Annotated in this window: 50 protein-coding genes and 1 pseudogene (1 of these 51 only partly in view); 19 read left to right on the top strand and 32 right to left on the bottom strand. The window is 60.1% G+C overall.

Annotated elements, in window-relative coordinates; translation table 11 throughout:
* A protein-coding gene (locus ACIQJ2_RS05300; protein ID WP_400746454.1) for a pyridoxal 5'-phosphate synthase crosses the window boundary here: on the bottom strand, positions 1-629 show its 5' portion. The gene continues 16 nt to the left of window position 1, outside the view; the window shows 629 of its 645 coding nt (coding positions 1-629); the start codon lies at positions 627-629; its stop codon lies off the left edge, out of view.
* Positions 630-637: 8 nt separating this feature from the next.
* Positions 638-1,414, bottom strand: a complete 777-nt coding sequence (locus ACIQJ2_RS05295; RefSeq protein WP_400665047.1) for a class I SAM-dependent methyltransferase — start codon at positions 1,412-1,414, stop codon at positions 638-640.
* 174 nt (positions 1,415-1,588) lie between these two features.
* Between ACIQJ2_RS05295 and ACIQJ2_RS05290 the strand changes: the two genes are divergently transcribed.
* Positions 1,589-2,479, top strand: a complete 891-nt coding sequence (locus ACIQJ2_RS05290; protein ID WP_400665050.1) for a LysR family transcriptional regulator — start codon at positions 1,589-1,591, stop codon at positions 2,477-2,479.
* Between the two features lie 14 nt (positions 2,480-2,493).
* Here ACIQJ2_RS05290 and ACIQJ2_RS05285 read toward each other — a convergent pair whose 3' ends face one another.
* The 7 genes from ACIQJ2_RS05285 to ACIQJ2_RS05255 form a co-directional block, all read right to left on the bottom strand.
* The gene (locus ACIQJ2_RS05285) at positions 2,494-3,225 is read right to left on the bottom strand and encodes a molybdate ABC transporter substrate-binding protein (RefSeq protein ID WP_400665053.1); all 732 of its coding nucleotides are present in this window, start codon (positions 3,223-3,225) and stop codon (positions 2,494-2,496) included.
* Entirely contained in the window at positions 3,222-4,010 is a 789-nt protein-coding gene (locus tag ACIQJ2_RS05280) for an ABC transporter ATP-binding protein (protein WP_400665056.1), read from the bottom strand. The genes ACIQJ2_RS05285 and ACIQJ2_RS05280 overlap by 4 nt, the downstream gene beginning before the upstream one ends.
* Complete coding sequence (locus ACIQJ2_RS05275) at positions 4,000-5,034, bottom strand: FecCD family ABC transporter permease (RefSeq protein WP_400665059.1); 1,035 nt, start codon at positions 5,032-5,034, stop codon at positions 4,000-4,002. The genes ACIQJ2_RS05280 and ACIQJ2_RS05275 overlap by 11 nt, the downstream gene beginning before the upstream one ends.
* The gene (locus tag ACIQJ2_RS05270) at positions 5,031-6,095 is read right to left on the bottom strand and encodes an ABC transporter substrate-binding protein (protein WP_400665062.1); all 1,065 of its coding nucleotides are present in this window, start codon (positions 6,093-6,095) and stop codon (positions 5,031-5,033) included. Before ACIQJ2_RS05270 ends, ACIQJ2_RS05275 begins: the two co-directional genes overlap by 4 nt.
* 228 nt (positions 6,096-6,323) lie before the next feature.
* Positions 6,324-7,346 (bottom strand): ABC transporter permease, encoded by a 1,023-nt coding sequence (locus ACIQJ2_RS05265; RefSeq protein WP_400665065.1) that lies wholly within the window; start codon positions 7,344-7,346, stop codon positions 6,324-6,326.
* Positions 7,330-8,865 carry a sugar ABC transporter ATP-binding protein gene (locus tag ACIQJ2_RS05260; protein ID WP_400665068.1) on the bottom strand — a complete coding sequence of 512 codons (1,536 nt, stop codon included), beginning with the start codon at positions 8,863-8,865 and terminating at the stop codon, positions 7,330-7,332. Before ACIQJ2_RS05260 ends, ACIQJ2_RS05265 begins: the two co-directional genes overlap by 17 nt.
* Positions 8,866-9,125: 260 nt before the next feature.
* Entirely contained in the window at positions 9,126-10,112 is a 987-nt protein-coding gene (locus ACIQJ2_RS05255; protein WP_400665071.1) for a sugar ABC transporter substrate-binding protein, read from the bottom strand.
* Positions 10,113-10,442: 330 nt separating this feature from the next.
* On the opposite strand from ACIQJ2_RS05255, the gene ACIQJ2_RS05250 reads away from it, so the two are divergent.
* Together ACIQJ2_RS05250 and ACIQJ2_RS05245 are read left to right on the top strand one after the other, a co-directional pair.
* Positions 10,443-11,453, top strand: a complete 1,011-nt coding sequence (locus ACIQJ2_RS05250; protein ID WP_400665074.1) for a LacI family DNA-binding transcriptional regulator — start codon at positions 10,443-10,445, stop codon at positions 11,451-11,453.
* A 74-nt stretch (positions 11,454-11,527) separates the two neighbouring features.
* Positions 11,528-12,061: a GNAT family N-acetyltransferase gene (locus ACIQJ2_RS05245; protein ID WP_400665077.1), complete on the top strand. Its 534-nt coding sequence runs from the start codon at positions 11,528-11,530 to the stop codon at positions 12,059-12,061.
* Between the two features lie 63 nt (positions 12,062-12,124).
* Here ACIQJ2_RS05245 and ACIQJ2_RS05240 read toward each other — a convergent pair whose 3' ends face one another.
* The 9 genes from ACIQJ2_RS05240 to ACIQJ2_RS05200 all read right to left on the bottom strand — a co-directional run bounded on the left by ACIQJ2_RS05240 (position 12,125) and on the right by ACIQJ2_RS05200 (position 23,734).
* Positions 12,125-13,069: an isoaspartyl peptidase/L-asparaginase family protein gene (locus ACIQJ2_RS05240; RefSeq protein WP_400665080.1), complete on the bottom strand. Its 945-nt coding sequence runs from the start codon at positions 13,067-13,069 to the stop codon at positions 12,125-12,127.
* An 89-nt stretch (positions 13,070-13,158) separates the two neighbouring features.
* Positions 13,159-14,697 (bottom strand): hydantoinase/oxoprolinase N-terminal domain-containing protein, encoded by a 1,539-nt coding sequence (locus tag ACIQJ2_RS05235; RefSeq protein ID WP_400665083.1) that lies wholly within the window; start codon positions 14,695-14,697, stop codon positions 13,159-13,161.
* On the bottom strand, positions 14,694-15,770 hold the full coding sequence (locus ACIQJ2_RS05230; protein ID WP_400665086.1) for a DUF917 domain-containing protein: 1,077 nt from the start codon (positions 15,768-15,770) through the stop codon (positions 14,694-14,696). The genes ACIQJ2_RS05235 and ACIQJ2_RS05230 overlap by 4 nt, the downstream gene beginning before the upstream one ends.
* A gap of 68 nt (positions 15,771-15,838) precedes the next feature.
* Positions 15,839-17,434, bottom strand: coding sequence for an ABC transporter substrate-binding protein (locus ACIQJ2_RS05225; protein WP_400665089.1), 1,596 nt, complete (start codon positions 17,432-17,434; stop codon positions 15,839-15,841).
* Between the two features lie 40 nt (positions 17,435-17,474).
* Positions 17,475-18,608, bottom strand: a complete 1,134-nt coding sequence (locus tag ACIQJ2_RS05220; protein WP_400665092.1) for a DUF917 domain-containing protein — start codon at positions 18,606-18,608, stop codon at positions 17,475-17,477.
* The gene (locus ACIQJ2_RS05215) at positions 18,601-20,157 is read right to left on the bottom strand and encodes a hydantoinase/oxoprolinase N-terminal domain-containing protein (protein WP_400665094.1); all 1,557 of its coding nucleotides are present in this window, start codon (positions 20,155-20,157) and stop codon (positions 18,601-18,603) included. Before ACIQJ2_RS05215 ends, ACIQJ2_RS05220 begins: the two co-directional genes overlap by 8 nt.
* Before the next feature lie 17 nt (positions 20,158-20,174).
* Positions 20,175-21,821 (bottom strand): ATP-binding cassette domain-containing protein, encoded by a 1,647-nt coding sequence (locus ACIQJ2_RS05210; RefSeq protein ID WP_400665097.1) that lies wholly within the window; start codon positions 21,819-21,821, stop codon positions 20,175-20,177.
* A 3-nt stretch (positions 21,822-21,824) separates the two neighbouring features.
* Positions 21,825-22,706: an ABC transporter permease gene (locus ACIQJ2_RS05205; protein ID WP_400665100.1), complete on the bottom strand. Its 882-nt coding sequence runs from the start codon at positions 22,704-22,706 to the stop codon at positions 21,825-21,827.
* Complete coding sequence (locus ACIQJ2_RS05200; RefSeq protein WP_400665103.1) at positions 22,706-23,734, bottom strand: ABC transporter permease; 1,029 nt, start codon at positions 23,732-23,734, stop codon at positions 22,706-22,708. The genes ACIQJ2_RS05205 and ACIQJ2_RS05200 overlap by 1 nt, the downstream gene beginning before the upstream one ends.
* Positions 23,735-23,869: 135 nt before the next feature.
* On the opposite strand from ACIQJ2_RS05200, the gene ACIQJ2_RS05195 reads away from it, so the two are divergent.
* Entirely contained in the window at positions 23,870-26,224 is a 2,355-nt protein-coding gene (locus ACIQJ2_RS05195) for a LuxR C-terminal-related transcriptional regulator (RefSeq protein WP_400665106.1), read from the top strand.
* A gap of 34 nt (positions 26,225-26,258) precedes the next feature.
* Here the strand turns inward: ACIQJ2_RS05195 and ACIQJ2_RS05190 are convergent, their stop codons facing one another.
* The 9 genes from ACIQJ2_RS05190 to ACIQJ2_RS05150 all read right to left on the bottom strand — a co-directional run bounded on the left by ACIQJ2_RS05190 (position 26,259) and on the right by ACIQJ2_RS05150 (position 36,309).
* On the bottom strand, positions 26,259-27,926 hold the full coding sequence (locus tag ACIQJ2_RS05190; protein WP_400665109.1) for a Na/Pi cotransporter family protein: 1,668 nt from the start codon (positions 27,924-27,926) through the stop codon (positions 26,259-26,261).
* Between the two features lie 105 nt (positions 27,927-28,031).
* Positions 28,032-29,675, bottom strand: coding sequence for an NRAMP family divalent metal transporter (locus ACIQJ2_RS05185; RefSeq protein ID WP_199149902.1), 1,644 nt, complete (start codon positions 29,673-29,675; stop codon positions 28,032-28,034).
* Positions 29,676-29,782: 107 nt separating this feature from the next.
* On the bottom strand, positions 29,783-29,962 hold the full coding sequence (locus ACIQJ2_RS05180) for a hypothetical protein (protein ID WP_400665112.1): 180 nt from the start codon (positions 29,960-29,962) through the stop codon (positions 29,783-29,785).
* 346 nt (positions 29,963-30,308) lie between these two features.
* Complete coding sequence (gene mnhG / locus ACIQJ2_RS05175) at positions 30,309-30,692, bottom strand: monovalent cation/H(+) antiporter subunit G (RefSeq protein ID WP_400665115.1); 384 nt, start codon at positions 30,690-30,692, stop codon at positions 30,309-30,311.
* Positions 30,689-30,970 carry a K+/H+ antiporter subunit F gene (locus ACIQJ2_RS05170; RefSeq protein WP_199090116.1) on the bottom strand — a complete coding sequence of 94 codons (282 nt, stop codon included), beginning with the start codon at positions 30,968-30,970 and terminating at the stop codon, positions 30,689-30,691. Before ACIQJ2_RS05170 ends, mnhG begins: the two co-directional genes overlap by 4 nt.
* A complete protein-coding gene (locus tag ACIQJ2_RS05165) occupies positions 30,967-31,443 on the bottom strand; it encodes a Na+/H+ antiporter subunit E (RefSeq protein ID WP_199149899.1) in 477 nt (158 codons plus the stop codon). The genes ACIQJ2_RS05170 and ACIQJ2_RS05165 overlap by 4 nt, the downstream gene beginning before the upstream one ends.
* Positions 31,443-33,053 (bottom strand): monovalent cation/H+ antiporter subunit D, encoded by a 1,611-nt coding sequence (locus ACIQJ2_RS05160; protein WP_400665119.1) that lies wholly within the window; start codon positions 33,051-33,053, stop codon positions 31,443-31,445. Before ACIQJ2_RS05160 ends, ACIQJ2_RS05165 begins: the two co-directional genes overlap by 1 nt.
* Positions 33,050-33,388, bottom strand: coding sequence for a Na+/H+ antiporter subunit C (locus tag ACIQJ2_RS05155; protein ID WP_184705189.1), 339 nt, complete (start codon positions 33,386-33,388; stop codon positions 33,050-33,052). Before ACIQJ2_RS05155 ends, ACIQJ2_RS05160 begins: the two co-directional genes overlap by 4 nt.
* The gene (locus tag ACIQJ2_RS05150) at positions 33,388-36,309 is read right to left on the bottom strand and encodes a monovalent cation/H+ antiporter subunit A (protein WP_199149912.1); all 2,922 of its coding nucleotides are present in this window, start codon (positions 36,307-36,309) and stop codon (positions 33,388-33,390) included. The genes ACIQJ2_RS05155 and ACIQJ2_RS05150 overlap by 1 nt, the downstream gene beginning before the upstream one ends.
* A gap of 78 nt (positions 36,310-36,387) precedes the next feature.
* Here ACIQJ2_RS05150 and ACIQJ2_RS05145 point away from each other — a divergent pair.
* Positions 36,388-36,681: pseudogene (locus ACIQJ2_RS05145) on the top strand (helix-turn-helix transcriptional regulator); the annotation flags it as partial.
* Positions 36,682-36,976: 295 nt separating this feature from the next.
* Positions 36,977-37,534 carry a cytochrome b gene (locus ACIQJ2_RS05140; RefSeq protein ID WP_400665123.1) on the top strand — a complete coding sequence of 186 codons (558 nt, stop codon included), beginning with the start codon at positions 36,977-36,979 and terminating at the stop codon, positions 37,532-37,534.
* A gap of 132 nt (positions 37,535-37,666) precedes the next feature.
* Here the strand turns inward: ACIQJ2_RS05140 and ACIQJ2_RS05135 are convergent, their stop codons facing one another.
* Complete coding sequence (locus ACIQJ2_RS05135; protein WP_400665126.1) at positions 37,667-38,545, bottom strand: aminoglycoside phosphotransferase family protein; 879 nt, start codon at positions 38,543-38,545, stop codon at positions 37,667-37,669.
* A 202-nt stretch (positions 38,546-38,747) separates the two neighbouring features.
* Here ACIQJ2_RS05135 and ACIQJ2_RS05130 point away from each other — a divergent pair, with 202 nt between their 5' ends.
* Complete coding sequence (locus tag ACIQJ2_RS05130; protein WP_400665129.1) at positions 38,748-39,665, top strand: ornithine cyclodeaminase family protein; 918 nt, start codon at positions 38,748-38,750, stop codon at positions 39,663-39,665.
* A gap of 30 nt (positions 39,666-39,695) precedes the next feature.
* Here the strand turns inward: ACIQJ2_RS05130 and ACIQJ2_RS05125 are convergent, their stop codons facing one another.
* The gene (locus ACIQJ2_RS05125; protein ID WP_400665132.1) at positions 39,696-40,064 is read right to left on the bottom strand and encodes a VOC family protein; all 369 of its coding nucleotides are present in this window, start codon (positions 40,062-40,064) and stop codon (positions 39,696-39,698) included.
* 159 nt (positions 40,065-40,223) lie between these two features.
* Here ACIQJ2_RS05125 and ACIQJ2_RS05120 point away from each other — a divergent pair, with 159 nt between their 5' ends.
* The 4 genes from ACIQJ2_RS05120 (at position 40,224) to ACIQJ2_RS05105 (ending at position 44,483) form a co-directional block, all read left to right on the top strand.
* Positions 40,224-40,730: an NUDIX domain-containing protein gene (locus tag ACIQJ2_RS05120; RefSeq protein WP_199149893.1), complete on the top strand. Its 507-nt coding sequence runs from the start codon at positions 40,224-40,226 to the stop codon at positions 40,728-40,730.
* A 104-nt stretch (positions 40,731-40,834) separates the two neighbouring features.
* Positions 40,835-41,365, top strand: a complete 531-nt coding sequence (locus tag ACIQJ2_RS05115; protein WP_400665135.1) for an adenylate kinase — start codon at positions 40,835-40,837, stop codon at positions 41,363-41,365.
* Between the two features lie 102 nt (positions 41,366-41,467).
* Complete coding sequence (locus ACIQJ2_RS05110) at positions 41,468-43,171, top strand: dihydroxyacetone kinase family protein (RefSeq protein ID WP_400665138.1); 1,704 nt, start codon at positions 41,468-41,470, stop codon at positions 43,169-43,171.
* Positions 43,172-43,451: 280 nt separating this feature from the next.
* Positions 43,452-44,483 carry an isopenicillin N synthase family dioxygenase gene (locus ACIQJ2_RS05105; protein ID WP_400665141.1) on the top strand — a complete coding sequence of 344 codons (1,032 nt, stop codon included), beginning with the start codon at positions 43,452-43,454 and terminating at the stop codon, positions 44,481-44,483.
* Between the two features lie 4 nt (positions 44,484-44,487).
* Here the strand turns inward: ACIQJ2_RS05105 and ACIQJ2_RS05100 are convergent, their stop codons facing one another.
* Positions 44,488-46,170 carry an ABC transporter ATP-binding protein gene (locus tag ACIQJ2_RS05100; protein ID WP_400665144.1) on the bottom strand — a complete coding sequence of 561 codons (1,683 nt, stop codon included), beginning with the start codon at positions 46,168-46,170 and terminating at the stop codon, positions 44,488-44,490.
* 506 nt (positions 46,171-46,676) lie between these two features.
* Here ACIQJ2_RS05100 and ACIQJ2_RS05095 point away from each other — a divergent pair.
* The 7 genes from ACIQJ2_RS05095 (at position 46,677) to ACIQJ2_RS05065 (ending at position 54,529) form a co-directional block, all read left to right on the top strand.
* Complete coding sequence (locus ACIQJ2_RS05095; protein ID WP_400665147.1) at positions 46,677-47,813, top strand: transporter substrate-binding protein; 1,137 nt, start codon at positions 46,677-46,679, stop codon at positions 47,811-47,813.
* The gene (locus ACIQJ2_RS05090; protein ID WP_400665150.1) at positions 47,810-48,391 is read left to right on the top strand and encodes an ANTAR domain-containing response regulator; all 582 of its coding nucleotides are present in this window, start codon (positions 47,810-47,812) and stop codon (positions 48,389-48,391) included. Before ACIQJ2_RS05095 ends, ACIQJ2_RS05090 begins: the two co-directional genes overlap by 4 nt.
* Complete coding sequence (locus tag ACIQJ2_RS05085) at positions 48,391-49,239, top strand: ABC transporter permease (protein ID WP_400665153.1); 849 nt, start codon at positions 48,391-48,393, stop codon at positions 49,237-49,239. Before ACIQJ2_RS05090 ends, ACIQJ2_RS05085 begins: the two co-directional genes overlap by 1 nt.
* On the top strand, positions 49,239-50,159 hold the full coding sequence (locus ACIQJ2_RS05080) for an ABC transporter permease (RefSeq protein WP_199151308.1): 921 nt from the start codon (positions 49,239-49,241) through the stop codon (positions 50,157-50,159). The genes ACIQJ2_RS05085 and ACIQJ2_RS05080 overlap by 1 nt, the downstream gene beginning before the upstream one ends.
* A 26-nt stretch (positions 50,160-50,185) precedes the next feature.
* Positions 50,186-51,805, top strand: coding sequence for an ABC transporter substrate-binding protein (locus ACIQJ2_RS05075; RefSeq protein ID WP_400665157.1), 1,620 nt, complete (start codon positions 50,186-50,188; stop codon positions 51,803-51,805).
* 79 nt (positions 51,806-51,884) lie between these two features.
* Complete coding sequence (locus ACIQJ2_RS05070; protein WP_400666792.1) at positions 51,885-52,829, top strand: acetamidase/formamidase family protein; 945 nt, start codon at positions 51,885-51,887, stop codon at positions 52,827-52,829.
* On the top strand, positions 52,826-54,529 hold the full coding sequence (locus ACIQJ2_RS05065; RefSeq protein WP_400665160.1) for an ABC transporter ATP-binding protein: 1,704 nt from the start codon (positions 52,826-52,828) through the stop codon (positions 54,527-54,529). Before ACIQJ2_RS05070 ends, ACIQJ2_RS05065 begins: the two co-directional genes overlap by 4 nt.
* Positions 54,530-54,622: 93 nt before the next feature.
* Here the strand turns inward: ACIQJ2_RS05065 and ACIQJ2_RS05060 are convergent, their stop codons facing one another.
* Together ACIQJ2_RS05060 and ACIQJ2_RS05055 are read right to left on the bottom strand one after the other, a co-directional pair.
* Entirely contained in the window at positions 54,623-54,943 is a 321-nt protein-coding gene (locus ACIQJ2_RS05060; RefSeq protein ID WP_400665163.1) for a 2Fe-2S iron-sulfur cluster-binding protein, read from the bottom strand.
* Positions 54,944-55,157: 214 nt separating this feature from the next.
* Positions 55,158-56,390, bottom strand: coding sequence for a cytochrome P450 (locus tag ACIQJ2_RS05055; RefSeq protein ID WP_400665166.1), 1,233 nt, complete (start codon positions 56,388-56,390; stop codon positions 55,158-55,160).
* Between the two features lie 59 nt (positions 56,391-56,449).
* Between ACIQJ2_RS05055 and ACIQJ2_RS05050 the strand changes: the two genes are divergently transcribed.
* Positions 56,450-57,391 (top strand): AraC family transcriptional regulator, encoded by a 942-nt coding sequence (locus ACIQJ2_RS05050; RefSeq protein WP_400665169.1) that lies wholly within the window; start codon positions 56,450-56,452, stop codon positions 57,389-57,391.
* The last annotated feature ends 35 nt before the right edge of the window (positions 57,392-57,426 follow it).

The following is a 57,426-nucleotide window of genomic DNA, read 5'->3' as shown; positions in this document are numbered from 1 at the left end:
TCTTTGGCCCAACCGGCCTTTTCGCGCCTGTATCGCAAGCGATGGTGGCGGCGCTCGCCGTCGCCTTGCCAGAATTCGGCCTCATGCGGCATCACGATGAAGAGCGCCCAGCTTGGCGCGACAAGAGCAGGCTCGTCTTCCAGCCGGCGATGCTGATCGCGCAGAGAATCCTCCAGTTCTTGTCTGGATCCCATGACGTCGCTTTGCCTCCCGGTCAGCGCCACCGCTTTTGCGCCTGGCGCTCGTGCGCGAAAATCCGCATCGCGCTCATGGACTTCGGCTTGCAGCGCCATTCCGCGCAGTCGAACTTGCCGCCCCAGCGCCGGCCAATAGAAGGTCAGAGAAACTGCGGGGTTAAGCGCGATCTGCCGCCCCTTCGGCCCGTTGCCTGTCGTCGCGAAGTGCCAACCCCTGTGGTCGAGGTTCTTCAGAATAAGGACACGCGCATCTGGCCCGCCGTTCTCATCGACAGTGGAAAGCACCATCGCGTGCGGCTCTTTGATGCCGGCCACGATGGCGTCACGGAGCCAATCCGAGAACAGCTGGCGTGGCTCATCGGGAGTGAGATCGATATCGAAGGCAGGAAACGGTCCCGCCAACGATGCCAATAGACGCAATTCATCCCTCATCATACACCTCACGGCCTTGCGATGATGAGCCGCAGCGAGCCTTCGAAGAAGGGCTGCGTGCGAAGCGCGCCATAGCGACGATCCCAGCTTCCGTCAGCCAGATCCCGGCCAAGCTCGGCGACGAAACGCTCCCCGACCGATGCATCGACGAAACTCCAGGCGGAATTGGCAAGCCGCGCGCCAGGGTCGAGCATGCGTTCGGGCCGGCCGTAATAAGCCTCGCCGAAGCCATCGACGCAATTCAGCGGGATTGGCACCGGCTTGACCTCGGCATTGCCGCCTAGCCCCTTGACGATCGCCGCCATGGAAGGATAGCGGCGCGCTTCGACGGCGATCATCTCGGGCGCATAGTCATGCAGCCAGGAGCGTTCGAGCAGATCCGGGTCACAGCTCAGAACGAGCACAGGCCCGCGCGTAACACGGCGCATCTCGCCGAGCCCGCGCTCCAGATTCGACCATTGATGGACCGTGAAGGTCGCCATGGCCGCATCAAAGGCCCGGTCGGGGAACGGAAGACTTTCCGCCGTGGCATCGATCGCGACCGGAAGATGAGCCAGCCGCTGCGCACGCATCGAAGCCGACGGCTCGACTGCGGTGACATCACGATCTACCGGTTCGTAGGAGCCGGCACCTGCGCCGACATTCAAGACCGTCTCCGCCTCGCCGAGTGCCTGGCGAATGAATTCGGCGATATGGGGATCGGGCTGGCGGTAGCGCGTGTAACCGGTTCCGATCACGCCATAATTCGCGTCGCCGGCGCTACCATCCTGATGTCTATTGGTCATTCCATCTCTCCGTCTCGCAGTGTGAGCAAAGCTTCGCCATACGTGAGAATGCATATCGCACCATCACGCCATTGTTCTTTGAGCGCATCTTGTGTTCGTTTCGACGGCAAGAAACACACTATTCCAGCGAAAGAAAATCGATATGATCGAACACTCAATGTTCGGAAAATGCACATGGCGAGACGTATCCCCTCCCTGAATGCCTTGCGTGCCTTCGAGGCGGCCGGGCGGCTTGGCCGCATGACGCTTGCGGCCGAGGAATTGAACGTGACCCACAGCGCAGTCAGCCGGCAGATACAACATCTGGAAGAGGTACTTGGTATTCCGCTGTTCGAAGGGCCGAAGAACAGGTTAAGGCTGACGGAAGGCGGTGCAACACTGCTTTCGGGGTTGACGACGGCATTCGATCAAATGGACATGTCCGTGCGTTCCGTGGCCGATACCGAAGATGGCCAGCTCGACGTCTCCTGCCCCGGCACCTTCACGATGCGGTGGCTCATTCCGCGCCTTTATCGCTTCCAGGCAAAATATCCCAACATAGAGGTGCGCCTGTCGGCCTCGTCGAAGCCTGTCGATTTCAGCCGTGACGGCTTCGATGTCGCGATCCGCGTCGGCACGGCGCCTTGGCCCAAGGGTGCGGATGTCATTTCGCTGTTTCCGGAGCAGACAGGGGCGGTGCTTGCCCCATCTGTCTTTGTCGAGTCCACGCCCGAATTCGACGGCGTGCCCCAACTCCACACGCGCACGCGGCTGCGCGCATGGGGAGACTGGCTCGCTCGCTCCGGCAGATCGGTCGCGGCCGGCCCGCGCGTCGAATACGAGCATTTCTACTTCATGCTCGAAGCCGCCAGCGCGGGTCTTGGCGTTTGCGTCGCACCATGGCCCTATGTGAGCGACGACATTCGTTTCGGCCGGCTGATGGCGCCCTATGGCTTCCTCGAAAGCGGTCACGAATATGTGGCGCTACGCCGTGCCCGGCGCAACAGAAAGTCGGTTCTCTTCTGTGAGTGGCTACACAGTGAGGCCGAAGCCTACATAGGCGCCAGTACACCTCCAAGAGGCTGATTTCCGGAGGCAGATTAGCCCCTTGGAGAAAAGCCTGCTTCGCCCAGAATTTCCTGCCCACGAGCCGACAACAAGAAATCTTGCAGCAACCCAGCTTCAACATTCGCATTGCGGCGAACGGCCACACCATATTCGATGCGTGGCTGGAACTCGCTGGGGATATCGACGACAGCGAAAGCCGGGTCGGCCGCCAGCAAGCGCGCATTCGAAGAGTAGCTCATCATGAGGTCGACCTTGCCGTCGGTGATCAGATAGCCACCGCCCTTGCCTGCTGGCATCGGCGGCGAGTTGCGACCACCGACCAATTGGTGCGACCGGCTTTTCATCGCCTCCCCCCTTCCCGGATAACGGGCCTCGACGAGATCAAAAACCTCGAAGGCGTAGTCGCCGCCAGGATCGTCTCCGGGCGTCGACGTGCCGATCCTGACTTCCGGATCCGACAGAATGGCGAGGAAGTTTTCCGCCTTCAGGCCGAGATCGGCTCGGGCAAGCACGCACAGTCTGTTTCGGGCAATACATACGGCATTTTCCGTTAGGCCAGCGGCAGCCAGGCGACGCGGATGCGCCATATTGGCCGAAGCGAAAAGATCGAATCCCACGCCCGCCTCGATCTGTTCGCGCAACAGCCCTGCCGGTCCAAGCGTCAGAGCTACAGCAAAGCCGGTTTCCTCACGAAAAGCCTTGATGATCTCCGGGAAGGCATGGCGCAAACTTCCGGCGGACAGGACCTGAACTGCATCACTCACGGGCGATTTCCTTTCCGTTTCCTTTGGCGGAACAACGGCACGAAAGCCGTCTCCATCAGTTCGCCACTTCCGAGCACCGTCGAGCGGACCGGGACACCATAGAGTGCTTCAAGGTTGGCCTCGGTCATCACGTCGACCGTGGCGCCGAAAATTGCCGCAGCCTGATCGAGCATGAGCAAGACCTTGTCGGCAACGGCGACAGCGTGGTTCGGCTGATGAGTGGTAAAGGCAACGGCCAACCCCTGACGATCGGCCAGCCTGGCAAGCAGCGAAAGCACCACATCCTGATTTCTAAGATCGAGCGCTGAAGCCGGCTCATCGAGCAGCAACAGGGCATTCTCGCCGGCCAGCGCGCGGGCAATCAGCACAAGCTGACGCTCGCCGCCGGAAAGGGCGTCGATGTTGCGCTGCGCGTAGTCAGCCATACCGGTGGCGGCGAGCGCATCCATCGCCTTCTCGACATCGATCTTGCGCGGTGTCCGGAAGAGGCCGATGTGGCGGGCACGCCCCATCAACACGACGTCGAGGACGGAATAGGGAAAGGAGCCGGCAAACTCCTGCGGCACGAAACCGGTGCGTTCATTCAGCTGCATGGCGCCGGAGGTTGGACGTTGAAGCCCGGCCAAGACGCGCAGCAAGGTCGATTTGCCACGGCCATTCGGCCCCAGGATCGCAACAATCTCGCCTGCATTCAGCTCGAAATCGAGATCGCGAAACTGCCATCGCTCGCCGTCGTAGGACTGGCTCGCGCCGGATATTTTCAGCCTGATCGGATCAGAAGCCACGACCACCCCTCTGGGTCTGCCGCAATACAAGAGCGAAAACGGGCGTACCAATCAGCGCGGTCAGAATCCCGAGCGGAATTTCCGAGCCTGTCACGGTGCGCGCAACGGTATCGATAACAAGCAGATAGAGTCCTCCGATCAGCAATGAGGCTGGCATCATCACACGATGATCCGGACCGACAAGCATGCGCGCCATATGCGGAACGACAAGCCCCACCCAGCCGATGATGCCGCTGACGGCGACTTGCGCCGCGACGATGCAGGAAACGAGTATCAGGATCAGCCAGCGCAGCGGCTCGACGTCGACGCCCAGAGCACGGGCATCCTCGTCGCCGATCGACAGGAGATTGATGCGCCAGCGCAAACCCAGCAATAGCAGACCCGCGACGAAGACCGGCCCGACCACCAACGAGAATTTCTCCCAATTGGCAGTGGCGAAACTGCCAAGCAGCCAGAAGACCATGGCCGGCAGCTTGTCCTCCGTATCGGCAAGATACTGCACAAGGCTCACCAGCGCTCCAAAAAACCCGCTGACGACAACGCCAGCCAGCACCAGCGCCAGAATATTGCGGCGCGCGACGATACCGTTCAACGCATAGACGATGATGAGAGCAGACAGCCCGAATGCGAAGGCCGAGCCGAGCAGGGCATAACGCGAAAAACTAAGGAGAATGGCAAGCGTGCCGCCGAAGGCGGCGCCGGAGGAAACGCCGACGACCTGCGGACCAACCAGAGGATTGCGGAATACACCCTGCAATGTCGCGCCCGAGAGGGCAAGCCCAGCGCCCGTCAGCAGCGCCAGCAGGATGCGCGGCATGCGCACCGTGAAGACAACATTGGCCTCGGTCGCCGTTACGGGCATTGTGGGCGCCGAGATTGGCGACCAGAGAATTTCCACCACCCGCAGAAACGGAATATCGTACCGTCCCATTCCAAGCGAGATCACTGCAGCGACAGCAAGCAGGATCGCCAGCATGACGATGGTGACCCGCGGTGCGTGCCGGGAAGCGACTTGAGCGCTCATTGCACCGCGCGATAATCGGTGCGGTAGAATTCCTTATAATAGGCGTCGGCCTCCTTCTGCATGTCGATATCCTTGAAACGCTGGGGATACAGCTCCTTCGCCATCCAGAGTTCGCCAAGCGCCATAGCCTCCGGCATTGGGTAACCCCAGGCCTTGGCATATTCCGGCATCAGGTAGATGCGGCCATTCTTCACCGCATCGATCGTCTGCCAGGAGGCGGCCTTCTTAATATCATCGACGACGGCGGGATAGCGCTCCTGGACGAAGATGACGGCCGGATCCCATTTCAGCACGTCCTCCATCGTCACCTGCTTGAAGCCGCTGATAGAATAGGCCACGTTGCGAGCCCCGGCGCGCTCCATCATCAGACCGGTATATTTGCCGCGGCCATAGGTGGTGAGGTCAGGATTGGCCATGTAGACCGGCACGCGCTTGTCTTCCGGAATATCGGCAAGGCGGTCGGCAATCAGCTTGCGCGTCTTCTTGGTGACGGCAATCAGTTCCTCACCCTTGTCCTTGCGGCCGAGAACGTCGGCGATGAGCCGCACGCCGGTCGCAAAGCCTGCATCGATCGCGGCCGGCTCATCCTTGACGGAGGGATTGAGTTTCACCGCCTCCTCCGGAGGAACATCTAACAGCGAGATCGCCACGACGGGAAGCCCGGCATCCTCGATCTGCTTCACCATGTCGGCTGGCGCGTAGTTGGTGACAAAGACGACGTCCGGCTTCAGCTTCAGAAGCTCTTCGATATTCACCTTGGTCAGACCACCCGGCATCGGCAGCTTGGGAAGTTGCGGCGCAAGCCGCACATAGTTGGCGCCGAGCTGCTTCTTCCACTCGTCGAGAATACCGACCACCTTATCCATCGCATCGAGCTGAACTGCGATGTTGAGCGTCTGATGCTGCAGGATGACAACACGGTTCACTGTATCCGGCACATGGACCTGCCGACCGATCTGATCGGTGATGACACGATCGGCCCAGGCGGGCGCGGAAAACAGCAGGCTGCCGAAGAGAACAGAGATTTTCGCAAGAAATAGCAGATGGCGACGGCTGAGCATGGGATTCTCCTGAGACTATCCCAATCGCTAGCATTATATTTTTCCGTATACAACGACCGCATGGCTGCAGAAATCCGCCACCTGGCGCCATCAACGTCGCACACCGGAAACTCCGGAAATATTTGAGCTTTCTGAAATAGCGCGTTGCTCCGGATGGACGCCAAGAGCCACGACACGGCGCGAGCCCAACCTCGCGCCGTGGCTTATCCCGTCAGGCTAAGCTGCCTATCAGCGCGTCTCGAGTATCCGCATCAGGCGGCCACGATAGCTATCGAGAATAACAGCCAACACGATGACTGCGCCGATGACGATCGGCTTAATATTGTCGTCCGCACCGAGTAGCTGCAGCCCTGTGGACAGCACCTGCAGGATGCAGGCGCCCACCAGCGTACCGATGATCGATCCCTTGCCGCCTGAAAGGCTGGTCCCACCGATAATAACGGCGGCAATGGCGTTCAGCTCATAGCCAATACCAGCGACGGGGCTGCCGACGTTGAGGCGCAGCAGGTAGACCATAGCTGCAATGCCGGCCGTCAAACCGGAAATCGTGAAGACCGCAATTTTGATCTTTTTTGGCTCATGCCCCGACAAACGGACCGCTTCCTCATTGGTGCCGACCGCGAAGACGAAGCGACCGAACACCGTGTAACGCAGGACAAACCAACCAATGAGGACAACGACCATCGCAATCAGGAAGATCGATGGGAGTATGTCCCAGAAAATCAGATTGCCGAAATCGACGAAAGGCTGCGGCAGGCCAGTGATGGTGGAGTTGTCGCTGACGACGCGTGCGAGACCGCTCGCGACGTTCAACATGCCGAGCGTGACGATGAAGGAGGGGAGCTTCCACTTCTCGCACACCCACCCGTTGACCGCACCAAGGATGGCGCCCGCGCCCATGGAGGCAAGCGATGCCAGTATGATCGCCTGCCAGGGAGAGAACCTCGGATCGATCATGATCGTCGCGCCGATGACGGTGCAAAGGGCAAGCAGCGAGCCGACCGAGAGGTCGATTCCCCCCGTCAGGATGACGAAGGTCATGCCTGAGGCCAGCACGGTGTTGATGGCAATCTGCACGAAGATTTTCAGAAAATTCTCCGGCGTGGCGAAATAAGGCGCCGTCGCCGAGAAAAATATCAGGATGATGACAAGCGCGATGGCAACGCCGGCCTCCTTCATCGATATCCGAATGAGCTTGTCCCAGACGCTGCTCTCTTTCGCCTCGGTCTTGTTTTCAATGTTGCCGGACACGACTGTACTCCTTGTAGGCGAGGGAGAGGATCCTGCTCTCTTCAAATTGGTCCCGGGCTATTTCTCCAGCGATCTTGCCATCGGAGAAGACGATGATGCGGTGGCAAATGCCAATCAGCTCGGGCAGATCGGAGGATACGACCAAAACCCCCTTCTCTTCTGCGGCGAATTTCCAAAGGAGATCATAGATTTCGGCCTTCGCACCCACGTCTATCCCGCGGGTCGGCTCATCGAAGATCAACACCTTCGGACCGCGGAATAGCCATTTCGCGATGACAACTTTCTGCTGATTGCCGCCGGAGAATGTCCTGACCAGCTGATGAACGGACGGCGTTTTTATATGCAGCTCCCGCACGAGGCGCTGCGCATAATCGTCCTCGACCTTACGGCTGATCAGGCCGTTGCGAGAGATCTTGCCGAGATCCGTTATGGTGGTGTTTTCGGCGCAGCTCATGTCGAGCATCAGCCCCTGCATCTTGCGGTCCTCGGTTGCCAGGCAAAGCCCCGCAGCAACGGCATCCTGCGGCGAATTGATCTCGACCGGCTCGCCATTTATGCGAATTTCGCCGGCAGCCTTCACATCGGCGCCGAATATCGCGCGCACTGCTTCGGTACGACCGCTCCCCACCAGGCCGGCAATACCGACGATTTCGCCCTTGGCGACGGTAAAGGACAGTTCCGGGCTATTGCGTGTGACCTTCAAACCCGACACGCCAAGCGCCTCGCCGGAGACAACGCTGTCACCGCGAAAAGCGTTGTGGTCGGAGAGCGTTCTGCCGACCATCAGCTCGACGATCGCAGGAATACCCAACCCCGCCAGCGGGCGGGTGATTACATGCTGACCGTCCCGAAGCACCGTCACATCGTCGCCGACTTCAAAGATCTCCTCAAGCCTATGCGAGATGTAGAGGGTCGTGACGCCTCGGCCTTTCAACCGTTTGAGAATCTCGAAAAGGCGATCGACTTCCTTGGAGGTCAAGGTCGCCGTGGGTTCGTCCAGAACGAGAAGCTTGCTTTCGTAGCAGAGTGCCTTGGCGATCTCGAGCAACTGCAGCTGGGCGACGCTGAGGCGGCTTGCCAGTGTTGTCGGCGTGACGTCGAGCCCGACCTCAGCCAGCAGCTCTGCCGCCCTGGCGTTCATTTCCTTGTAGTTCACCAGGCCATATCGGCGAGGAATATGCTCGAAGAGCAAATTTTCGGCGACGGTCAGATTGGAAAGAGGGTGCAGTTCCTGATGGATAACGCGAATACCCGCCCTGAATGCCTCAAGCGGCGATGTCGGACTATAGATCTTGCCATCGAACAGTATCTGACCGTCGTCCGGTTTGAACACGCCCCCGAGAAGATTAATCAGCGTGGACTTTCCAGCGCCGTTCTCGCCAAGCAAAATGTGGCCCTTGCCGCGACCAATCTGCATGGACACGTCTCTTAGCGCGACAACGCCTGGGAAACGTTTGCCTATTCCTTCCAGCTTCAGGATGAAATCATCATCTGTGCCTGACACGTCCACCTCGTGCATGTTCTATGTCGAATTGGAAATGGCGAGCCGTCCGCTACCTGCGCCAAGATAGCTCAAAGCCGAGCTTTGACGGGTATTCGACGGGATAGCGATCGCCTAGAGCGTTTACGTTTTTCTTTAGAATCGCGAAAACGCTCTATCTCTTTGTTTTTTACGCATTCCAAACGGAAAACCGCTGCGCACTTTTCCTGGAAATGCTCTATTGGTCAGCGCCGGCCAAAAGCCGGCGCTTTCTTCAACGAGGAAGCCAAGGGTTCTGACTACTTGATGTCCTTGGCCGTGATGAGCGTCACGTCCGTCTTGACCCAGCCGGTGAACTTCTCGCCGGCATATTCGCGAAGGCCGTACTTGATGCCCATGGCAGCCATTTCCGCGCCATACTGTTCGACCGTTGCAAGCATCTTGCCATCCTTGATCAGCGGCTTGACGGAGGGAATATTATCGAAGCCGACGACCTTGATCTTGCCGCTCTGGCCAGACGCATCGAGCGCCTTCACGACACCGAGAGCCATGGAGTCATTGGCTGCCATGACGCCCTGAATATCCTTATACTTGGTCAGGAAATTCGTCATGACGGTATTGGCTTCCTCAGTCTCCCAATGCGCCGTCTTGCTATCGAGAAGATCGAGCTTGCCGGCCTTGATGGAGTTCATGAAGCCGACCTTGCGCTCCTTGGCGTTGTCAGCCTCGGGGTTGCCTTCCAGGATCACGACCTTTGCGCCGGGACCCAGATCCTTGGCGAGCGCGTCGCCTGCGAGCTTGGCACCCTCGGTGTTGTCAGGCCCGAAGAAAGCCAGATCGATACCGGCCGCCTTCTTGGCGTCCGCATCCAGCGGCACGTCGATGTTGATGACCTTGACGCCGGCTTTCACCGCCTTTGCAAGCGGCGTCGCCATGGCCTTCGAGTCTGCCGGCGCGACGACGATAATGTCGTATTTCTGTGTCACGAAGTTTTCGACCGCATCGACCTGTGAGGCGAAGTCACGTTCGTCCTTCATGCCGACGGCCTTAAAGTCAAACTTGTCCTTGTTCTCGGCCGCATATTTGTCGGCACCGGCCTTCATCTGCTTGAAGAACTCATTGGACAAGGACTTCATGATCAGACCCACCTTGGGCTTGCCGGCGGCAAAGGCCGGCGAGACGCCGCAGGACAGGGCAAGCACCAACGTGCCTGCCAGGCCGAGCTTCAACGCCGTGCGGCGCGGAGCACTGATCAAGATGGATTCATGCTTATTGGAATTTGACATTTCTCTCCTCCCGAACGGCCCTGAGCTCAGCTCCACCTGAGTTGCCTGCGGCAATGAACCGTTTCCAAACATCTATTGGGTAGCAATGCCTCCAAGGATTGTCAAGGTGGCGGAAACACCCTGAAAATCGGTATGGATTGCAATTATCCAAAGATATTGCACAATACCGATTGAACCGTTTCCATAAGGCGCTTTGCTGTTTTCTTTGTATGGCCGCAACAGCCGTCAAATTTGGGATGCGACGCCGCGACGAAGGCGCTAGAGACCGTTGGCAGCGAGCTTGGATCAGGGGTCCTTTGCTGCTGAAGATGAAGGACATGTGTTTCCGTTATGCCAAAAGTCGGAATTCGAGACGTCGCCAAACTCGCAGGGGTTTCCACCGGAACCGTTTCGAGAGTCTTGAATGAGCATCCTTCCGTCACACAGGAAGTGAGAGAGCGCGTCAGCGGCATCATCAAAGAACTCGGCTATATGCCTGACCCATCCGCAAGGAGCATGCGCAGCAAGGTCAGCCGCCTTATCGGCATCGTCATTCCTGATCTCACCAATCCCTTCTTCTCGGAACTGGTTCAATATGCGGAACAAGCCGCAGCGAGGCATGGCTACAACATCATCGTCATGACCTCCTTCGATCACCCCGCAAAGGAGGCGGACCGGATCGGGCAACTGACGAGCCGGAAGGTCGACGGCATCATCCTCGTTCCCAGCAACGATTTTCATACGCTGAAACTGCCGAAGGGGTTGCCGATCGTGGTCGTCGACCGCCTTATGCCCGGATATTCCGGGATAGCGTCGGATCATCGCAGCGGGGTGAGGCTTGGCATCGACTATCTTCTGGAACTCGGCCACCGTCGCATCGGCTTCATCTCAGGCCCGGAGCGTTCGGTTCCCGCCAATGACCGCCTCAAGGGTTACCTCGATGCAATGAAGCAGGCCGGTGATGGCGGACGCTTGGCCGAACCTCCATTGATCGCCGAGGCAGGTTTCGATTATGAAAGCGGGCGCTCGGCCGGAAACTATCTCCTCGCACGTGCCCGCCACGAGCGGCCGACCGCCATTTTTGCAAGCTCGGATCAGCAGGCGATCGGCTGCATGAGGGCGGCTTATGATCTCGGCATCCCGATCCCCGCAGCGCTTTCCATCGTCGGCTTCGACGGCATTCCTCTCTCGAACATGACCATTCCGCGGCTGACCACAGTGAAGCAGCCAATTCAGAAGATCGCAGCGGCGGCCGTGGCCGTTCTCCTGAACGAGCGACCGGTGCCGAGCGTAGACGATCCGATCCTGTTTGCCTGCGAACTTGCCGAGGGCGAAACGACGGCGGCACCTCAGCCGGATTAAATACCCGCAGGAGAGAGGATTGCAATTTAATCGCGATCTGGCATTTGATGTTCAATCCTCGAGGGCGCCCCACCATGACCGCAAGATCCATCCCCCGCTCGCATATCCGGACGGCCCGGCTCAACCTGCGGCCGACATCCTCGTCGGATTCACAAAGGGCTTTGGAAATCCAGAGCGACTGGGATGTGGCACGTATGTTGGCCAATGCTACCTACCCTGCCGACAGGAAGGATATGGAGAACTGGTTTGCGAGCCATGAGCAGGAATGGGCCGAGGGGACCGCTTATCGCTTCGCTATCGAGCGAGAAGGAAGAATGATCGGGATCGTCGATGTCGACGGCATTGCGGCTGATGAAGGCAGCCTCGGCTATTGGCTCGAAAGAGCCGCCTGGGGCCAGGGCTACGCCTTCGAAGCCGCCCAGGCGCTGATCGGATTCGCCTTTTCCGAAGTGGGATTATCGAGCCTCGTTTCCGGTCGCGCCGCCGATAACCCGGCATCCGGTCACGTACTGACGAAACTGGGCTTCACCCAGATTGACAGCAGAGAGCTTTTTTCACGATCACGCGGCGAAACCATCCTCCAGTGCCGCTATATCCTGGCGCGCTAGGGGCCTGGATACGGCCAGCTCTCCGCATCGAAAGCAGCCGCATCCTTGCTCAGCCGGCTCCTTTTAGAGCTCGACTTCGTAGACCTGCTCGTGCGTCGCAACGAAGGCCCTGCCTTCGGGCGTCACCCAGCCCCGAAACATTCCAGGCGTATTGTAGGGCGCAGCGACAATACCCTCAGCATCCAGGGCTACCAATCCCGCACCGATCTGATGCGGGGCCAGATCGTGGTTGATGAGCCCGTCCGTCGCGACCGCGATATCCTGCTTGAGATAGGCCATCCGAGATGCGATCTCGTGTCCAACGACATAGCGGATGAAGAACTCACCCTTGCCTGTGCCGGAAACTGCACAGACGCCGTCGCGCGCGTAAGTGCCCGCGCCGATGACCGGGCTGTCGCCCACCCGTCCGTCAGGCTTGTTTGTATAGCCGCCGGTCGACGTTGCAGCGGCGAGATGGCCGGCGGCGTCTAGGGCCACGGCGCCGACGGTGCCGTGTTTTTCGTTTTCTGTCCCTTCAGTGCCGGCAGCGGCGTGCCGTTTCATGGCTTGCAGCGCATCAACCCGCTTCTGCGTGGTGAAATAGGATTGCGGCTCGACCGGGAGGCCCTTTTCCTCGGCGAAGCGATCTGCCGCGGGACCGGTCATATAAACCGCGCGACCATCCTCCATCAACAGACGGGCTGCCTTGACCGGATTGCGGATCGCATGCGATGCGCTGATGGCACCCGCTTCCAACGTCGCGCCGTCCATGATCGATGCGTCGAGTTCGTGCACGCCTTTTTCGTTGAGGGCCGCACCATGACCGGCATTGAAATGCGGGCTGTCTTCCATGACAACGACAGCGGCTTCGACGGCATCGACCGAGCTGCCGCCTGCCTTGAGCAGCGCATAGCCTGCACGCAGAGCCGCACCGAGATCGCGTCGCGCTCCCTCCCATTCCTCCGGTGTCATGCTATCTTCCGGCATGACACCGCAACCGCCATGAATGGCCAGCGCAATTTTCGTCATTTCCTGCTCCGATCCGGCATCGGCATATCCTGTTCGCCGAACGCCACTTCCATGAGTGGTGTCCAATCCAGAAGATCGGGCAACACGATTCAATTGAAGGCGATATCGCCGATGACCCTTACTCTGACGCGGCGCGCACCGCCAGGCAGATAAGCGATCGGAATGTCTTCGACCTCAAGCGTTTTCAGGCTGGCGCGGCTTGCTCCGGAAGCAACGGCGCCGTCCTGAGCCTCGGCCTCAGCCTTGGTGATCGCCTCGTCACGGCTCAGCCCGGAGAATACCTGGTCGACTTCGCCCGACACCTGCGCCATCGCCGCACCCAGCGCGTTGGCGACGCCGGCATTCTCGACGCGAAGAACCTCCGACGCTCCCGCGATCTTTTCGGGAATCAGGAAGGCGCCGCCACCGACAGCAATCAGCGGCACATCCTCCGCCGAGGTCTTCATCTGATCGAAGCTATCCGTCACCATATCGCGGATGCGCTCGAGGCTCGCCTTGACGAAGGCCGGATCGAGATTGCGAACGCGATCTTTGTTGCCCATCTCGATCAGGCCGGCGGCGACGGCGACATCCGACGTCGTCAGCGTATTGCCGCCAAAGACGCGCGCCTCCGTCAGGATGCGGTAGCCAACAGAACGGGGGCCGATCTTTCCCGTTTCCGGATCGATGATCGTGCCGCCGCCAAGCGCGATCGGCAGAAGATCTGGCATGCGGAACAGCGTGCGCACGCCACCGATATGGACGATGTTATTGGCCTCGCGCGGGAAGCCGCCGACCAGGCAGCCGATATCAGAGGTCGTGCCGCCGACATCGACAACCATGGCATCGCTCAAGCCTGTCAGGAAAGCCGCGCCGCGCATCGAATTCGTCGGGCCGGAGGCAAAACTGTGAACCGGATTGGCCGCGGCGACATCTGCAAGCGCGACAGTTCCGTCGTTTTGCGTCAGATAAAAGGGAGCGGCAATGCCTGCTTCGCGCAGCGCGTCCGAGAACGCCTGCACGGTGGTCCTGCCGAGCGACTGCAGTGCCGCATTGAGAAGCGCGACATTTTCACGCTCGAGCAAACCGATCCGTCCAAGCGTGTGCGACAGCGTGATCCTTGCATCGGGGATCACCGAACGGACGATCTCGGCGGCCCTGACCTCGCATTCCGTTGTCAGCGGCGAAAAGGTCGCCGATATCGCGATCGATGTGATACCGGCATCGCGGATCTTCATCGCAGCTTCACGGATTTCATCCGGAATCATGGGTACGAGCGGGCTGCCGTCATATTCGTGGCCGCCGTGAACCATGAAGATGAGCGGATCAACGGCCGCGCGCAAATCCTCCGGCCAATCGCACATCGGCGGCAGGGACGCGCCGGTCGGCAGCGCAATGCGGATCGCCGCCACACGTTCCAGCCGCGCCCGCTCGACGACGGCATTGGTGAAATGCGTGGTGCCGATCATCACGGCGTCGATCGGCCGGCCGGATGCGCCGGCATGGCCGGCGACATGGGTCAGGGCCGCCTTTACGCCGGACATCACGTCCTGCGTCGTGGGAACCTTGATGGAAGCGATGATCTTCTCACCGTCGATCAGAACGGCATCCGTATTGGTGCCGCCAACGTCAATGCCGATGCGTTTCATGCGAATACCGATCTGAAATCAATGTCATAGCCAAAAGCACGCGGGCCGACCGCAGCGATCCCTGCAGGCGAGGTCAAAAGCTCTGGCGCGGGCAATGCCACCACGGTCACGCGTTGGCCATAGCGCACAGACTCGGTGCCAATAGCGCTGCCGGAAATCGTGTCGAGGAGGCAGAGGAGATCCGGCGTCATTGCCACCGGCTCGCCATCGCGGAAGGCGACGGCCCACTCGTTCTGGAAGGCAAGCTCCATGCGCGAACCTCTGTCTGCATCGATGCCTTCAATCACGGTGCGCCCACGCAGGAAGCCGCCGGTGGTTTCACGCGCTACATCGATCACCTTGCCGCGGAACAATTGCTTGCCGCCCTCGTGATCGAGAACCGCCTTGACCGGATCGTCATGACGCGCGCGCGCCTTTATGACGGCACGGCCAAGCTCCGTCGCCTTGGTGATGGTGTAGTGAATGCCCCAGTCCTTTACCTCACGGCCAGTCCGCGGCGCCTTGCAGGTGGCGGCGGTCGAGCCGACTTCAGTGCAGACCTTGCGCGAAATCCGCTCCATCCACTTCCAGGACGCAGCCTTGGTGACGATGACCTCGTTGTCACGCACATCGACGAGAGAAAGCGGATACATTGGCAGATTGCCGATGGCGAAAGAGGTCATCTGCGCCTCGGGATAGGCACGCCCCATGGCATCGGCGTTGACAACAGGCCTGCCCAGCATCGCTGCGGCGAGGAAGGAGGACAGCGCATTCGAGCCGCCGATCTCGACGCTCATGATCGCGCGGAAGGGCTTGCCGAGGTAGTCTTCCATGACCTCAACCGCACGCGCCAGGTGCACTGGATCGCTGAGGCGTTCCTGTCCCACAAGCGGCGCCCCCATTTTCGAGACGACGGCCACCATGTCGTCGTCGTCGAGGGTCATCGGATCCATCACTTGCACGCGACGGCCCTCGGCATAGAGCCTTCGCAGATTGAGGGTCGAAATATAGGGATTGCCACCGCCTCCGGTTCCCAGGATCCAGGCTCCCGTTGCGAGCGGCTCGATATTTTCTTCGGAAAATTCCTGAAGCATGTTTCACCTTCGGCAATGGCTGCCCGACCCCCAAACGGGGCCGGGTCTATCTCTTGTGCAAGCGAGGATCAGTTCGCCTTGCAGTCCCAGTGGAAATTCGAGAAGTTCAGATCCCAGCTCTGCATGGGAATAAATTCGTAGCCCTGCAGGCACTTGTTCGCCGCGTAGCGCCGGTTCGGCGATACGGCCCATACGTCAGGCTGCAGTTCGGCAAGCTTTGTCTGCAGCTCCTTGTAGGTCGCATTCTGCTCCTTGATGTCGGTGGTCGCTCTCGCCTTGTCGATGAGCGCATCGACCTCGGGATTTTGCAGCCATTCCATCGACATCCAGGTGCCGGAAGCCTTGGAGTGATATTGGTTGTAGAAGATCGCGTCGGGCGACGGGTAGTTGGGCGAGATGTTGACCTGCGTCGATGCCGGTGTGGTCTCGGGCTTGGACGAGAGTTCGACGATGCGGTTCCAAGGCTCGGGCTTGATATCGAGCGTAATGCCGATCTGCTCGAGATTGGCCTGCATCAACAGCGCGACCTCGGATTCGAAGGCAAGCGAGGCGACGTAGCTGTTGACCAGCGTGATCTTCTGGCCGGCATATTTCGATTTCGCGAGCTCTTCCTTCGCCTTTTCGAGATCGAAGACGCCAGGCTGGATGTCGTCGTTATGGGCGTCCTTGAAGACGGTCGAAAGCGGGCCAGTCATGTCGAAGCCCGGATAGATTGCCTCCTGAATAGTTTTGTAGTCGGTGGCATAGGCGATCGCCCGGCGCACGTGCACATCGTCGGTTGGATAGACCTTGCTGTTCAGCTTGATGACAAAGCCGCCGGCCGTCGCCGACTGGAGCAGCTTGTAGCCCGGCATTTTGCCGATCGTTTCATAGGTATCATTGCCGAGGCCATGCGAGGAGAGACCGAGCTCGCCCTTTTCCGCCAGCGCCTTGACGGTCGCATCGTCGCTCGTCTGAACGAAGCGCACTTCGTCGATCGGCGTGCCCTTGGTCCAGCCGAGGAAATAATCGGCGTTGCGAGCGATCACCATATCGGCGGAGCGATTGTAGCTGACGAGCTTGTAGGGGCCGGAGCCGGCGGAGTGCTCGCCCACATAGGCTTCGCCCCATTTGTCATCCGGCTTGGAGTTGGCTTCGATCAGCTTCTCGTTCAGCGCCATCATCAGCGGCGTGACGGCCATGAACGGCGAGAACTGGCGATCTAGTTTGACGACGACGGTCTTCTCATCCGGTGCGGTGACGTTTTCAGGCTTCACGAGACCGACGACGAGATTGGATGGGCCCTTGTTGATGCCGATCAGGCGCTGAATAGACCAGACGAAGTCGGAGGCTTTGACGGGCTTGCCGTCCTGGAACTTGGCATCGTCGCGAAGATGGAACGTATAGGTCAGGCCGTCCTGGGAGATCTCCCATGATTTGGCCAGATGCGGCACGATCTCGCCGGTGGGGCTGACCGTCGTCAGGGCATCATACATGTTCACGATGGCCATGTAGCCCGTGTAGTCGGTGACCTTCGCCGGATCGAGTGAGCTGAAAATCTGCATCGTGTTGACGGCAATCGACACCTTGTCGGCTGCCGATGCCGCGACCGAGGTCAGCGGCGATGCCATGGCACCGGCAAGCAGAAGTGCCGAAAGACGCAGACCGTTGGAACCCATCTTCATTTAAGTTCTCCTCTTTGTGCGGGAACTGCCCCGCTTATGGTTACGCTGCCTTCTGCCCTGGGGCTGGCAACGGGGAATAGGTGATCTCCGGATATCCGAACGCCGCCGGGCCAACGACATCGAGCGCACGCGCGCTGCGCAACAGCTCGTGGCAGGGAATGGCGACAACGGCGACGCGCTGGCCGTAGCGCAGCATTTCGGTGGTGATCGGATAGCCTGTATCGACGTCGAGCAGCACGATGAGATCCGGCACGCAAACTTCGATCACGCCGTCACGACGGAAGACCAGAAACTCGTTCTGGATCGCCACGTTCGCCGTCTGGCCGTTGCAATCGTCGAAGCCGGCCAGTTCCATGTCGCCGATGACGAAGCCGCCGCGCAGATGACGCTTTAGGTCGGTGATCTTGCCGTTGAACACTCGCCGCCCGCCTTCCAGCGCACAAACCGCGGCGATCGGATCTTCCTGTGCCTTGCGCGCACGGATCACCGCTTCGCCAAGCGCGATCGCCTTGGTGAAGCTCTTCGGGATGCCGTACTGATGGACATAATGGGCCTGCATCGGCGCGGTCGCCAGCATGGCGCCGCCGCCCTGTGCCACAACGCAGGCACGCGCCATGCGCTCGTGCCAGACCTCCGATACGGCGTGGCTGAAGATCACTGCATTGCCATGCAGATCGCACATGACAGACGGCGTCGAACTGTGGCCATAGATCGAAAAGGTCGTCATCTGCATTTCCGGGAAGGCCCGGCCCATCCCGTCGCAATCGAGGATGGGCAAGCCGCCGAGCGCAGCCGTGACAAGCGGGTTCATCGAATTCGCGCCGCCGATTTCCTCGCAGACGATGGCATCGATCGGCGTGCGGATAAGCTCTTCCATCGCCCGCAGGCAGCGCAATCCTTCACGCCCCTCGCGAATGCGCTCGACGCCGACGACAGGCGCGCCAATGCCGCCGATCGACATGCAAAGCGCGTCCGGCTCGATGGCATCGGTCGCGAGAACCTTCATCTCGTAACCGGCCTTCATGGCTTCGAGGACGAGGAGCCTGCCCTGATAGGGATTGCCGCCACCGCCGGTGCCGAGTATGCCCGCGCCGATTTCCAGCGCATCGAGATCCTCGGGCGTCAGCCGGCGCAGAGCGGCATCATCGTATTTCTGCTTGCGCGTCTCAGGCATGATGGCCTCCCATTTCACCGACGACTTTGACGTGAATGCGCGTGGCGTTGCCTGGCAGGTAGGCAAGCGGCGTGTCCTCGCGCTCGATAACTTCAAGGGTTTCCGCAAGGGCGCCGGCAGCGATTGCCTTTTCACGCGCTTCGGCTTCGGCCTCTGCAAGCGCGCTCTCGCGCGTGCGACCGTCGACAAGCGAGAAGACCCGATCCGTCTCGCCGCTGATCTGGGCGATGGCGGCGCCAACGGCGTTTGCGACGGCAAAATTTTCCGGCATGATCACCTGGAGATCGCCGATGCGATCAGGCATCAGAATCGAGCCGCCGCCGACTGCGATAACCGGCACCGGCGTCGAGGAAATACGGCTCCGCTCGACACAGGCTTCCAGCATGGCGTTGATCTTTGCGACTGCTGCATCGACCAGACCCTTGTCGAGATTGGCAAGCAGCGCCCGATCGCCAATATCGGCCTTGCCCGCGGCAACCGCGATATCGGTGGCGGTCAGCGTCGATCCGCCGAAGCAGAGCGCTTCCTTGCGAACGCGATAGCCAACCGACTTCGGTCCGACTGACATGCCAGTATCGTTTTTGACCACAAGCGAACCGCCACCCAGGCCGATCGAGAAGACGTCGGGCATACGGAAGTTGGTGCGAACGCCGCCGATATCGACTGTCGTGGAGGCCTGTCGCGGGAAGCCGTGCGAGAGGGAGCCGACATCCGAAGTCGTGCCGCCGACATCTACGACGACGGCGTCCTTCAAGCCGGTCAGGAACGCCGCGCCGCGCATGGAATTGGTCGGACCGGAAGCAAAGGTCAGCACCGGGAAAGCGCGCACGACATCGGCTGCCATCAGCGTGCCGTCGTTCTGCGTGATGTAGAACGGGCATGGGATGCCGGCAGCCACAAGCGCCTTGCCGAAAGCAGCGACGGTGCGATCCGCAAGCGACAGGAGGCTCGCATTCATGATCGCGGCACTTTCACGGGCCAGCAGGCCGTGACGGCCTATATCCTTCGACATGACGACAGGCAGCCCTGGGCAATGCTGCTGCAGGATTTCCTTGGCTCGCAGCTCCATGGCATCGTTGATGCCGCTGAAAACGCAGGTGACGGCAGCCGCCTTCAGCCCCTTCGCCCGGATTTCACCGGCGATGCGCACAATGGCATCCTCGTCGAGCGGCGAAAGTTCGCGGCCATCGAACTCGTAGCCGCCTTTGACCTGATAGCCGTGATTGCCGACGATCTCGCGCAGATCATCGGGCCAGTCCACCATCGGCGGCAGGCCGGCGCCGGACGGCAAGCTCAGCCGAATGGCCGCGACTTCATCCATGTGACGGCGCTCGATCACCGCATTGGTGAAATGCGTTGTGCCGATCATGACGGCTGCGATGCGGGTACGATCAATGCCGGAGGCCTCGATGACCTTCTCCAGCGCCTCGATCACGCCCGACGTCACGTCTTCTGTCGTCGAGGCCTTGACCCCCGCCAGAACAGTCTTTCCCTCCAGGACGACAGCATCCGTATTGGTGCCGCCGACGTCAATTCCAACGCGATACACGTTAGGCTCCTCTTCGATCAGTCTGTGGTTTTGACGAGGAAGCGCGTGCGCTCTTCCTCGCTCACGATGGGCTTCAGGCGCTCTTCTTCGTCGGTGACGACGGGAATTGCGGCTATCAGCGCGCGTGTGTAGGGGTGATTGGGTGCGGCAAAGACCGCCGGCGTCGGTCCTTCCTCGACAATTTCGCCTCGCAGCATGATGGCGATGCGCGAGCAGAAATTGCGCATCAGCGACAGGTCATGCGAGATCATCAGATAGGTGAGACCAAGTTCTTCGCGCAGCTGCAACAGCAGCTCGATCACGGTTTTCTGCACCGACACGTCAAGCGCTGCCGTCGGCTCGTCCAGGATCAGGATCTTCGGCTCGGCAGCGAGCGCACGTGCAATCGCCACACGCTGCTTCTGGCCGCCTGAAAGCTCGTGCGGGTACTTCGCCAGATAGGATTGCGGCAGGCGCACGAGATCCATGAGCTGCTTCATCCGCGCTTCGCGAGCCGGCCTATCCATGCCGATGGATTTCAAGGGCAGCGCAAGCGTCTGCTGAACGTTGCGCTTCGGATTGAGCGAGGTGCCGGGGTTTTGATAGACGATCTGCGTCAGCCGCTTGCCACGGCCAGGAGCCGTCGCATCGATGGTGACGCTGCCCGACGTCGGGCGCGACAACTCCATGATAATGCGCGCGACCGACGTCTTGCCCGAGCCGGACTCGCCCGCCAGTCCGAAGATTTCACCCTGACGCAGTGTGAGATTGACGTCGCGAACGGCATGGAAGCCGGGCTTCCTGCCGTAAATCTTGTTCAGGCCCTCCACCTTGACGATCGGAGCATGATCGCTCTGCGGCAGATCGGTGACGCGGTCGCCATAAAGCGGCGGTACGGCATCGAGAAGCGCCTTGGTATAGGCCTCGCGCGGATTGGTCAGGATCTCCCGGCAAGGGCCTGCCTCGACGATATCGCCGTGATGCATGACCACCACGCGATCCGCGACCTTGCGCACGACGCCGAGATTGTGGGTGATCATGAGGAGCGCCATGTTCTCCTCGATCACCAGCTGGTTGATGAGATTGAGGATCTCGTCCTGCGTCGTCACGTCGAGCGCCGTGCCGGGTTCGTCAGCGATCAAGAGCTTCGGCTGGTGCAACAGTGCAAGCCCGATCAATACGCGCTGGCGCATACCGCCCGAAAGTTCGGACGGATAGGCATTCATCACACGTTCGCCATCGGCAAGCTGCACGCGCCGCAAGACGGCTGCAATGCGCGTACGTCGCTCGGCCTTCGACGAACGGACGCCATCGCGCTTGTCCGCAAAACGCATGACATCGTCGAGATGCGTCCCGATCTTGAAGACCGGGTTAAAGGAAGAAAGCGGGTCCTGCATGATCAAAGAAAAGGCCGTGCCTTTCAGCGCCTCACGCTCCCGTCGCTGCATTTTCAGAACATCGCGACCCGCGACCGAGATGGTACCGGAACTGATGGTGGCGTTCTTCGGCAAAGTGCCGATGATTGCCTTTGCCGTCACCGACTTGCCCGATCCGGTTTCGCCGATGAGTGCGACACGTTCGCCTGCCGCGACAGTCAGGGCGATATCGCGCAATACCTGACGGGTGCGACCGTAGGTCGTGAAAGAGACGTTGAGAGCGTCGATCTTGAGAAGCGGCTCTGTCATGGATCAGCCCTCCACATCAAACATGTCGCGCAAGCCGTCGCCCAGGAGATTGAACCCAAGCGTCACGTAAAAAACCGCGGCACCGGGGCAAACGACTTCCCACCAATAGCTGGGCATGAATTGGCGGCCATCGGCGACCATGGAACCGAGGTCGGGAATGGGCGGCTTCACGCCGAAACCGAGGAAGCTGAGGGTGGCGCCGAACAGGATAACGAAAGCCGCATCGAGCGTCGTCTTGACGGAAATAACGGCGACACAATTCGGCAGGATCTCACGGAAGAGGATGTGCATCGGCCCCGCACCGGCAAGGCGAGCGGCTTCGATATAGTCCTCGGATGCGATGGACTTGGAAACCGAATAGATCAGCCGCGCATGCCACGTCCACCACAGCAGCGTGATCGCGATCATCGCGTTCATCAAGTTCGGCTCAAGCAGGTTCGAGACGGCGAGCGCCATGACCAGCGGTGGCATCGCAAGCATCACATTGGTGAGCCCGGTGATGATCTTTTCGACCCAGCCGCCGAAATATCCGGCGACCAGGCCGAGTACCGTGCCGATGGGCACGGAAATGCCGAGCACACCGATCACCAGAAGCAGGGAAACACGCATGCCGAAGACGGTACGGGAAAAGATATCCCGGCCCACCTTGTCGGTGCCGAACCAATGGGTGGCGTCCGGCGCGACATGCCGCGCGCGGAAATCGACGACTGCGCCGACGTGCTTCGGAAACGGAGTAAGCCACGGCGCAAAGACCGCAAGCACGACGACGGAAACCAGGATCAGCGTGCCGATCACCGCAGCCGGGTTGCGGCTGAAGCGATACCACATCATGTAGCCCGTGCTCAGTGCGCGATCGGAGGCATCAAGCATCTTCATATCGGCCATCAGCGTGCCTCCCTGCGGCGCTGGCGCGGGTCGATGATCGAGATCAGGACATCCACGACCAGGTTCGCAACGATGAAAAACAGGCCGGCGACCAGCACCACGGCGGTCACGGCATTGAGATCTTTCTGCAGGATGGCGTTCAGCCCATAGGAGGCAAAGCCGCCCCAAGCGAATACCATCTCGATGACGAAGGCATTGCCGATGAGCGAGGCGAATTCGAGCCCCATGATCGTCAGCGGTGCGATCGACGACAGCTTGAGGAGATAGCGGAAGATGATGACTCGCTCCGGCACGCCGAAGCTCTGCAAGGTCAGAACGTGATCCTTGCGCTGGTTCTCCAGCATGGAGGACCGGGTGATGCGGGTAATCTGCCCGATGCCGGCCATAGCAAGCGCAAATGCCGGCAGGATGAGATGTTGGAGCGCATCGAGAAACACGTCCAGACGTCCGGCCAACAGGCTGTCGATCAACAGGAAGCCGGTCGGGCCGGCCTGAAAGCTCAGTGAATGATCAAGGCGGCCAATGATCGGCCAGCTCGGCAGACAGCGAGCCGCCAGCAATTGCAGACTGATCGCAAACAGGAAGCTTGGAATGGTGACGCCGGTCAGCGACAGGATACGGCCGATGTGATCCAACGCGCGATCGCGAAAATGGGCTGTTATCACACCAAGCGGGATAGCCACCACGAACATGAAGATTACGGAAACGAGAACCAACTCGACCGTGGCGGGCACCGTCTGTTCGAGGTCAGTCGTGACTGGGCGCTGCGAGACCAGAGACATGCCAAGGTCGCCACGCAGCGCCTTTCCGACATACTCGGCATATTGCACCGGCAGCGGCTTATCCAAACCCATCTGCACGCGCAGCGCATCGACCTGTTCCTGCGTTGCCGCCGGGCCGAGAGCCATGCGCGCCGGATCGCCCGGCACGACGCGCGCAAGCGCGAAAATCATGATTGAGAGCGCGATCATGACCAGCACGAAAGTGCCGAGCCGCGTCAGGATGGCGACCAATGGATGTTGCTGCATCGACGGGAGGTTCCTTGTTCGCCAGCTAACTGACAGACAACAATCCTCATCTGTGGGCGGCGAACAACCGCTCAAAAGTATAGTTTTTCAGCCTTATGGTATAGGTTATCGATCCGTCATCGCTTACAAAGCGACATGGATATGCCGATCCCTCGCCAACGCCTTTGCCATCGCATCACCGGCCAACGAGCCGGCGTCATCTTCCTGCGAGCCCCTGCCGGGGCAGGAAAGACCGTAACGCTTGCTATGGCCGCCGACGCGATGGGCAAACATGTGTGCAACTTGCAGCAACCTCGCCTGAGCGACATCGAGGACGGGTGGCTTTTCTGGGACGTGCCGGTTTCGGCCCGGTCGGCGCGTCTCTCCGCACAATTGCTGGAAAACATGGACGTACTGGTCATTGCCTGCCGTCCCGACCAGCGCATCAGCGGCCTGGCGCGGCTCATTCTTCATCGCGGCTCGGCGACGATCCATGCGGACGAGTTGACCTTCTTGCCGGAGGAATTGAGCGGATTGCCCGTGGAGGAGGCGCGCAGCCTTCTTGAGCATTATGCCGGCTGGCCCGCCTTTCTGCCGTTGACCCGCTCCAGAGCCCCACGCCTGGCTGTCGATTATTTGCGCGAGAATTTTCTGGCTCATCTTTCACCGGCGCAAACCGCCACACTCTCGATCTGGCTTGAAGCCCCGATGCCAACGGCCAATGCGGATTGGGCCGGCTTGCTGCCGCCCCTCCTCATCCACGAGCCGGACAAGCACATCGAGCTGCGCCAGCTTCTCATCATTGCCGTCAAGGAGCGTCTCGCGACGTTCGAGAACACCGTCGCCGTGATCGAGGTCGCGTCTGCCTTCGAGAAAGCCGGGCGGGCACTGGCGGCCATGACCCTGCTTCTCGACCACGGGCACGAGGCACATGCGGCGCAAATTCTGGAACGATCCCGAGGGCTGGAGCTGATTTACAGAAACAGCCTTGATGCGTTCCGTGACATCATCATGCGCTTTTCTCACGAAATGATCGCGACCAACGAGATCGTGCTTTTCGCACTCGCCCGCATGCTGTTGAAACTCGGAGAGCTGCAGCGTGTCCGCCATCTCGTCGGCAAACATCTGGGCTCGGACTATCTCGACCCGCTCAAGGTCTTGCTACGCGGATCGCGATTTTCCTTTGCGGCGCGAACCTTCAGGCTGAACCTCATGATTTCCGAGGACCTCGTGCCGACCGATGCCATGATCACCCGCCTCGGGGAATTCATGGCCGACTACCCCATGGGCGACCACGGCAAATGGGCTGCCTATTATAACGCGCTGCTCGAATTCGAAATCCGCCGCCGAAACTTTCGGGAAGCTGAAGCAGCTGCCGCGCGGGCGCTGATCTATCTCGGCCACATGGGCGGCCAGCCACTGCTCGAATTCTTCATCCACCTGCATCAGACGGTGTTGCGGTTGATGAGCGGCGATGCGCTGTTCGCAAGGCGCGCCGCAAGAGATGCCCGTCACAAGCTTGAGCAGGTGCCGCACATGGCGGAGGCGGAATTTCGCATGTTACGCCTGATGGAAGCTTGCGTCGCCTATGAAGCAGGCCAGCCGCGCGATCTCCTCCAATTCGTTCAGGACGAATTCGACAATTTCGCCGCCGCCGAAATCTGGCCCAGCCTCATGCAATTTGCCCTTCACTATGCCTCACAGATTCTAGCCGACCATTTCCCGATGGCGATCCGGCCAGGATTTCTCGATGGACTTTGGATTCATCTATCGGAGGGACTGCAGTTCCACGCCATGATGGAAATCCGAACCGCCATCGCCTATCAGAATGCCGATCGCTGGGGCGACGCTGCCGTCACGCTTTCCGCAGTCCGCATGCGGATCGGCCGCAACTGGGTCGAGAGCGCGCATGAGGAGCTGACGCGCCTGACGAGGCGCGACGAAATTTCCTACACAATGGCCTGGCTGCGCGATGCTGTCCGCCTTGCGACGCCCCGTCTCTATCTCTCACGTCAGATCGACGCGCTGATCGCCAACCCCAAGGTGACGAACCGCGAGAAAGTCGCACTGCAACTTTGGCAGAGCTATGCCGCCTACCAGCGCCGCGACCGGGCGGCGACCCGTGCCCACCTCCTGTCCGCACTCGAAGCGTCGACCCGCCTCGGGTGTCACGGCGTGCTCTCCGAAGAGCGCATCTTTCTCTCCCCGCTTTTGAAGAACGAGCGTATTCGCGGCTTCATCGAGACATCATCCGATGTCCGCACCGCACTCTCGCTCTTTGCCGCTTCCGTGAATTCGCCACAGGCCCGGGCACTACAAGGTGGCCTATCGCAACGCGAGACGCAGATGTTGCAATTGATTGCCAGCGGCATGTCCAATAAGCGCATCGCCAATACGCTCAGCATTTCCGAAGTGACCGTGAAGTTTCACCTCGGAAATCTATTTCGCAAGCTTGGCTGTCGCCGTCGGGCGGAGGCAATCCGTGCCGCGACAGCCCTCGGCTGGCTCTGATCCAACCGGGCAGTCGGTCGGTTTTTCGGCAACGTCAAACCAGAGGGGCCTTGTTGGTCTGCTCCTGCAGTGCGCGGCTCGCCCCGCTATCCTCGGCTCCAAGAACAGCATAGCCGATGCTCGCGAAATGGGAGTTCACCAGTTTGAGATCGCGCAATGTTGCCAGAAACAGACTGCTCGAACCGAGCAAGGCGGAAGAATTGGCGCCGCCAAGACGCGTAAGATGGTCCCTCGCCGCCGTGCGCTCCGCTTCGTTGAGATGGCGCTTCGCATCCACCAACTCCTGGGCCGAGCGCGGATCTTCCGTCGTCAAGGTCGACAGCGCCAGTCGAAGATCGGCTCCGACTTCGGCTTGAATCGTTTGCAAGGCCGCCTGGTCGGCCGGGTTGATCGAACCCTCGGCACGCCGCGTGACCTGTTCGAGGCAGCGCTCGAGAATATCGCCGGCGTGCCCGAGATTGACGGCAAATTCGATGACATCGGACAAGCGGCTGGCATCGCGATCGGTAAGCTCCGATGGCTCCAGGCGCGCCAGATAGGCCTTGACGGCGCCGTGTAGCATATCCAGCTCCTGCCCAAGCCGAACCGCCTTTGAGGTCGCCTGCTTGTCCAGCTTGGAGAGATCGGCCGGAACCAGACGCAACAACGCATCAACCAGATCGCCCATGCGCAGGATTTCACGCGCAGCGCTGGCAAGCGCCAGGTAAGGGGTCTCCAGCACCGACTTGTCGAGAAAAAGCGGACGCGCGGCCTCTCCAGCCGATTTGATCTTTTCGGGATAAAGCTTGATCAGTAGCGATTGCGCCGGCCCCAACAGGCCAAGGCAGACGACTGCCAGAACGACGTTGAAGGCGACGTGGAAGTTCGTGAGCACCGACGCCAGATCGGCTCCACCCTTCTGCAGGAGGTCCGTCAGCGGATGCAGGAACGGCAGCACGGCGATGCAGCCGATCGCACGAAACAGGAGATTGCCGACCGGAACACGGCGGTTGGCGGGATTGGTGCCGCTGGTCTCGAATACAGGCGGCAGCGCACCGCCAAGATTTGCGCCGAGAACCAATGCGAGACCGGTAATCGGCGACACGACGTCGCCGGCCGCGAGCCCAACGAGCAGCAACATCACGGCAACGCTGGAGTGAGCGGCGAATGTCAGCGCCGCTGCCAACAATACGTCGAGCACCGGGTCGCCGGTGATGGCGTCGAGAATGCTGCGCAGCACGGGAGCTGTGCTCACCGGCTGGATTGCCTGCACCAGGCCATGCAGGGCGAGCAACATCAAGCCAAGACCGATGCAGACACGTCCCAGATGCCGAACGCGCCCCTTCGGGCCGCGCTTGAACGCAACATAACCGGCCAGCAGCAGCAGCGGTGAAATGAATGAAACATCGAAGGAGAGCGCCTTGACGATCAGCGCCGTCCCGACATTCGCGCCCAGCATGACGGCCAGAGCAGGAACGAGAGCGACGGCGCCGCGCGCAGCAAAGGAGGTGACCATCATGACGGTCGCGGTGCTGCTTTGAAGCAGCATCGTGACCCCTGCGCCCGCAGCGACGGCAACCAGGCGATTGCGCAGGGCGCGGCCAAGCACGCGCCTCAGATCCGAACCGAACGCCCGCTCTATGCCGCTCTGCACCATGCGCATGCCCCAAAGGAGAAGCGCAACGTGCCCCATGAGTTCCAGAATGACGAGGCTGCCGGTCATTGCATATATCCGGTTGAAGGTGAGAACGTTCGGAAGCAAGACGCCGGCGGTCGACCCGCCGGACGTCGTTGGTTGCGTGGCATGGCATGATCGCCATGAGTGGGTTTAGCCCTGGCTGAGCGCCAGCTGGATCACACGCACAAGCACCATGCCAACAGCGACGACAAGATAACCGCGCAGCACGGCCATCCACACTCGCCTGGAGAGCGAGAGCTGGATAGGCTCCAGAGCGGAGAGCGGCGGCATACGCCAAGTGAGCCGCAGCGACCGGTCTTTGACGAGCTGCCGAATTTCGCCACGATCGGCGGATCGACTTTTCAGCATCCCGGTGACAACCAGACCGGCAAGGCCGATTACGGTTCCGCCCGCAAGGATCCAGACTATCTGCTCGCCGGTGATCTCCGGATAGAGAACGGAGGCCGTCAGAATGATTGACAGCATCACCAGCACTGCGATGACAGCACCCGTGAACAGGTTCATCGCCTTGCCATTGACCCAGGGGCCAAGCACGGCCCTGTCATTGCACAGCAGCAGCAGAAATACGGTGGCGCTGGGCAACAACACGCCGGCGAGCGTCTGTACGGCAAGCGTAATCAGACCGAGCGGCGAACCAGGAATGAGCACGAGAGCCGCAGCAGCAGCGATCAAGCCGCAATAGACCAGATAGAATCCCTTGGCTTCGCTCGCCTTGCGGTGCAGCGAGTGATTGAGGGATAGAACATCGCCGATCGCATAGGCAGTTGCGAGCGATACGGCGGCAGCACCGATGATTGCCGCATCGATCAAAGCAATGGCAAACAATACGCCCATTGTCGGGCTTACATATTTATCCAGCCCTGCGGCAATGCCACCAGCGTCGGTGAAGTTGCCAAATTCAGGCTGCCCCTGAAAGATGGCTGCACAGAATACGATCATTGCCACAGCGCCGATCATGACCATGACGATACCAAGCCAAAGATCCGCCTTTTCATAGCCGATGAAACGCGGCGTGATGCGCTTGTCGATCACATAGCTCTGCTGGAAAAACAGCTGCCAGGGAGCCACCGTCGTACCAACGATCCCGATGATGAGCAGGAGGATGTCGGACAGCTTGCCTTCAGGCAGGTTGGGGATCGTCAGATCGCGGAGGATCTGATGCGCCGGAACATGCACGGCCAGCACGATCGGTACGAGCAGAAGGCTGCCGAGGCACAGCATCAGCGCGAAGCGCTCGAAGCGGCGGAAGCTGCCCGTGCTGGCGGCAATCATGGTTAGCGCCGCAGCGATGGCAACGCCGGCGATTTTCGACACGCCGAGGTAGTCGAGCGCCAGGCTGATGCCTATGAATTCGGTGACAATGGTCAGCCCGTTGAGGATGAACAGATCGATGACGCTGAAGGCGCCCCAGAACTTGCCGAAACGCTCGAGAATGAGGCGCGCATGGCCAACACCCGTGACTGCGCCCAGACGCAGCACCATCTCCTGATTGACATAGAGCACCGGCACGAGGAGCAGCAACGTCCAAAGAAGCGACGTGCCGTAGTTTTGTCCGGCCTGGGTATAGGTGGCAAAGGCGCCGGCGTCATTGTCACCGACCATAACGATCAGGCCGGGTCCGATAATGGCCAGAAGCGTCATGAGACGTGCCCGCCAGGTGGTGCGGGCGGCAACGTCGCCGTGGTTGATTGTGCCGAGTGCGCCGCGGATGTCGCCGACATGCGCTGTGTCGAGGACAGCCGATGCTGCGCCGTTTGTGTTCAAATTATCCATAGTCTTACTCCCGTGCGACGGATCGCGACGTCTTCATCGATTACCTGGGGGAAGCCGCCTGCGGGCGGCCTAAGCGAGCATCTCCGGCAGCAATCCGGCCGCGCGGCTCAATCCGATGAATCGGTTGAGATGGCGGGCGATTGCTGTTGGAGACGCGACCGGAATACGGACCCGATCCGCGTGTTGATTGGCCAGGCGAATATGCCGGGCCACCATTCAACGCGATAGCGCGAGAATAGGACGATCGAGCCGCCGGCCATGGCGGCGAGTTTGAAGATGGTGGTCATAAAACTGACCTCCTCCTGGTTCGACGTTGCTCGAACCCGGGAGGCCAGTGCCGCGGGTCAACGCCGGCGGCGAAGGCCCTCACGGTCACATGGTCTGCCCGGGCGCTGGGTCAGCACGGCGGCAAGGACGTTCGACAAGCGTCGACTGTCGCATTCCGTTTGCTGGCTACTAGATCGCGGGTTCATGTGGTCCTCTGTGACGTTACTCGTCCGGCTATGCCGAACATCCCGGAATGAAAACATTCGGGATATATCGGTGTATACGCCGCTAGGAAAAAGGATCAACCAATACCTTGGTATAATAGGTGCCGCTGCCGGGTGGCTTCGACGCCAATGCATGCTCACCTTATGGCGAGGGCTGCTCGGTCGATGGCTCGGCTTGTGCGCTCTTGGGCGGAACATTGCCATTCTGCTCGGCGCGATCACGATGGAGCGCCGCTCGTGCGAGCAGCATGAAGGTGATGGGTGTCGTCACCGTTACGAAGATGCCGATCAGGAGTTCATGAATGACGAGAGAATGCATCGAGGTCGAAAAGAAGATCATCGACGCCACCATGATCGCGCCGATGCCGCCACTCGTTCCCAATGTCGGAGCATGAATACGCTCGTAGAAGGTTCCCATTTTCAGGAAGCCGATAGCGCCAACGAGCGTTAGAAAAGCGCCGACCACAAGCAGGCCGCCGATGGGAATTGCGGCCCAGAGCGGCACGCTTTCGAATGGGGTGCTCATTCGATCACCTCCCCGCGCATCAGAAATTTTGCAAGCGCAACGGTCGCGACGAAGCCAAGCATGCCGATAACCAACGCGGCCTCGAAATAGACGACCCGCCCCGTACTGATCCCGAAGGTCAGCAGCAACAGCATCGCGTTCACATACAGCGTATCGAGCGCAATGATGCGATCCTGGGCGCGAGGTCCGCGAAACATGCGGATAGACGAGATCGCCATGGCAGCCACAATCATCAACTGGGCTGCCGCGACAGATATTTGGATGATCATCGCGCTCATGCGAATATCTCCATCAACAGGCTTTCATAGCGGTTGGCGACGGTGTCGCGCCACACCACCTCATTCTCGAGATCAAGCACATGGAGCAACACGGTGTTGTCGTTGGAATCATATTCCAACCAAGCGGAACCCGGCGTGCTGGTGAGGATAACGGCAAGCAGCGCAAGGGAGATCTGGTCCCTCACCCGAAGTTCCAGGGTAACGAAGCCCGGCGTTGTGTTTCGCGTGCGGCCCCGCAGGATGATCCAGGCCACCTGCACGTTCGATTTCAGTACGTCATAGACGACACGGAAAAACAGCTTGGGCAGCAGATACCACTTTTTGAGCTTCGGCTTTTCGGGACGCAGCGACGCCATGGCCCAGGAGGCAAAGACAGCGACGACGATTCCAAGAAGAAGATGGCCGAGCGTGAAGCCGTTCAACAGGAGCCAGACCAGGATCAAGACAAGGGTCAAGAGCGGATACGGCAGCATCACGAACCTCCCGCCTTGCTCGACACGACTGCCGCCTTGCGGACCGCATCGACGTAGATGCCGGGATCGCTGAGCGTGCGAATCGTCGCCTCCATATATTGCATGACCGGGCCTGCCCAGATGGTCAGCGCCAGCGTCAGGGCAAGCAGGCCCATGACCGGCAAGATCTCAATCACGAGCACCCGCGGGACCGTGCCCTCAAGCGAGCTCCAGAATGTGCGTATACCTGCACGCGTCATGGAAATCAGCGCAGCGATGCCCGACAGGATCACCAGCAGGATGAGCGCCCAGACGGAAGCACTCGGCGGCACGCCGATCGCACCTGTGCCCATCATGGCAGAGAGCATTGCAAACTTGGCGACGAAGCCCGAAAGCGGCGGCAGGCCAGCGAGCAGAATCGCGCAGGCGGCAAAGCAGATTCCAAGCATCGCCATGGTGCCGGGCATGGTGACACCTTCGCCTGCCTCCGGCTCCTTCTCCTCGGCATCCCCATAGGCTTCCATGGTGACGGCAAGAACGCTGGCGCCCGCATCCTGTCCGCGCTCGACGAGCTCAATCAGCATGAAGAAGGCACTGATCGTGAGCGTCGAACTGACGAGATACATCAAAGCGCCCGCGGAGATGGAGCCATCATTGATACCGATCACCATCAGCAGGGTTCCAGACGACACCAGCACGGAAAAGCCGGCCAGCCGGCCGAGCGCCTGGGATGCCAGTACACCGATGATGCCAAAGATCAGCGTCGCCATGCCGCCGTAGAGAAGCATGGTCGAGCCGAATCCGGCCGAGGGACCTTGCGCGAAGAGAAGCATGGTCAGTCGCAGGATGACGTAGATGCCGAGCTTGCTCAGAATGGCGAATATGCCAGCCACGGGTGCTGATGCGGCGCTATAAGCCGTCGGCAGCCAGAAGCAGAGCGGCCACATGCCGGCCTTGATCAGGAAGGCGATGCCAAGCACGCCGGCGCCTGCCTGCATGAGCATGCGGCGGTCAGCGGTCATTTCGGGAATGCGCACAGCCAGATCCGCCATATTGAGCGTTCCCGCCGTGCCGTAAATCAGGCTGACGCCGATGAGAAAGAGCAGCGCCGCCGCGAGATTGACCGCTATGTAGTGCAGCCCTGCCTTGACGCGAAGCGGCCCAGAGCCATGCAGCAACAGGCCGTAGGAGGCGGCCAGCATCACTTCGAAGAAGACGAAGAGATTGAAGAGATCGCCGGTCAGAAACGCGCCATTGACGCCCATGAGCAGCAATTGGAACATTGTATGGAAATGGGCGCCGACCGCATGCCAGCGTGCAAGCGAGAAGATCAATGCGGCGACAGCGACAATCGACGTCAGCAGAAGCATAAGCGCCGAAAGACTATCGAGCACCAGCACGATGCCGAAAGGCGCACTCCAGTTTCCGAGAAGATAAGCCTGCTCCCGGCCTGCCGATCCGCTTTCGGCGCGAAACAGCGTCAACGCAATACCAACGAGCAACAGCGTGGCGGCCAGGCTGACGAGCGCCTTCAAGGTGCGATCGCGCTCATCGATGAACAGAAGAACGGCACCGGCGACCAGCGGCAGCAGGATGGGAGCAATGATGAGGTGGTGCGACCAGCCTGTCATTTCCGGTCGCTCCTTCCGTCGACATGGTCGGTGCCGGTCAACCCGCGCGAGGCAAGCAACACCACCAGGAAGAGCGCGGTGGTCGCAAAGCCGATGACGATCGCCGTCAGCACCAGTGCCTGCGGCACCGGATCGGCCAGCGTCGATGTCGGCACGCTGCTGGACAACAGCGGCGGCATGTTCGTCTTCACGCCACCGACGCCGAAAATGAAGAGATTGACGGCGTAAGACAGCAGCGAAAGGCCAATAATGACCTGATAGGTGCGCGGACGCAGGATCAGCCAGACACCGCAGGCCGTCATGACGCCGATAGCAACGGACAAGATGAGTTCCATCAATCCCCCTTTGCCTTGTCCGCCTCGATGGCGCGAAGGCGATTGATACGGATCGACTGGTGCGCAAGCGCGACAAGGATCAGGACAGTTGAGCCGACGACGAGCAGGAAGACGCCGAGGTCGAAGAGCAGCGCGCTCGCGGCCGGCACTTTCCCGATCAGCGGCACGTCCAGATACTGGAAATGCGAGGTGAGGAAGGGATAGCCAAAGAACCAGGCGCCGGCGCCCGTCGCGGTCGCTACGAGCAGGCCCGCCCCCATCCAGCGCAACGGCAGAATGCGTATGCGGTCCTCCGCCCAGCGCGTGCCGCCAGCCAGATACTGCAACAGAAACGCGATCGACAGCGTCAGCCCCGCCGAAAAACCGCCGCCGGGCAGATCGTGCCCGCGCATGAAGATATAGACCGACAAGGTGATCACGAAGGGGAACATCCATTGCATGATCACCGACGGGACGAGCAGATAGTCACGCACGGTATCCCCTGCGGAACGCTCCGGCCGCTCCTCATCGAACTGGTTCTGGATCTGCTGCTGCTCCGGCATCTCCATACTGTCGGGTGCCGGGCGGAAACGACGCAAGAGCGCATAGACGGTCAGCGCGACGACGCCGAGAACCGCGATCTCCCCCAGGGTATCGAAGCCGCGGAAATCGACCAGAATGACATTGACGACATTCTGACCGCCGCCCTTGGAATAGGCGTTTTCAAGGAAATAATTCGCAATGGCGTCGGGTGCCGGCATGGTCATGACCGCATAGGATATGAAGACCATGCCGATGCCGCAGGCAACCGCGAGCGCAAGGTCGCGAAAGCGACGGAAACGGGCGCGCAACTCCACGGTGTCATCGCCCCCTTCCGTCCGCTTCGGCAGCCAGCGCAAACCAAGCAGGATGAGAACCGTCGTGACGATCTCGACAAGAAGCTGCGTGATCGCGAGGTCCGGCGCAGACAGCCAGACGAAGGTCATGCAGACGATGAGACCGACACCGCCAAGCATGACGAGCGCTGCGAGCCGGTGATATTTGGCGAGGAAAGCGGTGCCGATCGCAAGGCAGATACCGATCGCCCAAACCGATGCGAAGACCGGATCGGCGCCCGAAAAGGCGAAATGGGGTGACTCAAAGCCGGACAGATAAAGCGGGAGCAGGCCAGCCGCAAAGCCGGTCACGACCACCCAGCGAAGCTGTGGCTGCAGGTTGCGCGTACCGATCCGCTTTTCGGCATTTCTGGCCCAATTCCAGGAAACCTCGACCAGAACGCGCTCGAAGATGCGCTGCCCCTTGAGGCCGCGAAACAGCGGTGGACCGTCCTCGCATCGAGACAGATAATCCTTGAAGACAAAATAGAACACGGTTCCGCCGACGAGCGCGATGACGCTCATGACGAGTGGCAGATTGAGACCATGCCAAAGCGAAAGGCTGTATTGCGGTGTGTCTGCATGCAAAACACTGACGACGGCGGCCTGCAGGAAGGGAGCGACGGAGATAGCCGGTACGATACCGACGATCAGGCACACGATGACAAGCAATTCGATCGGGAAGCGCATCCAGCGCGGTGGCTCATGCGGCTTGGCGATCGGCAGGTCTGTCGGCGCGGGACCGAAGAAAACCGTTTGAATGAAGCGCAGCGAATAGGCGACGCTGAAGGCGCTCGCCAGGGTCGCCACATAGGGCAGGATCCGGTCGAGAATCGAATCGGCATGCGTCTCGATGGCTTCCGCGAAAAACATCTCCTTTGACAGGAAGCCGTTCAGCAGGGGAACGCCGGCCATCGCAGCGCTTGCAACGATCGCGAGTGCACCGGTGAACGGAAGGTATCGGAACAAACCGCTCAAGCGGCGCATGTCGCGCGTACCGGTTTCATGATCGATGATGCCTGCCGCCATGAACAGCGATGCCTTGAAGGTCGCATGGTTCAACATGTGGAAGATGGCAGCGACTGTCGCAAGCGGGCTGCCGAGGCTGAGCAGTGTCGTGATGAGGCCGAGGTGGCTGATCGTCGAATAGGCGAGCAGTCCTTTGAGGTCCTGCTGGAACATCGCAAAATAGGCGCCCAGCAACAGCGTGGTGATTCCTGCCGCGCCGACGATATAGAACCATTCGTCCGTACCCGCCAGAACTGGCCAGAACCGCGCCAACAGGAACACACCGGCCTTTACCAAGGTGGCGGAATGCAAATAGGCGGAGACGGGCGTCGGAGCGGCCATCGCGTTCGGAAGCCAGAAATGGAAGGGGAACTGCGCGCTCTTCGTCAGCGCGCCCAACAGGATCAGCACGAGAGTAGGCGTATAGAGCGGGTGATTGCGGATAAGGTCGCCAGACGCCAGAATCTTGTCGAGATCGTAGCTGCCGACGATGCGGCCGAGCAGGATCACGCCGATCAGCAGGCAGAAGCCGCCGATACCGGTGATCGTCAACGCCATGCGCGCTCCATCGCGGGCGGCGGCGCTGTTATGCCAGTAGCTGATCAGCAGGAAGGAGAAAATGCTCGTCAGCTCCCAGAATATCGAGAGCAGGATGACATTGCCCGAGAGCACGATACCGAGCATCGCCCCCATGAAGGCAAGCAGGAAAGAGAAAAAGCGAGGAACGGGATCCTCTTCCGACATATAATATCGGGCATAGACGATGACGAGGAAGCCGATGGCCGTGATGACCACGGAGAAGAGCCAGGAAAAGCCGTCCATTCGCAGGCTGAAATCAAGCCCAAGCTGCGGCAACCACTCGATACTGTACCGGATCACGCCCCCGTCAGCGACCGCTGGGTATGAACTGATCGAGATCAACAGCGCAAGAAACGTTACGGAGCCGGCGATCCAGGCCGGCGTGCGGCGCGACTGTGTGCGCAGCAGACATACGGAGAGAAGACTTCCGATAAACGGCAGAGCCAAAAGTGCTAGAATGAGGATGGGCCCGCTGGTTATCCCAAAACGTTGTTCCTTCGTTCGGCCGGATCACCTCAGCCGCCACAGCGGCGAACACCTCTAGCAAACCGGCTTAATATGTCCTATATGATAGATATTGACCAATATGGGCAGTTTGGCACTGCGCGTCAAGGTAAGATGGCGATGATTTTAACACCAGCGCTCTGTCGAGCGGCCCGAGGCTTTCTCGACTGGACCCAGATGGACCTCGCCGACCGCTCGGGTGTGTCCCGCAGCACGATCCGCGACTATGAAGGCGATCGCCATAGCCTGCACCGGGCAACGGAAGCGCAACTGCGACTGGCCCTCGAAACCGGGGGCATTGTCTTCCTTCGCATCCACGGACACGAGATCGGAATCTGCCTGAAGACTCCTACCACAGATGCTCTCGCCCCGGCACATACGGAAAGCTGCGAAATCCTGTCCATGCTGGGCGACAATGCTCAGACAACACGAAAGACCGGGCAATGACGCTTGTCTCCAAGTGTCAATGATTGGCAGGTCCTCCGAAGTCATGGGCATCTGCGATCGTCTTTCCTGACTTCGGCCCCATCGTCCCATCAGCGTCCCGCTCGCGAGAAGGTGAACAGGCGAGCCCTCAAATCAGCCATATTTCGACCGATGACCGCCTCCGCGCCGTATCCCCCAGACGACCGGAGAGACCCCTATGTCCGCCACGACCGCCACCGCAGCCGACACGTCAGCCACCCGATACCGACCATCACAGCGCCTCCTGCATTGGCTTATGGCCATTGTGATCATTTCAGCGCTCATTATCGGTCTCTACTGCTCGTATCTCTCACCGGGCATACCTTTGCGCCGCGCGCTTCTCGACGTGCACAAATCGCTTGGCATGACGGCGCTCATCCTGATCGCGATCCGCCTGCCGCTCCGGCTCTCACTCGGCGAGCCTGGATATGAGCAGCCGCTCGATACTCTCAACCATTATGCGGCCCGCAGCGCGCACATTCTGCTCTACGCACTGATGATCCTGATGCCGATTGCCGGTTATACGACCTCCGCGGCAGGGGGCCACGACCTGCCCTGGTTCGGTCTTTTCCAATGGCCGAACCTGTTGCCTCTCGACAAGGCACTTGAAAGAACTGCCGCCGAAATCCACGAATACGGTGCCTACTGCCTATATGTCATTGTGAGCGTGCATATTCTCGCAGCGCTCTGGCATCACTTCTTTCGCCGGGACGAAGTGCTCAAGCGTATGCTGTAACGGCCGACGGAGCACACCCAGCAAAGTGCGCGACAGTTTTCCGGAATGCGAAAGAAAAAAGACAAGGGAGGCGTTTCCGCGACTCAAATAACGCGGAAACGCTCGGGCCGGAGCCGGCAAATCCGCCGGCGGCTACCGCATGCCGAGGCGCGATAAGGTCAGGCGCGACTGTTCGCACAGGGCTTCGTTCAGCCCGCCGCGATAGTAGCTGAGGGCTATGACCGCGCCGTAGAGCGCCCATCCCTCGGCTCGCAGCCAATCGGAATCATCCACCTCGCAAGCCACGCGAAAGCCATCGCGAGCGGAAGGATCGACCCAGGACCACGCCGCCGCATAATCGGCAGCGGGATCGCCGATGGCGCAAAGACCCCAGTCGATCACCCCGATCAACCGGCCAGCCCGGGCTATCAGATTATCCGCCTTGAGATCGCCGTGCAGCCATACAGGCGCTCCCCGATGCGCGGTAGAACAAGCCCGTTGCCATAGATTACGTGCCGCAGGAGCATCAATCTCATCGGCCAGAATGTCGATCGCCGGCAAGGTAACCGAGGACAGAACGTCCAGTTCCACCCCGCGACGATGGTTGAGATCTCCGGCAAGCGGTGCGTCTTTCGTGCCGACCCGATGCAGCGCCTTCAGAAACTCCGCCAGCGCCAGGGCAGCGGCGGTTGGATCGGCGATATTTGCCGAAGAAGCTACCTCCCCCTCCATCCAGTCGAAAATGCCGAAATCGCATTTCAAGCCAAGCTCCGCGCTTCCACGGAAACGCAATCTCGGCACATCGAGCGGCAGACCGGCAAACCGAGGCAACCAATCGAGCTCCTTGTCGATCAGGCGCACGGCGTCTTCGCGACGGGGCAGGCGCAAGAGCAACCCCTCCCCTATGCGATAAATCGCATTGTCTGTGCCCGAGGATGCCAGGCGCCGTATGGGAAGATCTGCCCATTGCGGCGTCTTCTCCGACAGCAGCTGCTGAATAACGTCCTCTCCCGGCGCAATGTCATCGTGCATGCTGAAACCCGTTGCTATTGTCGCTGATGCTGATCGGCAGCCGCCAAATCAAGCTATTTGCCCCTTTACCGCCGTTTAATGACCGGCACTAGTGTCGGAACACCACGCAAAAACGCATCCATTTTGCATCACCTGGCTCCTGGGGCTTGACCTTAACTGCACTTGAGGTTGCACGATGACCCTACACAGAAGGCTATTGGCGATGAGAATACTGCGGGATGTGGACTTGGATCGCATTGCATCGATGCCCCTTGCAATCGATGTCATGGAAACCGCTTTCCGAGCGAAAGCAGCGGGCAACTTGATCGCCCCACCTCGGCATCATGTCTCGTTTCCGGACCATGGCGACCTCGTCTTTACGATTGGCGGTGTTCTTGGCCGACAGCCTCTCGCCGGCTTTCGCGCCTATGAAACATTTAACGGAAAGGAGCACTCGCAAATCGTCGCGGTTTGGTCTGCCGATAATGCGCAGCTTAAAGGCATTGTTCTGGGTGAACGATTGGGTCAGCTTCGAACCGGAGCCATCGGAGGTCTGGCTATTCGTCACCTCAGTTCCCCCAGTGCCAGAACCGTTGGCGTTTTGGGGAGCGGGCCCCATGCGCGAACGCAACTGCTTGCCGCCGCAGCCGTAAGGAACATATCGACCATTCGCATCTTCAGCCGCGACCGACGAAATCGCGTGGCCTTCGCTGAAAGCATGCAGCGCCAGCTGGACCTTAATGTGGAACCGGTTGACAACGTCGCCCGGGCTGTCGCGGATGCCGACATCGTCCTTTGCGCCACGAGCAGCAATATGCCGGTAATCCATGCGTCCGATCTGAAAGCTGGAGCGCACATCAATACCGTCGGCCCCAAAACGCTTTCCGGACATGAGATCAGTCTCGACATAGCAGATGTCGCCAGCGTGATCGTCACCGACTCGCTCGATCAGACATGCGCCTACCGCTTTCCCTTTTTTCTCGCCGGATCCCGTAACGAGCATCGTATGCGCGAGCTCGCCGATATTGTTGTCCAGGCGATCCCTGGCCGGACATCGCCTGACGACACGACATTGTTCTGCTCGGTTGGCTTGGCGGGAACGGAAGTCATACTCGCATCGGCCATTCTCGACATGCTCTGAGCGTCCGACACCCTCCCGAATGGCACCGTCTTACTGCGGCTCACCGACCTCTACGGCATGGCCGTCCGGATCGTAGAAGCGAAAGACGCGCTGCCCCCAATGCTGCCGTTCGACGGGATGGATGAGGACGACATTCCCTGCGATTTTTTCGAAAGCCGTATCGATATCGTCGTGTTCGAAATAAAGCAGTATATTTCGACGGCCATAGGGCTCCAGCGTTTCAGTGCTTGTTTTCCAGACAGTCTGTTCGAGTGATTTGCCTTCGTGAATTGCAAAGCCGCTCTCAAAGAGAACGAAACTCCCGAAATCGCTGAGGATCTCAAGGCCCATAATGTCACGATAGAACGCCTTGGAGCACTCGATATCCCTGACGAAAGGGATCGGATTGACGAAACGCATGCAACCTGCCCCACTGACAACGACGGGCCAAGACAAAGCGGCCTTCCAAATGGCGTCGGAAACATGCATTTCCGACCATCTCATCGTTTCTGGATACCGGAGCGATGTCAATTCTCGAAAGATCGCCGCCTTGGCTCGGCCCATTTGGAGGACTGCTCGATGACGAATGATGCACGCACCATGATCGTCATGGACGAAGGAAACTCGCGGTTCCAACTGAGGGCCGGAGCGTTGATCCGTTGCAACGACCACCTCCTCATTCATCGCGCCGCCGGCGATCCTTTCTGGGTTCTACCTGGGGGGCGGGTGGAGTTTCACGAAGCGGGCTCGGAAACGCTCGCGCGGGAAATCGAGGAGGAAATTGGCTGTGGCGCGAGCATCGGACCACTCCGCTTCGTCATCGAGAACTTCTTCGAACTCGGCGGGCGAAGGGTTCATGAAATCGGTTTCTACTACGACGCGGAATTGTCGCGTCCACTGCCATTTCATGAGACTGAAATCATCCACCGCGTGAGGGACGGGAATGCCGACCTCGAATTTCGCTGGGCGCGGCCGACGCGAGCTATCTTGGAGCAATTCGATCTGAAGCCTGCTCCCTTGCATGGTCTTATCGAAGCCATGCCCGCCGGAGTTCAACACGTCATCCGCCGAAATGTTGCTGGATGAGAAAACAGACCGCTTTAGAATAGAAGATGCGCTTGACTACGGCTCTGCCGTGCAATCCATTTCGTCGCATTATCCAATGCTCGAAATTTCAGGTCGTTCATGTGATGTCGCGGATTGTCATTCTGGGAAATGCCGGCGGCGGCAAATCCACTCTCGCCCGCAGATTGGCCAAAAGGCATGGCCTCATCCATTTCGAAATCGACAAGTATCTTTGGCAGGAAGGCTGGATCCCGGCTCCCGTCGAGAGTTATTCCGAGCAGCATCGACAGATCATATCGAGCGACAATTGGATCGTCGACGGGCTTGGGCTCCGCGATTCCGTCACGCCTCGCATAGACCGCGCCACCGATATCATCCTCATCGACATGCCGCTCTGGATGCATTTCTGGCTCGCCGCGGAAAGGCAGATTGCCTGGTCTTCCGGCGAATTGCAGCACGCTCCGGGCGGCCTCTCCGCCATGCCGCCGACGCGCGATCTTTTTCGAACCATATGGGACATAGACCGGGACTGGATGCCCGGTATTAGGAGCTTGTGCGACGATGCCGAGAGGGCCGGCAAGACGCTGGTCCGCATTCGCAGCGTCGATGAGCTGGAACGGTTGACCCCAGCGGCAAAAGACGGTTGCGCGTCATAACACCGTCGGCCAACATGCTGGCGAGTCTGGTATCGAGGCTCGGTTGGAAATGCAGGATCATGCGTTTCGGCAGGAAGAAGACCAGGAAGAAGGATTGAACGCATGACCAAAATCTTCGACGCTCCGGAAGACTTCGCAACCACGGCCCTTGCCGGCTTTGCGGCGCTTCATCCGCGATTTGTTCGGCTGGTAAAGGGTGGGGTTGTCCGTTCCACATCGGTACCGGAGGGCAAGGTCTCGGTTGTCGTCGGTGGCGGTTCCGGCCACTACCCCGCCTTTGCAGGCTATGTCGGACCGGGTTTTGTCGATGCAGCCGTCGCAGGCGATATCTTCGCATCCCCCTCGACAGCGGCGGTCGCCAGAGTATGCCGCAAGGCCCATCACGGTGGCGGCATCCTGCTCAGCTTCGGCAACTATGCGGGCGACGTCTTGAACTTCGGCGTCGCCGCCGAACGTCTGCGTGCCGAAGGCATCGACGTCCGCATCGTCGCAGTGACGGACGATGTCGCCAGTGCGCCTGCCGAAACCATTTCGAAGCGCCGCGGCGTTGCCGGTGATCTCGTGGTTTTCAAGATTGCCGGAGCGGCAGCGGAAGCCGGCCTGCCCCTCGACGAGGTGGAGCGTATCGCGCGGCATGCCAATGCCCGCACCGTATCCTTCGGTGTCGCTTTCGACGGCTGTACCTTGCCCGGCTCCGCAGGCCCTCTCTTCACCGTACCGAACGGCAAGATGGCGCTCGGCCTCGGCATCCACGGCGAACCCGGCATCAGCGAAGAAGCGATCGTCAGTGCTGACGAACTCGCAACTCTGCTCACGAATAAGCTCCTGCCGGAGCGCGCCAAAGACACGCGGAAGGTCGGCGTCATTCTCAACGGCCTCGGCGCCACGAAATATGAAGAGCTATTCGTCCTCTGGACGTCCGTTTCGGCCAGACTGCAACAAGCCCACCTGGAAATCATCGCACCGGAGGCGGGTGAGTTCGTGACCAGCCTGGATATGCAGGGGTGTTCGCTGACCCTGATCTTCCTCGACGACGAGTTGGAGAAATATTGGATAGCGCCATGTGATAGCCCGGTCCTGCGCCGCGGCACGACGATCCCCACGACACCGGCAACCGACGATCTGGCTGATGAAGACATGCTGGCGACCTATCCTTCCGCCGATGACGAAGGTCAACGCGGCGGCGCCTGCATCGCCCGCATCTTCTCGGAGATTTCACTTTTGCTCCACGAGGCGGAGGAGCAACTGGGCCGGATCGACGCCTACGCGGGCGACGGCGATCACGGACAGGGCATGGCCCGCGGTGTAACGGCGGCTCTGGAAGCAGCCAAGATAGCAAGCGCTGCGGGGGCGGGATCGGCAAGCGTACTGGCTGCGGCCGCCGATGCCTGGGCGGACCGCGCCGGCGGCACATCGGGCGCGATCTGGGGGCTTCTCCTCCGGTCCTGGAGCACCACACTCAGCGACAATGGTCCTATCGATGATCGTGCCGTCGTCACGGGCGCGCGGCAGGCTCTCGATGGCGTGGTACGCCTCGGTGGCGCCAAGATCGGCGACAAGACCCTCGTCGATGCCTTCTCTCCATTCGTCGATACGCTGGAAAGGAGCTTCGCCGAAAGCGGGTCGCTTTCCACCGCCTGGAGGCAAGCAGCCTCGGCAGCAAAACTTGCTGCAGACGCAACGGCGGAATTGCTTCCCAAGCTCGGTCGCGCACGTCCGCTTGCGGAAAAAAGCCTTGGCCATCCGGATCCCGGCGCGGTCTCTTTGGCAATGATTGCGGACCGCGTCGCCACTCTGCTTCGGTAGCTGAAAGCAAGGCGCGAATGAGCATCGGAACACGGCTTGAGCTCGCTCCTCGCTGGACGGGCGGCGCGGCAGTGACGACAAAAAACCATTCCAAGAGATGCACAATCTTTGAGATGATCTTGTTTGCTTCCGCAAAGGATGGGCCATAGCGTTGCCTCAACCATTGGACGTCCTTGCCCACTCGGCGGTTTCATGAGCATCGGATGCGCGTTGCGCGCCGGCGACAGTCTCATGAACGTCTCGAAAGAGGTGGCAACGGCATTTGAAAAGGAAACCATCGTTGACCATTCACATCACGCCGGCCGAGGCAGCGTTGCCGACCCTGGACCTCTCCCGCTTCTATGCCTCCGCGCAAGAGCGGCAGGCTTTCGTCGCCGAATTGCGCAAGGTGCTCCACGATCACGGCTTTTTCTATTTGACCGGCCATGGCGTCGATCCAAAGCTGATCAGCGACGTGGTGGCGACGGCAAAACGCTTCTTCTCGCTTCCTCTGGAGAAGAAGCTCGAGATCGAAATGGTGAAGTCGCCGCATTTTCGCGGCTATAATCGTGCCGGTCAGGAACGCACGCGCGGCGAGCAGGACTGGCGCGAGCAGCTCGATATCAACACGGAAGAAGAACCGGCCAAGATTGACCCGGATAGTCCGGCATGGCGGCGCCTGCAGGGACCGAACCAGTGGCCCGAAGCCCTGCCGGAACTCAAGCCATTGTTGCTCGCCTACCAGGCAGAAGTCACGCGGATCGGCATCGACGTGCTGAAAGCAATCGCCGCAGCGCTCGGTCAGCCGGAAAATGTATTTGCCGACATATACCAGCCCCAGCCGTCTCAGCTGTTGAAGATCATCCGCTACCCGGGCCGGGATGTAGCGGAAACCGACCAGGGGGTCGGTGCCCATAAGGACGGCGGCTTCGTCACCGTACTGCTTCAGGATACCACGCCGGGTCTGCGCGTGCGCACGGAAGAAGGCGTATGGATCGACGCGCCGCCGGTTCCGGGTACCTTCGTCATCAACACCGGCGAATTGCTCGAGCTTGCGACGAACGGCTTTGTCCGCGCCGATGTGCATGACGTCGTCGCTCCTCCCGCGGGCGTCGAACGATTTTCGGTAGCCTTCTTCCTCGGCTCTCGCCCGGACGCAACAATTCCCGTCATCGACCTTCCGGAAGATTTGAAGCGCGCCGAACGCGGCATATCGGTCGATCCTCTCAACCCGATCTTCCGCGAAGTCGGCCAGAACCAGCTGAAGAGCCGGCTACGGTCGCATCCGGACGTCGCGCGCGCCCACTATGCTGAACTGCTGGTCTCGGAGTAGGCGATCACAACAAATCAATCGCCACGGCTTCACCTAGCTGGTTCATATCGACCACCTTGTCTGCCCTCCCGATGACGGAGCGCCGGTGTGTAATCGCAAGCACAGTGACATCGCGAGCAAGCGCGCGAATGTGCTCCATGATGTCACGCTCCGTCGCTTCATCCAACGCCGAACTTGCCTCATCGAGAAAGAGGACAGCCGGATTGCCATAAAGAGCGCGCGCGATGGCGACCCGCTGACGCTCGCCTCCGGACAGCTTCAGACCGCGCTCGCCAACCTTCGTCTCGAACCCATCGGACAGTGCGTCGATGAATGGCAGGATCGCGGCCTTTTCGGCTGCAAGCCGCAGACGCTGCTCATCCCGTGGCCGACCGAGGAGGATATTGTCCGCAAGGCTCTCGTTCAACAGAATGGCATCCTGCGGAACGACCGCAACTGCAGAATACCAGTCTGCCCGGTCGACCGAGGCAAGATCGATCCCGTCGACAAGGATACGCCCTGAATCCGGCTCGATCGACTTCAAAGCCAGCTTGAAAATGGTGGATTTGCCCGAGCCGGTTTCGCCAACGAGGAATGTCATACCGCCGCGCTGGGCCTCGAAGCTGATATCCCTGACGCCACGGCCATTGTCATAAGCGTGGCCGATGCGATCAAATACAAGACGGCCGTTCTGCGTTACAAAGGACGTCGCCTGCGAGACCTGACGCTCCTCGGGCGCTTGCCACATTCCTGCCAATGGTGCGAGCGTCGAGCGGGACCGGGCCACATCGTCGATCGCATGCGCAATCATCTCGAACGGCATGTTGAGTTGCAATAGAAGTGTATTGAACAGAACGATATCGCCGACTGTCACCTCGCCTGTGCTGTAGCGTGGTAGCAGCAACAGGAAGGTTACGGCAAACTGCACCGAAAGCCCGAATCCAAGTATTGCTATGTAACCAACCCGCTGCAGCACATAGCCGCGCCAGGCGTCCCGCACTTCCCCTGCCTTGGTTGCGAAACGCCGCTTCATCCAGTCATGACTGCCGAAGTGGCGCAATGTTTCCATCGCGTTCATGGCATTTCCGACGAAACGCGCATTTTCTTGACCTGCGCTAATCGCCTTGTCCAGGTAAACCCTGGCGCGACGAACAGAAATTACCGTCAACGCAATGGTCATCGCGCCATAGAGTATGACGATGATCATAACCTGCAGATCAATCAGGGCGCCCAGAGTCGTCAGTGTGAGCAGAATTTGCACAACACCGGGTATGAATACGATAAGGCCAAGCTGAACAAGCGTCGTCAACGCGCTGCTTCCGCTCGCACTGGCAGTTTGAATTTCGGTCGGGCTATGCTCGACGAAAAAGGCCGTGGTTTTCTTGAGGATGCGTTCGAAGAAGCGCGTTCGTGCTATGAAGCCAAGGTTTTCCGAACTCATGAATGAAAGATACTGCACCATATGCTGGAGCGCCGCGGCAATGCCGACTAGCACCGCATAGATCATCAACCCCAGTACGACACCACGGACAGCGCCGTCCTGCGGCAAGCGATCGATAATTCGCGAAAAAATGTAGGGCGCGGCAACGCTGCTCACGCTTGCGAGAAGCACGACCGCGATGCCGATCAAGAGCATCCAGCGATCGGACTTCCAATAGGCCTGTAGAATTTCGGAAATAGGTTCAAGAACGCTGGTTTTTTCTGCCATCGAAAATACCCTGATCTGTGAAGCGGCGAGTCTAACCTCAAGCATGGATATTGTTTTCCATGCTCCTGCAGAGGCCATTCAGGTGACAAGGCACAACCTATAGGCAACAAAAATGTCTACTACAATACTCATGAAAAACTTACCTGATCGAGCGTTTGCGAATGAGCAAGGTGCCTCCCGGCATTGTTTTGACCTGGAGATTGATGGAGATGGTATCGTTCATCGAAGATCATGGGCTCCGCTGCATCAGCATATCGACGATGACATCCTGACCGAAGCAGCCCGTGCGAGGGATCTTCGCGGCTAGCAGGATCTATCTTGAAGCTCCCAATTCGGCCCGCTCGTGCCTTGACAAACCCGAAATGACCGTATTTTAATCACGCTCAAGATATGAGCAAACGCCTTGTCTTCCTGACATGATATCGTTTGCCAGAGGGCAACAGCGCCCCACAACGCCCCGGTTTCCGGGATATGCGTTGTGGGTTTTTTTGTTTTGGGGAGGTCTGATGCAGGCCGCTGTGAAGATCGGCATTCTCTACTCGACCACCGGGCCATACGGCTCGCTGGGGCGCGAAGCTCAGCTCGGCGCCGAATTTGCACTTCACGACTATCGCCTCAATGGTGGCCGGAAAGCGGAACTTGTCTTCTTCAATCCGCATGCGGATCTGGCCGCCTATCTCGAAGGCGCGCGCAGCCTGATGCGCGACAGCGGTTGCCGTCATATCGTCGGCACGATCACCTCGGCGGCCCGCAAGGAAGTCATTCCGCTCGTCGAGAAACATGATGGCCTGCTCTGGTACATGTGCCCCTACGAGGGGTTCGAGGCGAATGAAAACGTCATCTACATCGGCGCCTGTCCCAACCAGCATCTCATACCGCTGTTCGAACACCTGATCCCTCGTCACGGACCGCGCCCTTATCTCGTGGGCGCCAACTATGTCTGGGGCTGGGAGATGAACCGGCTCGCTCGCGAGCTGATCGTCAACGCCGGCGGAACCATCCTTGGCGAACGCTACTTGCCGCTTGAGGAAACCGCGGTCGAGCGCATCGTCGCCGATATTGCCGAGAAGCGGCCGAGCTTCATCCTCAACAATCTGATCGGCCCCTCGAGCTATGCTTTCCTGGCTGCAATCGCCGAACTCGGAAAACGCGACCCGGCGTTTCTGCCGGAAAATTGCCCGGTCGCCAGTTGCGACCTGACGGAATGCGAGTTGACGGATATTGTGGGTGGAGCCGTCGGTCAGCTTTCTGCGCTTTCCTATTTCGACGGCCTGGAAACCAGCGAAAACATCGCCTTCAAGTCCCGCCTCAAGGCATGGCGGCCCGACATCGGCAAGGTCTCCACCATCTTCGCAAGCTCCTACACGGCCGTCGCGCTTTGTATTGCCGCGATCGAAGCGTCGGGCACCGAGGATCCAGTAATGGTGCGACAGGAGGTGGTCTCCCGGTCGTGGCCATCGGTGCTTGGCGACCTCGTGGTCGACCCGACGACGAACCATGCGGCACTGCCCTTCTATCTCGGCCGCATCAATGCGGAACAGGGGTTCGATCTGATCGCCTCGGAAGCGGCCATCCCCGCCGATCCCTATCTGATCACGAGCAGACAGAAGCCCACTCGGCATCTGCGGGTGGTACAATCATGAACGGCACGCCCAACTTCGCCGGCTGGCATGTCACGCTGCTTGCAGAGGACGACACCAACACCGAAAGGCTAACCCGCCAGCTTGTCGTTCTCGGCATGCGGGTGAACCGCCAATGGAAACCCATCCCGGTCAACGACCTGCCGGATCTGGTCGTCGTCGACGTCGATCGTGGTTGGGACGAGCTGATCCCATGGAGCGGCGACAAGCCGCTGCGGCCCGTCGTTGCCGTGCTCGGTTCGGAAGCGCCCGGCCGCATCGCCTGGGCCATGCGCCAGGGCGCCGGCGCGATCATTCAGAAGCCGGTGACGGCCTCTGCCGTCTTTCCGGCCCTTGTGCTGGCAGTCTCCATTCATGAGGAGCGCTTGGCCACGGCAAGACGTATCGAGCATCTGGAAGAGCGCCTCAAATTGCGCCCCGTCGTCTTCACCGCAATCGAACGGCTCAAGGCCGAGCGCAAGGTCGATGACGAAGGCGCCTATGCAATCTTGAGAAATTGCGCCATGCGCCGGCGTCTTCCGGTCGAACAAATCGCCGCCTTCTTCCTGGTCGGCTCCGAAACACTCTCCGAGGTCGGCTGATGCGGGTACTCAAGGAACTTTGCCGACAGCCCGCAGGGTTGTTCGGCCTCATCATTGTTGTTGCGGTCGTTGCCATGGCGATTGCAGCGCCGTGGCTAGCGCCCTTCGACCCCGACAACCAGATGTTCGACGGCCTGACGCTGGAAGGCGCACCCATCCCGCCGGGCGGGCAGTTCCTGCTCGGCACTGACACGCTCGGGCGCGACCTGCTTTCGCGGCTGCTGTTCGGCGCAAGGACGTCGCTGATCATTGGCCTCGTCGCCAATGGCGTCGCCGTGACGATCGGCCTGTTCGTCGGCATCATGGCGGGCTATCTGCGCGGCTGGGCCGGCAGTGTGCTGATGCGCTTCACCGACCTGATGATGGCCTTCCCTGCCCTTTTGCTCGCCATCGTGCTTGCCGCAATCCTCAAGCCCAGTCTTTGGATCGTCGCCATGGTCATTGCGCTCGTGAACTGGGTGCAGGTGGCTCGCATCGTCTACACCGAAACGCGCGCGCTGGTGGAACGAGACTTCATCATGGCCGAGCGGGCGCTAGGCGCCGGCCATGCCCGCATCGTCGTCCTCCATATATTGCCGCATCTGGTTCCCACAGCCATCGTCTGGGGAACGCTTGGCATTGCAACCACGGTTCTCCTGGAAGCGACGCTGTCCTTCCTCGGCGTCGGGGTGCAGCCACCGCAACCCTCCTGGGGCAATATCATCTTCGAAAGCCAGAGCTATTTCCAGGCGGCCCCTTGGCTCGTCTTCTTCCCCGGCGCGGTCATTCTGCTGACGGCCCTCGCTTTTAACCTCGTCGGTGACGCGCTGCGCGACATTCTCGATCCGACCCAGAGAGGCAGGGGCTGATGCTGAACGTTTTTGCCAAGCGCCTCGTTCAATCGGCGCTCATCCTTTTGGGCGTCGCCGCTATCACTTTCATCCTGCTCTACGCGCTGCCCGCCGATCCCGCGCGCATGATCGCCGGCCGCAGCGCCACACCGCAGACGGTAGACAATATCCGGCGCGAGCTCGGTCTCGATCAGCCGCTGCTGGCGCAATTCATGCATTATCTGAACGGCCTGCTGCATGGCGACCTCGGCCGCTCCTATGCTCAAAAAACTGAGGTCATGACCCTCATCGTGGCCCGCCTGCCAGCGACGATCACCTTGATGGCAGCAGGTATCTTCGTGGAAGTGCTGCTTGGCCTGACGCTCGGTATCATCGCAGCGCTCGATCGCGGCGGCCCGACCGACCGGCTTGTCATGGCGTCCGCCTTCGTCGGCGTCTCCGCCCCGCAATTCGTCGTCGCGCTGCTGCTGCTCTATCTCTTCGCGGCCACGCTCGGCTGGTTCCCGATGAGCGGCTATGGCAGCTTTTCCAATATCGTGCTGCCAGCGGCCACGCTCGGCCTTCTCGGCGCCGGTTGGTATGCCCGCATGGTTCGCTCAGCCATGATCGACGTACTGAACCAGGATTTCATCCGCACGGCTCGGGCCAAAGGCCTCTCCGGGCGGCGCATTATCCTGCGTCATGCCCTGCCGAATGCCATCCTGCCGATCATTGCCATGATCGGCATCGATATCGGCCAGTTCATGGGCGGCGTCGTGGTGGTGGAGGCCGTCTACGGCTGGCCGGGCATCGGCCAATTGGCCTGGCAGGCAATCCAGCAAGTGGACATCCCGATCATCATGGGTGTCACGCTCACCTCCGCGCTCGCCATCATTCTCGGCAATCTGGCGGCCGACCTTATCGCGCCGCTTATCGATCCACGCATTCGTTCGCATTGAATCACACCAAGAAGGGGAACTAACCTATGTTCAAAAGCTGGTTACTCAGAACGACGACGGCTGCCATGCTGGCCTTCATGCCGCTGGCAGGCCACGCAGCCGATCAGCCGACGCAGGGCGGCAGCGTCACCGTCACCTACAAGGACGACATCACCACTCTGGATCCGGCCATCGGCTACGACTGGGTGAACTGGTCGATGATCAAGAGCCTGTTTTCCCGTCTGATGGATTACGAACCAGGCACGGCAAAGCTCGTCCCCTCGCTCGCTGAAAGCTTCACCGTCTCCCCGGACGGCCTGACCTACACCTTCAAGCTGCACAAGGGCGTAAAGTTCTCAAACGGCCGCGAGATCGTCGCCTCCGACGTCAAATATTCGATCGAGCGCGCAGTCAATCCGAAGACGCAGGGACCCGGCGCCGGCTTCTTTGGAGCGATCAAGGGCTATGACGACATGGCCGCAGGCAAGGCCGACAATCTCCCGGGCATCGAAGCCCCCGACGCAGACACGGTCGTCTTTCATCTGAGCCGCCCCGATGCGACCTTCCTGCATGTGCTGGCGATCAACTTCGCCTCCGTCGTGCCGAAGGAAGCCGTAGAGGCTGCAAACGGCGATTTCGGCAAGAAGCCGGTCGGTTCCGGCACCTTCATCCTGAAGGACTGGACCATCGGTCAAAAGCTCGTATTTGAGCGCAACAAGGACTACTTCGCCAAGGGCGTTCCGCATGTCGACAGCTTCACCGTCGAAGTTGGCCAGGAGCCGCTCGTGGCGCTGCTGCGCCTGCAGAAGGGCGAAGTCGACATCGTCGGCGACGGCATTCCGCCGGCAAAATTCCTGGAGATCAAGAATTCCCCCGACGGTGCGAACATGATCGTCGACGGTGAGCAGCTGCATACCGGCTACATCACGCTCAACACCAAGGTGAAGCCGTTCGATAATCTGAAAGTCCGCGAAGCCGTCAACATGGCTGTCAACAAGGATCGCATCACGCGCATCCTGAACGGCCGCGCGACACAGGCAAATCAGATCCTGCCGCCGTTGATGCCGGGATACGACAAGTCGTTCCAGGGCTTTGCCTATGACGTCAAGAAGGCCAAGGCTCTTCTCGCTGAGGCCGGCTTCCCTGACGGCTTCTCGACCGTGCTCTACTCGACCAACACCGACCCGCAGCCGCGCATTGCCCAGTCGATCCAGCAGGATCTGGCGGCAATCGGCATCAAGGCTGAGGTCCGCGCGCTTGCACAGGCCAACGTCATCTCCGCCGGTGGAACGGAAGGTGAAGCACCGATGATCTGGTCGGGCGGGATGGCCTGGATCGCCGACTTCCCGGATCCGTCCAACTTCTATGGCCCGATCCTCGGTTGCTCCGGTGCCGTTCCCGGTGGCTGGAACTGGTCGTGGTACTGCAACAAGGCACTCGACGAGCGCGCCGTAGCCGCCGACGCCATGTCGGACCCGGCCAAGGTCGCGGAGCGTCAGGCCGCCTGGGGCAAGATCTTCACCGACATCATGGCCGATGCCCCCTGGGTGCCTGTGATCAACGAGCGCCGCGTCGTCGCGAAGTCGCTGCGCATGGGCGGCTCGGGCAACATCTATGTCGATCCGACCCGCGTGATCAACTACGACGCGATCTTCGTGAAGCAATAAGCCCAGACCAACAATCCACCTCCCTCGCCGCGCGAGGGAGGTGGGCCAAATGCCAGCGGAATTGAACTCGGAGACCATTATGTGCATCGCCTGCACCCACACCATTCATCGCGCGCAGCATCATTTCGGCTGGAACAGGGAGTTTCCGCCGGCGCTGACGGCAAAACCTGGCGAAACCATCCTGTTCGAATGCATGGATTCATCAGGCGGCCAGATGGGCGCCGATGCGACGCTGGAGACGCTCGTCAATCTGGATTTCGCCAAGATCAACCCCGTCTCCGGTCCCGTCTATGTGGAAGGCGCAAAGCCCGGCGACGCCCTCAAAGTCACCATTCGCAAATTCCACCCGATCGGCCACGGCTGGACGGCAAATATTCCGGGCTTCGGCCTTCTCGCCGACCACTTCAAGGACCCGGCACTGCATGTCTGGAAGTATGACAGCGTCACCATGGCGCCTTCAGCATTCGGCCCGGGCGGTCGTGTGCCCCTGAAGCCATTTACCGGCACGATCGGCGTTGCGCCGGCGGAACCCGGCCTCCACTCTGTTCTTCCGCCCCGTCGCGTCGGCGGCAACCTGGACATCCGTGATCTGACTGCGGGCGTCACGCTCTATCTGCCGATCGAAACGGAAGGCGCGCTTTTCTCTGTCGGCGACACACACGCGGCGCAGGGAGACGGCGAAGTTTGCGGCACGGCCATCGAAAGCCAGATGAATGTTGAATTGACACTCGATCTGGTTAAGGGCGCCAACCTTCAGAGCCCGCGCTTTACGACCACGGAACCTGTCACGCGACATCTCGACGGCGCCGGCTACGAAGTCACCACAGGCATCGGCCCGGATCTGATGACGGGGGCAAAGGAAGCCGTGATGCGCATGATCGACCTGCTTGCGGCCGAGCATGGCCTTAATCCGGTCGATGCTTACATGCTCTGCTCGGTTTGCGGAGATCTGAGGATCAGCGAAATCGTCGATATGCCCAACTGGGTCGTTTCCTTCTATTTCCCAAGGATTGTCTTCGCGTGAGCAATCAAAGCGCCCGTTCAGCGGTTCTCTCCGTCCGCAACCTGAGCGTCGATGCCAGAACGCCGGAAGGGTTGAAGCGCATCCTCGATGATGTAAGCTTCGACCTCGAGCCCGGCAGGACGCTTTGCCTTGCAGGCGAGTCCGGATCCGGGAAATCGGTGACGTCCCTCTCGATCATGGGCTTGCTCCCCAAGGCTTCGCTGAAGGTCGCATCGGGCGAGATCCTGCTGGAGGGGCGCAATATCCTCGGCATCCCCAACCGCGCCCTTCGCCAGATCCGTGGCGGAGAAGTGGCGATGATCTTCCAGGAACCGATGACCTCGCTCAATCCGGTCATGACGATCGGGGCACAGCTGATCGAGGCCATCCGCGAACATCAGGCTGACGCTACAGGCGATGCCACGCAGGTCGCAAAGTCGATGCTCGATGCCGTCCATATCAACGACGCCGCCAAGCGCCTGACGCAATACCCTTATGAGCTTTCCGGTGGCATGCGCCAGCGCGTCATGATTGCCATGGCCCTGTCATGCCGTCCGAAAGTGCTGATCGCCGACGAGCCGACCACGGCGCTCGATGTGACCGTGCAAGCGCAGATCCTGACGCTGATGCGCGAGCTTCGCGACGAATTCAATACGTCTATCCTGCTGATTACCCATGACATGGGCGTCGTCGCCGAGATGGCCGATCGTGTCGCGATCATGCAGCATGGCCGCATCGTGGAACAGGGCGATGCGCTTGATGTCTTCGGCAAACCCAGCCAGGCCTATACGCGTGAACTGCTGGCTGCCGTCCCGCGCCTTGGCACGCATGCTGGTACGGACGCGCCACCGCGCATTTCGAGTGCTCCCGCCATGGCTGCGCCGGCTACGCCAATCGTCGAGGTCAAGGAACTGAGCGTGACCTATGGTGGCAAGGCGGGATTGTTTGGCAAGGGGAAAGCCAGCGCCCCCACGGTCAACGACGTATCCTTCTCGATCCAGGCCGGTCAGACGCTCGGGCTGGTGGGCGAGAGCGGATCGGGCAAATCAACGACGGGCAAGGCCATCCTCAATCTCATCGGTTTTACCGGCAGCGTGAAAATCTGGGGACGGGAGGTTCATGGGCTTTCCGCCACGAAAATGCAGCCGGTGCGCCGCGCGGCGCAGATGATCTTTCAGGATCCCTACGCCTCGCTCGATCCCCGCATGAGCGTGGGCTCAGCGATCGCCGAGCCGCTCGTCATACACAATGTCGGGAATGCATCCGAGCGCAAGGATCGCGTCTCGGCGCTGTTGAAACGCGTCGGGCTGACACCGGACGCCGCAAGCCGCTATCCGCACGAATTCTCCGGTGGCCAACGTCAGCGCATCTGCATTGCGCGGGCGCTGGCGCTCGAACCGAAGCTGATTGTTGCCGACGAAAGCGTGGCCGCACTCGACGTTTCAGTACGCGCACGCGTTCTTGACCTCATGCTTGAGCTGCAGGAGCAGATGGGGCTCGCCTATCTCTTCATTTCGCACGACATGGCCGTCATCGAGAAGATGTCGCATCACGTCGCCGTCATGCGCGGCGGTCGCATTGTGGAGATGGGCACGCGCCGGCAGGTATTCGAAAATCCGAGCGACGATTACACGCGAAACCTGATGGCTGCCGTTCCGATACCGGATCCAGCTCACTATCGGCAGGCACGCCAGGGATCGCCGCAGGCAATCCAGTCATAGCGAGACGAGAAACGCCGACATCATTGCCGGCGCCATCCTCAAGGCAATGTCGAATTCGGAAAGATTGTCTCGGCTTGCCCGAATACTTCAAGATCAGTGCTGGTTATCGGGAACGATGACGCGCATGCCGTCGGTGGCAGCGCTCATCAGGAGCTGACAGCTGAGGCGGCTATTTGGCTTCGGCTCCATCACGAATTCGATCATATCAGCCTCTTCCTGTGAAGGCGGAGGCAAGAGGTCGAGATGAGCCTCGTCGATATAGCAATGACAGGTGCCGCAGGCCAAGGCTCCGCCGCATTGCGCGACGATACCATCGATACCGCTTCTGACGGCGACGGCCATCAGCGTCTCGCCATCACTAGCATTCACGCGCGTCTCCCGACCGGCGGAATCGACGAACACGACTTCACTCATTGCATTCTCCATGCTTTCGACAGAACATCTTCGCTTTTCTCCAATTGGCGAAGTCGCTCCATCCTATTGTTTCCTTGGAGCGCCGTGCTTCCTTTCGGAAGCACAAAGGACGCTCCAACTTTTTGAATCTACGCATCAGGCTTTCCGAAAATCGTGTCATATTTTCGGGCCGATGCTGTAGGCATTCCGGGCGGAAAACCGCTGCGCATCCGGTTCAAGCGGGAACAAGGCGGATGTTGAGGCGCTGCGGCCCGCGAACCGATAACCCGCGCTTGTAGGCAGGGCGCTCGTCCAGCAACTCGATGGAACGGGTCCGCTGCAGCAGCGTCGAGAAGATGATCTCCATGTCCAGCCGCGCAAGATGATTGCCGAGACAGAAATGTGCACCACCGCCGAACGCCACATGCCGGTTGGGCGTGCGCTCTATATTGAAGCGGTCGGGCGATTCGAATTGCTCAGGATCGCGGTTGGCCGCACCGTAGAGCAAGCCGACCTTGGTGCCCTTCGGCAGGCTCTTTCCAGCAATGACCGTCTCTTCGGTCAGATAGCGATGGAAGAACGGCAGCGGCGATTCGAACCGGAACATTTCCTGAATCGCGGTCGGCATGGCGGCCGGCGTCTCTTTGAGCTTCGCCAATGCGTCGGGATACTGCAAAAGCGCATGCATTCCGCTGCCGAGCACGTCGATCGTCGAGCCGTGACCCGCCATCAGGATCAGCATGCAGGTGGAGACCAGCTCGTCCTCCGTCATCTCGCCGCTTGTGTAAGCCTGCGTCAGCCGACAGAGGAGGTCTTCGCGCGGATTGCGCACGCGATCGGCGATGAGTTCCTTGAGCAGTTCGTAGAACTCGGTCGTTGCACGCTCGGCGATCGCCTTGCGCTCTTCGCTGCGGTCGACATCGAAATATTGCACAACCTGCTCGGACCACTTGCGCAACTGTCCGGCATATTCATCCGGCACGCCCAGCACCGAGCCGATAATATGGCCGGGAACCTCGGAAGCGAGATCCTCGACGAAGTCGATCGTTCCCGCCTCGAGCAATCTGTCGAGCAGCTTGTCGACGAAATCCTGGATCATGCCGCGCTGACGCGCAACGAGGGCAGGCGTGAACTCGCGAAAGACCTTGCGGCGCAGACGGTCATGAGTTTCGCCATCTGAATCGAGCAGGCTGAACTGCACGAAGCGCGAATGGTTCGGCATATCATGCCAGTTCAGACGCACCTTCTCCTCTTCGATCTCCTTGGGCGACAGGAAATATTCCATGGAGCGGACAAGCGTCTTGTCGGCAGCCGCCGCGGCCACATCCTGATAGCGCGACAGCAGCCATATATCGAAATGCTCGTAATAGACCGGGCCGGGATAGGCGCGCAGCTCGCTGTAGGATGCATAGGGATTGTCTGCGAATGCCTGCGAAAGCGGATCAAATGCGGGGGACGCCGTTACCACCTGGACCTCCTCTATTCCGGTCGATCCTCACAGAATACCTGCCTGCGCGACGGAAAGACATGGATGCGAGCCGCAGTGATATGGATAAAACTCTCATCCTCCGATATGATCCGCGGATCATGACCGATGAACCAACCTCGGCAAAACCTGATGTCCTCGACGAAGTCTTCTTTCAGACGCCGGGGCGGCTGTCGCGTGCCCTGCCCTATTCCCTTCTCGCCGCCGGGCGCCGGGTCTGTGCACCTTCGGAAACACCCATTGCCCATCGTTTCAATCAGCACACGCTGATCCTTACTCTCAGCGGCAAAGGTATGCTCGATATCAACGGGCAATCGAGCTACCTACAAGCGGGAACGGTGGCCTGGCTCGACTCCTCGATGCTGTATTCACATGGCTGCGAGCCTCGCTCTTCTCACTGGTCGTATCTCTGGCTCGGATTCGTCGGGCACGGGCTGGACACGCTGTTCGACAATCTCGGCGTAGGTGCCAATCCCGTCTTCGAGACAGCCCAGCAGCACGATCTGCGACCATTGTTCGAAAGCATTCTCCGCGAGGTGGAGACCGGCAGCTTTCTGGCCGAGAGCCGATGCTTTGCCTTGCTTGCCCAACTCGTCTCAATTCTGGTGTCCGAACGAGCGGACGGGGACGATCTCAGCAGCGCGGTGCAGCGGTTGCAGCGGGTGGTGGAAACCGTGCGAGCCAACCTCCCGCACCCCTGGAGCGTGGCGGACCTTGCGGCCGCCGCCAATTTGAGCCAGGCACAGCTCTTTCGCCGCTTCCGGCAGAGAATGGGGACGACGCCGCTCGATTGGCTGCGCCACGAGCGTGTCAGTGCCGCAAAGCGGCTCCTTGTCGTAACCGATGAGAAGATCGGGGCCATCGCCACCAAATGCGGCTATCCCGACCCCTTTCACTTCGCACGCGACTTCAAGAAGCTGGCTGGCGTTACGCCCAGCGAATTCAGACAGCAGGGGCATAGCGCAAGGCGGCATGCCTCTTGATAGTTCATCAAACACCGCCGACGCGCACGATCACG

Source organism: Rhizobium sp. NPDC092011 (assembly GCF_044756305.1).
Taxonomy (GTDB): domain Bacteria; phylum Pseudomonadota; class Alphaproteobacteria; order Rhizobiales; family Rhizobiaceae; genus Rhizobium.
The sequence above is the reverse complement of the archived record's forward strand: the minus strand, read 5'-3'. Positions and strand labels throughout refer to the sequence as shown.

What these genes read in the sequence shown, in the direction of transcription:
- ACIQJ2_RS05295 (WP_400665047.1), bottom strand. Translation starts at nt 1,414, where the DNA reads ATGACCAATAGACATCAGGATGGTAGCGCCGGCGACGCGAATTATGGC.
- ACIQJ2_RS05290 (WP_400665050.1), top strand. Translation starts at nt 1,589, where the DNA reads ATGGCGAGACGTATCCCCTCCCTGAATGCCTTGCGTGCCTTCGAGGCG.
- ACIQJ2_RS05275 (WP_400665059.1), bottom strand. Translation starts at nt 5,034, where the DNA reads ATGAGCGCTCAAGTCGCTTCCCGGCACGCACCGCGGGTCACCATCGTC.
- ACIQJ2_RS05270 (WP_400665062.1), bottom strand. Translation starts at nt 6,095, where the DNA reads ATGCTCAGCCGTCGCCATCTGCTATTTCTTGCGAAAATCTCTGTTCTC.
- ACIQJ2_RS05260 (WP_400665068.1), bottom strand. Translation starts at nt 8,865, where the DNA reads ATGCACGAGGTGGACGTGTCAGGCACAGATGATGATTTCATCCTGAAG.
- ACIQJ2_RS05255 (WP_400665071.1), bottom strand. Translation starts at nt 10,112, where the DNA reads ATGTCAAATTCCAATAAGCATGAATCCATCTTGATCAGTGCTCCGCGC.
- ACIQJ2_RS05250 (WP_400665074.1), top strand. Translation starts at nt 10,443, where the DNA reads ATGCCAAAAGTCGGAATTCGAGACGTCGCCAAACTCGCAGGGGTTTCC.
- ACIQJ2_RS05245 (WP_400665077.1), top strand. Translation starts at nt 11,528, where the DNA reads ATGACCGCAAGATCCATCCCCCGCTCGCATATCCGGACGGCCCGGCTC.
- ACIQJ2_RS05240 (WP_400665080.1), bottom strand. Translation starts at nt 13,069, where the DNA reads ATGACGAAAATTGCGCTGGCCATTCATGGCGGTTGCGGTGTCATGCCG.
- ACIQJ2_RS05235 (WP_400665083.1), bottom strand. Translation starts at nt 14,697, where the DNA reads ATGAAACGCATCGGCATTGACGTTGGCGGCACCAATACGGATGCCGTT.
- ACIQJ2_RS05230 (WP_400665086.1), bottom strand. Translation starts at nt 15,770, where the DNA reads ATGCTTCAGGAATTTTCCGAAGAAAATATCGAGCCGCTCGCAACGGGA.
- ACIQJ2_RS05225 (WP_400665089.1), bottom strand. Translation starts at nt 17,434, where the DNA reads ATGAAGATGGGTTCCAACGGTCTGCGTCTTTCGGCACTTCTGCTTGCC.
- ACIQJ2_RS05220 (WP_400665092.1), bottom strand. Translation starts at nt 18,608, where the DNA reads ATGCCTGAGACGCGCAAGCAGAAATACGATGATGCCGCTCTGCGCCGG.
- ACIQJ2_RS05210 (WP_400665097.1), bottom strand. Translation starts at nt 21,821, where the DNA reads ATGACAGAGCCGCTTCTCAAGATCGACGCTCTCAACGTCTCTTTCACG.
- ACIQJ2_RS05205 (WP_400665100.1), bottom strand. Translation starts at nt 22,706, where the DNA reads ATGGCCGATATGAAGATGCTTGATGCCTCCGATCGCGCACTGAGCACG.
- ACIQJ2_RS05200 (WP_400665103.1), bottom strand. Translation starts at nt 23,734, where the DNA reads ATGCAGCAACATCCATTGGTCGCCATCCTGACGCGGCTCGGCACTTTC.
- ACIQJ2_RS05195 (WP_400665106.1), top strand. Translation starts at nt 23,870, where the DNA reads ATGGATATGCCGATCCCTCGCCAACGCCTTTGCCATCGCATCACCGGC.
- ACIQJ2_RS05190 (WP_400665109.1), bottom strand. Translation starts at nt 27,926, where the DNA reads ATGACCGGCAGCCTCGTCATTCTGGAACTCATGGGGCACGTTGCGCTT.
- ACIQJ2_RS05185 (WP_199149902.1), bottom strand. Translation starts at nt 29,675, where the DNA reads ATGGATAATTTGAACACAAACGGCGCAGCATCGGCTGTCCTCGACACA.
- ACIQJ2_RS05180 (WP_400665112.1), bottom strand. Translation starts at nt 29,962, where the DNA reads ATGACCACCATCTTCAAACTCGCCGCCATGGCCGGCGGCTCGATCGTC.
- mnhG (WP_400665115.1), bottom strand. Translation starts at nt 30,692, where the DNA reads ATGAGCACCCCATTCGAAAGCGTGCCGCTCTGGGCCGCAATTCCCATC.
- ACIQJ2_RS05170 (WP_199090116.1), bottom strand. Translation starts at nt 30,970, where the DNA reads ATGAGCGCGATGATCATCCAAATATCTGTCGCGGCAGCCCAGTTGATG.
- ACIQJ2_RS05165 (WP_199149899.1), bottom strand. Translation starts at nt 31,443, where the DNA reads ATGCTGCCGTATCCGCTCTTGACCCTTGTCTTGATCCTGGTCTGGCTC.
- ACIQJ2_RS05160 (WP_400665119.1), bottom strand. Translation starts at nt 33,053, where the DNA reads ATGACAGGCTGGTCGCACCACCTCATCATTGCTCCCATCCTGCTGCCG.
- ACIQJ2_RS05155 (WP_184705189.1), bottom strand. Translation starts at nt 33,388, where the DNA reads ATGGAACTCATCTTGTCCGTTGCTATCGGCGTCATGACGGCCTGCGGT.
- ACIQJ2_RS05140 (WP_400665123.1), top strand. Translation starts at nt 36,977, where the DNA reads ATGTCCGCCACGACCGCCACCGCAGCCGACACGTCAGCCACCCGATAC.
- ACIQJ2_RS05135 (WP_400665126.1), bottom strand. Translation starts at nt 38,545, where the DNA reads ATGCACGATGACATTGCGCCGGGAGAGGACGTTATTCAGCAGCTGCTG.
- ACIQJ2_RS05130 (WP_400665129.1), top strand. Translation starts at nt 38,748, where the DNA reads ATGAGAATACTGCGGGATGTGGACTTGGATCGCATTGCATCGATGCCC.
- ACIQJ2_RS05125 (WP_400665132.1), bottom strand. Translation starts at nt 40,064, where the DNA reads ATGCGTTTCGTCAATCCGATCCCTTTCGTCAGGGATATCGAGTGCTCC.
- ACIQJ2_RS05120 (WP_199149893.1), top strand. Translation starts at nt 40,224, where the DNA reads ATGACGAATGATGCACGCACCATGATCGTCATGGACGAAGGAAACTCG.
- ACIQJ2_RS05115 (WP_400665135.1), top strand. Translation starts at nt 40,835, where the DNA reads ATGTCGCGGATTGTCATTCTGGGAAATGCCGGCGGCGGCAAATCCACT.
- ACIQJ2_RS05110 (WP_400665138.1), top strand. Translation starts at nt 41,468, where the DNA reads ATGACCAAAATCTTCGACGCTCCGGAAGACTTCGCAACCACGGCCCTT.
- ACIQJ2_RS05100 (WP_400665144.1), bottom strand. Translation starts at nt 46,170, where the DNA reads ATGGCAGAAAAAACCAGCGTTCTTGAACCTATTTCCGAAATTCTACAG.
- ACIQJ2_RS05095 (WP_400665147.1), top strand. Translation starts at nt 46,677, where the DNA reads ATGCAGGCCGCTGTGAAGATCGGCATTCTCTACTCGACCACCGGGCCA.
- ACIQJ2_RS05090 (WP_400665150.1), top strand. Translation starts at nt 47,810, where the DNA reads ATGAACGGCACGCCCAACTTCGCCGGCTGGCATGTCACGCTGCTTGCA.
- ACIQJ2_RS05085 (WP_400665153.1), top strand. Translation starts at nt 48,391, where the DNA reads ATGCGGGTACTCAAGGAACTTTGCCGACAGCCCGCAGGGTTGTTCGGC.
- ACIQJ2_RS05080 (WP_199151308.1), top strand. Translation starts at nt 49,239, where the DNA reads ATGCTGAACGTTTTTGCCAAGCGCCTCGTTCAATCGGCGCTCATCCTT.
- ACIQJ2_RS05075 (WP_400665157.1), top strand. Translation starts at nt 50,186, where the DNA reads ATGTTCAAAAGCTGGTTACTCAGAACGACGACGGCTGCCATGCTGGCC.
- ACIQJ2_RS05070 (WP_400666792.1), top strand. Translation starts at nt 51,885, where the DNA reads ATGTGCATCGCCTGCACCCACACCATTCATCGCGCGCAGCATCATTTC.
- ACIQJ2_RS05060 (WP_400665163.1), bottom strand. Translation starts at nt 54,943, where the DNA reads ATGAGTGAAGTCGTGTTCGTCGATTCCGCCGGTCGGGAGACGCGCGTG.
- ACIQJ2_RS05050 (WP_400665169.1), top strand. Translation starts at nt 56,450, where the DNA reads ATGGATGCGAGCCGCAGTGATATGGATAAAACTCTCATCCTCCGATAT.